70 protein-coding genes, 2 tRNA genes and 2 pseudogenes (1 of these 74 running past the window's edge) are annotated in these 51605 nt (G+C 60.9%); 22 read left to right on the plus strand and 52 right to left on the minus strand.

Going from position 1 to position 51605, the window contains the following annotated elements:
• The 4 genes and pseudogenes from LY631_RS16665 to LY631_RS16680 all read left to right on the plus strand — a co-directional run.
• Positions 1–274 (plus strand): annotated as a pseudogene (locus tag LY631_RS16665) (SOS response-associated peptidase); the annotation flags it as partial.
• A 41-nt stretch (positions 275–315) separates the two neighbouring features.
• Positions 316–579, plus strand: coding sequence for a hypothetical protein (locus LY631_RS16670; RefSeq protein WP_274426725.1), 264 nt, complete (start codon positions 316–318; stop codon positions 577–579).
• A 103-nt stretch (positions 580–682) separates the two neighbouring features.
• Complete coding sequence (locus LY631_RS16675; protein WP_274426726.1) at positions 683–979, plus strand: hypothetical protein; 297 nt, start codon at positions 683–685, stop codon at positions 977–979.
• A gap of 919 nt (positions 980–1898) precedes the next feature.
• Positions 1899–2999 carry an HNH endonuclease signature motif containing protein gene (locus LY631_RS16680; protein ID WP_274426727.1) on the plus strand — a complete coding sequence of 367 codons (1101 nt, stop codon included), beginning with the start codon at positions 1899–1901 and terminating at the stop codon, positions 2997–2999.
• 44 nt (positions 3000–3043) lie between these two features.
• On the opposite strand, the gene LY631_RS16685 is transcribed toward LY631_RS16680, so the two are convergent.
• From LY631_RS16685 to LY631_RS16700, 4 genes are all read right to left on the minus strand, one after another.
• Positions 3044–6166, minus strand: a complete 3123-nt coding sequence (locus LY631_RS16685) for a P-loop NTPase (RefSeq protein WP_274426728.1) — start codon at positions 6164–6166, stop codon at positions 3044–3046.
• 303 nt (positions 6167–6469) lie between these two features.
• Entirely contained in the window at positions 6470–6832 is a 363-nt protein-coding gene (locus tag LY631_RS16690) for a hypothetical protein (RefSeq protein ID WP_274426729.1), read from the minus strand.
• A gap of 37 nt (positions 6833–6869) precedes the next feature.
• Entirely contained in the window at positions 6870–7097 is a 228-nt protein-coding gene (locus LY631_RS16695) for a hypothetical protein (RefSeq protein ID WP_274426730.1), read from the minus strand.
• A 14-nt stretch (positions 7098–7111) separates the two neighbouring features.
• Positions 7112–7807 (minus strand): hypothetical protein, encoded by a 696-nt coding sequence (locus LY631_RS16700; RefSeq protein ID WP_274426731.1) that lies wholly within the window; start codon positions 7805–7807, stop codon positions 7112–7114.
• Between the two features lie 162 nt (positions 7808–7969).
• Between LY631_RS16700 and LY631_RS16705 the strand changes: the two genes are divergently transcribed.
• Positions 7970–8152 carry a hypothetical protein gene (locus LY631_RS16705; protein WP_274426732.1) on the plus strand — a complete coding sequence of 61 codons (183 nt, stop codon included), beginning with the start codon at positions 7970–7972 and terminating at the stop codon, positions 8150–8152.
• Between the two features lie 176 nt (positions 8153–8328).
• On the opposite strand, the gene LY631_RS16710 is transcribed toward LY631_RS16705, so the two are convergent.
• The 14 genes and pseudogenes from LY631_RS16710 to LY631_RS16775 all read right to left on the minus strand — a co-directional run bounded on the left by LY631_RS16710 (position 8329) and on the right by LY631_RS16775 (position 18814).
• Positions 8329–8613 (minus strand): phage tail assembly chaperone, encoded by a 285-nt coding sequence (locus tag LY631_RS16710; protein ID WP_274426733.1) that lies wholly within the window; start codon positions 8611–8613, stop codon positions 8329–8331.
• A gap of 136 nt (positions 8614–8749) precedes the next feature.
• Positions 8750–9040 (minus strand): annotated as a pseudogene (locus tag LY631_RS16715) (hypothetical protein); the annotation flags it as partial.
• Positions 9040–10221 (minus strand): hypothetical protein, encoded by a 1182-nt coding sequence (locus LY631_RS16720; protein ID WP_274426734.1) that lies wholly within the window; start codon positions 10219–10221, stop codon positions 9040–9042. The pseudogene LY631_RS16715 and the gene LY631_RS16720, both read right to left, overlap by 1 nt.
• Positions 10211–10477: a hypothetical protein gene (locus LY631_RS16725; RefSeq protein WP_274426735.1), complete on the minus strand. Its 267-nt coding sequence runs from the start codon at positions 10475–10477 to the stop codon at positions 10211–10213. The genes LY631_RS16720 and LY631_RS16725 overlap by 11 nt, the downstream gene beginning before the upstream one ends.
• Before the next feature lie 22 nt (positions 10478–10499).
• Positions 10500–10814, minus strand: coding sequence for a hypothetical protein (locus LY631_RS16730; RefSeq protein ID WP_274426736.1), 315 nt, complete (start codon positions 10812–10814; stop codon positions 10500–10502).
• Positions 10798–11328 (minus strand): hypothetical protein, encoded by a 531-nt coding sequence (locus tag LY631_RS16735; protein WP_274426737.1) that lies wholly within the window; start codon positions 11326–11328, stop codon positions 10798–10800. Before LY631_RS16735 ends, LY631_RS16730 begins: the two co-directional genes overlap by 17 nt.
• Positions 11325–11756 (minus strand): hypothetical protein, encoded by a 432-nt coding sequence (locus tag LY631_RS16740; protein ID WP_274426738.1) that lies wholly within the window; start codon positions 11754–11756, stop codon positions 11325–11327. Before LY631_RS16740 ends, LY631_RS16735 begins: the two co-directional genes overlap by 4 nt.
• Complete coding sequence (locus LY631_RS16745; protein ID WP_274426739.1) at positions 11749–12144, minus strand: hypothetical protein; 396 nt, start codon at positions 12142–12144, stop codon at positions 11749–11751. Before LY631_RS16745 ends, LY631_RS16740 begins: the two co-directional genes overlap by 8 nt.
• Positions 12137–12538: a hypothetical protein gene (locus tag LY631_RS16750; RefSeq protein WP_274426740.1), complete on the minus strand. Its 402-nt coding sequence runs from the start codon at positions 12536–12538 to the stop codon at positions 12137–12139. Before LY631_RS16750 ends, LY631_RS16745 begins: the two co-directional genes overlap by 8 nt.
• On the minus strand, positions 12538–15240 hold the full coding sequence (locus tag LY631_RS16755) for a phage tail protein (protein ID WP_274426741.1): 2703 nt from the start codon (positions 15238–15240) through the stop codon (positions 12538–12540). The genes LY631_RS16750 and LY631_RS16755 overlap by 1 nt, the downstream gene beginning before the upstream one ends.
• Before the next feature lie 4 nt (positions 15241–15244).
• The gene (locus LY631_RS16760) at positions 15245–15670 is read right to left on the minus strand and encodes a DUF6950 family protein (protein ID WP_274426742.1); all 426 of its coding nucleotides are present in this window, start codon (positions 15668–15670) and stop codon (positions 15245–15247) included.
• Positions 15667–16362: a hypothetical protein gene (locus LY631_RS16765; RefSeq protein ID WP_274426743.1), complete on the minus strand. Its 696-nt coding sequence runs from the start codon at positions 16360–16362 to the stop codon at positions 15667–15669. The genes LY631_RS16760 and LY631_RS16765 overlap by 4 nt, the downstream gene beginning before the upstream one ends.
• Positions 16362–17021, minus strand: a complete 660-nt coding sequence (locus LY631_RS16770) for a hypothetical protein (RefSeq protein WP_274426744.1) — start codon at positions 17019–17021, stop codon at positions 16362–16364. The genes LY631_RS16765 and LY631_RS16770 overlap by 1 nt, the downstream gene beginning before the upstream one ends.
• Entirely contained in the window at positions 17021–18814 is a 1794-nt protein-coding gene (locus LY631_RS16775) for a hypothetical protein (protein ID WP_274426745.1), read from the minus strand. The genes LY631_RS16770 and LY631_RS16775 overlap by 1 nt, the downstream gene beginning before the upstream one ends.
• A 188-nt stretch (positions 18815–19002) precedes the next feature.
• Here LY631_RS16775 and LY631_RS16780 point away from each other — a divergent pair, with 188 nt between their 5' ends.
• Complete coding sequence (locus LY631_RS16780; RefSeq protein ID WP_274426746.1) at positions 19003–19305, plus strand: hypothetical protein; 303 nt, start codon at positions 19003–19005, stop codon at positions 19303–19305.
• 285 nt (positions 19306–19590) lie between these two features.
• Here the strand turns inward: LY631_RS16780 and LY631_RS16785 are convergent, their stop codons facing one another.
• From LY631_RS16785 to LY631_RS16870, 18 genes are all read right to left on the minus strand, one after another.
• Complete coding sequence (locus LY631_RS16785; protein ID WP_274426747.1) at positions 19591–20010, minus strand: hypothetical protein; 420 nt, start codon at positions 20008–20010, stop codon at positions 19591–19593.
• Between the two features lie 4 nt (positions 20011–20014).
• Positions 20015–20443, minus strand: a complete 429-nt coding sequence (locus tag LY631_RS16790; RefSeq protein ID WP_274426748.1) for a phage tail tube protein — start codon at positions 20441–20443, stop codon at positions 20015–20017.
• A gap of 24 nt (positions 20444–20467) precedes the next feature.
• Positions 20468–20866, minus strand: coding sequence for a hypothetical protein (locus tag LY631_RS16795; RefSeq protein WP_274426749.1), 399 nt, complete (start codon positions 20864–20866; stop codon positions 20468–20470).
• Positions 20866–21198: a head-tail joining protein gene (locus tag LY631_RS16800; protein ID WP_274426750.1), complete on the minus strand. Its 333-nt coding sequence runs from the start codon at positions 21196–21198 to the stop codon at positions 20866–20868. The genes LY631_RS16795 and LY631_RS16800 overlap by 1 nt, the downstream gene beginning before the upstream one ends.
• On the minus strand, positions 21198–21395 hold the full coding sequence (locus LY631_RS16805) for a hypothetical protein (protein ID WP_274426751.1): 198 nt from the start codon (positions 21393–21395) through the stop codon (positions 21198–21200). Before LY631_RS16805 ends, LY631_RS16800 begins: the two co-directional genes overlap by 1 nt.
• A complete protein-coding gene (locus LY631_RS16810; protein WP_274426752.1) occupies positions 21395–21805 on the minus strand; it encodes a hypothetical protein in 411 nt (136 codons plus the stop codon). Before LY631_RS16810 ends, LY631_RS16805 begins: the two co-directional genes overlap by 1 nt.
• 91 nt (positions 21806–21896) lie before the next feature.
• On the minus strand, positions 21897–22928 hold the full coding sequence (locus tag LY631_RS16815; protein ID WP_274426753.1) for a major capsid protein: 1032 nt from the start codon (positions 22926–22928) through the stop codon (positions 21897–21899).
• Between the two features lie 93 nt (positions 22929–23021).
• Complete coding sequence (locus LY631_RS16820; protein ID WP_274426754.1) at positions 23022–23381, minus strand: head decoration protein; 360 nt, start codon at positions 23379–23381, stop codon at positions 23022–23024.
• Positions 23382–23447: 66 nt separating this feature from the next.
• Positions 23448–23999, minus strand: coding sequence for a hypothetical protein (locus tag LY631_RS16825; protein WP_274426755.1), 552 nt, complete (start codon positions 23997–23999; stop codon positions 23448–23450).
• A gap of 43 nt (positions 24000–24042) precedes the next feature.
• Positions 24043–24933, minus strand: a complete 891-nt coding sequence (locus tag LY631_RS16830) for a S49 family peptidase (protein ID WP_274426756.1) — start codon at positions 24931–24933, stop codon at positions 24043–24045.
• Complete coding sequence (locus tag LY631_RS16835) at positions 24930–26672, minus strand: phage portal protein (protein WP_274426757.1); 1743 nt, start codon at positions 26670–26672, stop codon at positions 24930–24932. Before LY631_RS16835 ends, LY631_RS16830 begins: the two co-directional genes overlap by 4 nt.
• Positions 26669–26905: a gpW family head-tail joining protein gene (gpW, locus tag LY631_RS16840; protein ID WP_274426758.1), complete on the minus strand. Its 237-nt coding sequence runs from the start codon at positions 26903–26905 to the stop codon at positions 26669–26671. Before gpW ends, LY631_RS16835 begins: the two co-directional genes overlap by 4 nt.
• Before the next feature lie 7 nt (positions 26906–26912).
• On the minus strand, positions 26913–28946 hold the full coding sequence (locus LY631_RS16845; protein WP_274426759.1) for a phage terminase large subunit family protein: 2034 nt from the start codon (positions 28944–28946) through the stop codon (positions 26913–26915).
• Positions 28943–29581 (minus strand): hypothetical protein, encoded by a 639-nt coding sequence (locus tag LY631_RS16850; RefSeq protein ID WP_274426760.1) that lies wholly within the window; start codon positions 29579–29581, stop codon positions 28943–28945. Before LY631_RS16850 ends, LY631_RS16845 begins: the two co-directional genes overlap by 4 nt.
• 148 nt (positions 29582–29729) lie before the next feature.
• Entirely contained in the window at positions 29730–30494 is a 765-nt protein-coding gene (locus LY631_RS16855) for a hypothetical protein (RefSeq protein WP_274426761.1), read from the minus strand.
• Positions 30478–30792, minus strand: a complete 315-nt coding sequence (locus LY631_RS16860) for a hypothetical protein (RefSeq protein ID WP_274426762.1) — start codon at positions 30790–30792, stop codon at positions 30478–30480. Before LY631_RS16860 ends, LY631_RS16855 begins: the two co-directional genes overlap by 17 nt.
• 183 nt (positions 30793–30975) lie before the next feature.
• A complete protein-coding gene (gene nusG / locus LY631_RS16865) occupies positions 30976–31623 on the minus strand; it encodes a transcription termination/antitermination protein NusG (RefSeq protein ID WP_274426763.1) in 648 nt (215 codons plus the stop codon).
• Between the two features lie 5 nt (positions 31624–31628).
• Positions 31629–32843, minus strand: a complete 1215-nt coding sequence (locus tag LY631_RS16870) for a helix-turn-helix domain-containing protein (RefSeq protein WP_274426764.1) — start codon at positions 32841–32843, stop codon at positions 31629–31631.
• 164 nt (positions 32844–33007) lie between these two features.
• Here LY631_RS16870 and LY631_RS20525 point away from each other — a divergent pair, with 164 nt between their 5' ends.
• Complete coding sequence (locus tag LY631_RS20525) at positions 33008–33466, plus strand: DUF982 domain-containing protein (protein WP_445082903.1); 459 nt, start codon at positions 33008–33010, stop codon at positions 33464–33466.
• The gene (locus LY631_RS16875) at positions 33364–33618 is read left to right on the plus strand and encodes a DUF982 domain-containing protein (RefSeq protein WP_274426765.1); all 255 of its coding nucleotides are present in this window, start codon (positions 33364–33366) and stop codon (positions 33616–33618) included. The genes LY631_RS20525 and LY631_RS16875 overlap by 103 nt, the downstream gene beginning before the upstream one ends.
• A gap of 2 nt (positions 33619–33620) precedes the next feature.
• On the opposite strand, the gene LY631_RS16880 is transcribed toward LY631_RS16875, so the two are convergent.
• The 5 genes from LY631_RS16880 to LY631_RS16900 are packed head-to-tail and all read right to left on the minus strand — an operon-like array spanning position 33621 to position 35355.
• On the minus strand, positions 33621–34169 hold the full coding sequence (locus LY631_RS16880) for a hypothetical protein (protein WP_274426766.1): 549 nt from the start codon (positions 34167–34169) through the stop codon (positions 33621–33623).
• Positions 34166–34444: a hypothetical protein gene (locus LY631_RS16885; RefSeq protein ID WP_274426767.1), complete on the minus strand. Its 279-nt coding sequence runs from the start codon at positions 34442–34444 to the stop codon at positions 34166–34168. Before LY631_RS16885 ends, LY631_RS16880 begins: the two co-directional genes overlap by 4 nt.
• The gene (locus tag LY631_RS16890; protein ID WP_274426768.1) at positions 34441–34746 is read right to left on the minus strand and encodes a hypothetical protein; all 306 of its coding nucleotides are present in this window, start codon (positions 34744–34746) and stop codon (positions 34441–34443) included. The genes LY631_RS16885 and LY631_RS16890 overlap by 4 nt, the downstream gene beginning before the upstream one ends.
• Entirely contained in the window at positions 34743–35075 is a 333-nt protein-coding gene (locus LY631_RS16895; protein WP_274426769.1) for a hypothetical protein, read from the minus strand. Before LY631_RS16895 ends, LY631_RS16890 begins: the two co-directional genes overlap by 4 nt.
• Positions 35068–35355 (minus strand): hypothetical protein, encoded by a 288-nt coding sequence (locus LY631_RS16900; RefSeq protein ID WP_274426770.1) that lies wholly within the window; start codon positions 35353–35355, stop codon positions 35068–35070. Before LY631_RS16900 ends, LY631_RS16895 begins: the two co-directional genes overlap by 8 nt.
• A 71-nt stretch (positions 35356–35426) precedes the next feature.
• On the opposite strand from LY631_RS16900, the gene LY631_RS16905 reads away from it, so the two are divergent.
• Positions 35427–36458, plus strand: a complete 1032-nt coding sequence (locus LY631_RS16905; RefSeq protein ID WP_274426771.1) for a hypothetical protein — start codon at positions 35427–35429, stop codon at positions 36456–36458.
• A 102-nt stretch (positions 36459–36560) separates the two neighbouring features.
• Positions 36561–37226, plus strand: a complete 666-nt coding sequence (locus tag LY631_RS16910; RefSeq protein WP_274426772.1) for a hypothetical protein — start codon at positions 36561–36563, stop codon at positions 37224–37226.
• A gap of 14 nt (positions 37227–37240) precedes the next feature.
• Here the strand turns inward: LY631_RS16910 and LY631_RS16915 are convergent, their stop codons facing one another.
• From LY631_RS16915 to LY631_RS16940, 6 genes are all read right to left on the minus strand, one after another.
• Positions 37241–38368: an MT-A70 family methyltransferase gene (locus LY631_RS16915; protein ID WP_274426773.1), complete on the minus strand. Its 1128-nt coding sequence runs from the start codon at positions 38366–38368 to the stop codon at positions 37241–37243.
• A gap of 2 nt (positions 38369–38370) precedes the next feature.
• Positions 38371–38637: a DUF2312 domain-containing protein gene (locus LY631_RS16920; RefSeq protein WP_274426907.1), complete on the minus strand. Its 267-nt coding sequence runs from the start codon at positions 38635–38637 to the stop codon at positions 38371–38373.
• 246 nt (positions 38638–38883) lie between these two features.
• Entirely contained in the window at positions 38884–39222 is a 339-nt protein-coding gene (locus LY631_RS16925) for a hypothetical protein (protein WP_274426774.1), read from the minus strand.
• A gap of 67 nt (positions 39223–39289) precedes the next feature.
• The gene (locus LY631_RS16930; protein ID WP_274426775.1) at positions 39290–39784 is read right to left on the minus strand and encodes a phage regulatory CII family protein; all 495 of its coding nucleotides are present in this window, start codon (positions 39782–39784) and stop codon (positions 39290–39292) included.
• Positions 39785–39925: 141 nt separating this feature from the next.
• A complete protein-coding gene (locus LY631_RS16935; RefSeq protein ID WP_274426776.1) occupies positions 39926–40300 on the minus strand; it encodes a hypothetical protein in 375 nt (124 codons plus the stop codon).
• The gene (locus LY631_RS16940; protein WP_274426777.1) at positions 40297–40464 is read right to left on the minus strand and encodes a helix-turn-helix transcriptional regulator; all 168 of its coding nucleotides are present in this window, start codon (positions 40462–40464) and stop codon (positions 40297–40299) included. The genes LY631_RS16935 and LY631_RS16940 overlap by 4 nt, the downstream gene beginning before the upstream one ends.
• Positions 40465–40558: 94 nt before the next feature.
• On the opposite strand from LY631_RS16940, the gene LY631_RS16945 reads away from it, so the two are divergent.
• Together LY631_RS16945 and LY631_RS16950 are read left to right on the plus strand one after the other, a co-directional pair.
• Positions 40559–40942, plus strand: coding sequence for a helix-turn-helix domain-containing protein (locus tag LY631_RS16945; protein ID WP_274426778.1), 384 nt, complete (start codon positions 40559–40561; stop codon positions 40940–40942).
• Positions 40943–41612: 670 nt separating this feature from the next.
• Positions 41613–41780, plus strand: a complete 168-nt coding sequence (locus LY631_RS16950; protein WP_274426779.1) for a hypothetical protein — start codon at positions 41613–41615, stop codon at positions 41778–41780.
• Positions 41781–41878: 98 nt separating this feature from the next.
• Here the strand turns inward: LY631_RS16950 and LY631_RS16955 are convergent, their stop codons facing one another.
• Positions 41879–42019: a hypothetical protein gene (locus LY631_RS16955; RefSeq protein WP_274426780.1), complete on the minus strand. Its 141-nt coding sequence runs from the start codon at positions 42017–42019 to the stop codon at positions 41879–41881.
• On the minus strand, positions 41998–42225 hold the full coding sequence (locus tag LY631_RS16960; protein ID WP_274426781.1) for a hypothetical protein: 228 nt from the start codon (positions 42223–42225) through the stop codon (positions 41998–42000). The genes LY631_RS16955 and LY631_RS16960 overlap by 22 nt, the downstream gene beginning before the upstream one ends.
• 146 nt (positions 42226–42371) lie before the next feature.
• Between LY631_RS16960 and LY631_RS16965 the strand changes: the two genes are divergently transcribed.
• Together LY631_RS16965 and LY631_RS16970 are read left to right on the plus strand one after the other, a co-directional pair.
• A complete protein-coding gene (locus LY631_RS16965; protein WP_274426782.1) occupies positions 42372–42506 on the plus strand; it encodes a hypothetical protein in 135 nt (44 codons plus the stop codon).
• Positions 42506–42646 carry a hypothetical protein gene (locus LY631_RS16970; protein ID WP_274426783.1) on the plus strand — a complete coding sequence of 47 codons (141 nt, stop codon included), beginning with the start codon at positions 42506–42508 and terminating at the stop codon, positions 42644–42646. Before LY631_RS16965 ends, LY631_RS16970 begins: the two co-directional genes overlap by 1 nt.
• Positions 42647–42678: 32 nt before the next feature.
• On the opposite strand, the gene LY631_RS16975 is transcribed toward LY631_RS16970, so the two are convergent.
• Entirely contained in the window at positions 42679–43332 is a 654-nt protein-coding gene (locus LY631_RS16975; RefSeq protein ID WP_274426784.1) for a hypothetical protein, read from the minus strand.
• On the opposite strand from LY631_RS16975, the gene LY631_RS16980 reads away from it, so the two are divergent.
• From LY631_RS16980 to LY631_RS16990, 3 genes are read left to right on the plus strand one after another with little or no spacing between them, the layout of a single operon-like run.
• Complete coding sequence (locus LY631_RS16980; RefSeq protein WP_274426785.1) at positions 43325–43690, plus strand: hypothetical protein; 366 nt, start codon at positions 43325–43327, stop codon at positions 43688–43690. The two genes, LY631_RS16975 and LY631_RS16980, sit on opposite strands and share 8 nt — an antisense overlap.
• Positions 43691–43736: 46 nt before the next feature.
• Positions 43737–43997, plus strand: a complete 261-nt coding sequence (locus LY631_RS16985; protein ID WP_274426786.1) for a helix-turn-helix transcriptional regulator — start codon at positions 43737–43739, stop codon at positions 43995–43997.
• On the plus strand, positions 43994–45202 hold the full coding sequence (locus LY631_RS16990) for a site-specific integrase (protein ID WP_274426787.1): 1209 nt from the start codon (positions 43994–43996) through the stop codon (positions 45200–45202). Before LY631_RS16985 ends, LY631_RS16990 begins: the two co-directional genes overlap by 4 nt.
• A 32-nt stretch (positions 45203–45234) precedes the next feature.
• On the opposite strand, the gene LY631_RS16995 is transcribed toward LY631_RS16990, so the two are convergent.
• Positions 45235–45308: transfer RNA gene (locus LY631_RS16995), tRNA-Cys, on the minus strand.
• A 278-nt stretch (positions 45309–45586) separates the two neighbouring features.
• On the opposite strand from LY631_RS16995, the gene gpt reads away from it, so the two are divergent.
• From gpt to LY631_RS17010, 3 genes are all read left to right on the plus strand, one after another.
• Positions 45587–46084 (plus strand): xanthine phosphoribosyltransferase, encoded by a 498-nt coding sequence (gene gpt / locus LY631_RS17000; protein ID WP_274426788.1) that lies wholly within the window; start codon positions 45587–45589, stop codon positions 46082–46084.
• Between the two features lie 93 nt (positions 46085–46177).
• Positions 46178–46663, plus strand: coding sequence for an NUDIX hydrolase (locus tag LY631_RS17005; protein ID WP_274426789.1), 486 nt, complete (start codon positions 46178–46180; stop codon positions 46661–46663).
• 111 nt (positions 46664–46774) lie between these two features.
• Positions 46775–48334, plus strand: coding sequence for an inorganic phosphate transporter (locus LY631_RS17010; protein WP_274426790.1), 1560 nt, complete (start codon positions 46775–46777; stop codon positions 48332–48334).
• A 17-nt stretch (positions 48335–48351) separates the two neighbouring features.
• Here LY631_RS17010 and LY631_RS17015 read toward each other — a convergent pair.
• Positions 48352–48437, minus strand: a tRNA-Leu gene (locus LY631_RS17015).
• A 240-nt stretch (positions 48438–48677) separates the two neighbouring features.
• Here LY631_RS17015 and LY631_RS17020 point away from each other — a divergent pair.
• Together LY631_RS17020 and LY631_RS17025 are read left to right on the plus strand one after the other, a co-directional pair.
• Positions 48678–51197 (plus strand): GcvT family protein, encoded by a 2520-nt coding sequence (locus LY631_RS17020; protein WP_274426791.1) that lies wholly within the window; start codon positions 48678–48680, stop codon positions 51195–51197.
• A 108-nt stretch (positions 51198–51305) separates the two neighbouring features.
• Positions 51306–51605 carry the 5' end (the start) of a DUF1194 domain-containing protein gene (locus tag LY631_RS17025; RefSeq protein ID WP_274426792.1) on the plus strand. The gene runs 558 nt beyond the window's last position, so 300 of the gene's 858 nt are visible here — the first part of the coding sequence; its start codon is at positions 51306–51308; its stop codon lies beyond the right edge, outside the window.

A 51605-nucleotide genomic window follows, 5' to 3' on the forward strand; every position in this document is an offset into this window, starting at 1 on the left:
GGACTGGACTTGCGTCCGCAAGGTAAAGGAGGGCGAAATCTCCACCGATCTGTTCGGCTTCCTGACCACAGAGCCGAACAGCGTTGTTGCACCCATTCACCCGAAGGCGATGCCTGTGGTCCTTTCCGAGCCGGATGAGATCGAGGGCTGGCTGACGGCACCATGGGAGGAGGCGAAGGCACTTCAACGCCCGCTTCCTGACGACAAGCTCATGATCGTTGATGCACCGGCCATGCCGGATGAGGAGAAGCCGGCGCAGGCCAGCTTGCTTTAGCGGGCGCCGACGCTTTTCGATGGCCGGCCGTAGGGGCGATTATGCGGAAAGCAGATGCCAAGCAGGAGTTGCTTCGCCTTCTCTCGGTGGATGGTCCCGTCGACCAAGCCCAATGCCGGCGGCTCATTCTACGCGCTACCAACAGATTGATGGATCTCGACAAGGCGTCTGCACTTGCCGATGAACTGGGGCTGCTCGTCGCTGAGGTTGACATGGCCGAAATACTCGGTGGGGAGCGCCAGTTCCCGATCGACCGGATCATGGAGCGTCTTGACGATCTCGAGGCGCTTGATCAATCGCATTAACAAACCCGCGTAAGCAGTGCTAAAGTTTACTATATTCTACAGACCACCCATAACAATGCCGCTCCGTGGACGGGGACTTTAGGCAATGTAGTGGGGTATAATCATGTTTTCAGTAGAAATCCACTTTCGGCCAGGCTCAGAGATTCCTCCCGTGGAAGAAGGAGATCTGGATACATTTATCGTCGCCGTGCAGAAGGGCGATAGCGAAGTCTTCTGCTTTGCCGCCGACTATCTGAACAACTTTCCGCTTTGGGAAACCGCCAGCACCACTGGCTGGTTTGATCATCTTCCTGGTGATGATGTCGCCATCGTGCGGCCGATGTATTTGGGCAATGACCAAAGATTGGTCGGTTGGTGCTCGATCGAGGATGTAGCTCGCGAAGTCCAGACCTTACGCTAGTTCACCAGACCACTTGACCTCGGTCGCGACCAGCCGCAGGGGCGATTCTAGATCGTCCCCGCTCGCGCAGCGCCCTTGCCGGCAATCGTCGTAATCGAGGTCATTCAGGATGCTCGCGGGGGCAACATTTACCCCTTGTGCTTTCTCGACATCCTGGGTGCGCCGGTTGGGGGCGACAGACGCAGCCCTACATTCTTCCTGCCGCACTTTGAGCATCTGAGGAGCGAAGCCAAGTCCCAATGCATGCTGCCATACTCGCGGCCCAGCCGCTCGGCCAGTGCCGAAAGGTCGAGCCTGGAACTATGTTGGCACTCCAGGCTGTAGCAGTAAGCAGTAAGGCTGTAGCCACCGTCGATCACCGCGCCGAGCGTGTTGATCACAAGAGGATCGACCGGGGGCATCGGTCAGGCCGATTCATCACGCCAGATCGGGCGCCGGTATGTTTTCACTTCGACCAGCCGCCTTACGCGGATGTTGGCGCGCTCCGCGGCCGTAGGATAATCCAAGCTGACTTGAAGGAACTTGCGGGATCCGCAATCTTCGCATTTCCGTATGCGCTTGTGCAGCAAGAGGACCGGGCAATCGCCAAACACCTTAATGAGATCGTCCGGAACATAATAACGGGTACGACAGCATCTGACGCGCACCAGGAAGTCACGCCGATCGCTCAACATCACTCGCAACGCTTCTCGGCTCGGTCTGTATCCTTGCGGCATGAGAACGAATTAGGAACAAATGCCTGCGATGGCAAGGGGAACGCTCGACTGAATGAACTGGAGGATGACTATATTGAAGAATCCCTTCAACGGAATGCGAAACGAACTCGTTGCAGTTCGATGATTTTGCTATCAACAAACGAGTTGAACAAATGCTCGATTAGCGCGATCGCAACGTCGTAGCGAACTCGTCGGAGACTGACATGGTGGATGTCGCACGATTGCTGCGGTACGGGGTAAGCTCGTCTCTCGCTGACGAGGCCCAGTCGCGAGGCATTGGCGTGACCCAGATTCGGGCGCTTTCGAGAAAGGTGCTTGTCGACCGCTATGGGTTTGATGCGGCGACCGCCGCTGAGCTCAAAAAATGTGTCCAGCGCCAACCGATCCACGGCGAGGTTCTCAACCTCCTCCTTGACCGTAGCAATCACGTTTGCTGCGTTTGCAAGGGGACGAAAGGGGCCGGCGTCATCGCGCACCACATCAAGGAATATGAGCGGTCAAAGGACAACAGCTACGACAATTTAGCGGTATTATGCCCGAGCGACCACGACCGCGCGCATAGCAAGGGACTAACTTTGGGACTGTCACCGCAGCAAATCTTTAAGGCGAAGGGCGACTGGGAGCGCACTGTCGAACAGGAGAATGCTCGTCGCGCCGCTCAGGCCGTGGACGTAGACGATGACGGTATCGACTACATCAATATCAAACGTATCGAAGACATGTGCCTGAACCGGTACGGCGCTATCCCGACGACGACCATGGGAACTCAGTTGGTGCGAAGCGGCATCTTGAGCTCGAATTTTACCTTCGATGAGAGGTATGTGCGCGAGAACCTCTCTGACGGCTACTTGTTTGGCTATATCAACAGCTCTGAAACCGAGCACTACCGCCAGCTGCTAACTCGTCTTTCTGAAAGCGTGAGCTTCGAGGACTTGGATTCGGCCGCGCGCTCCGGCATTAGACGACTGCAGTCGCTTGAGGGGAAATACACCTTCTTCATCGGAGCCGTAACGAGCAGGCACCCTGGCGAACCAACCACGCACTCGGCTCCGCTAACTTGGCGGCACAAGACTTCGAAGGCTGAAATCTGCTGGGACGGCGACGCGAAGTATCTCATGTCGCTATCAGCGCTCGGGCGGCAGGGTCGGACCAATCGCTATCTTATCTATGGTCTCGTCAGAACGGTGCTCAAAACCGGTCCTGGCAAGGTTGAGGTGACATGCAGTCCGCTCCTGGTCGCGCAGCCAAAATCCTACATCGATCGAACTCCGGCTATAGCTTGGCAACGCCACTTGGATGGTTAGGGCGCCGCGTACGCGTCAGTGAGCCAGGGGAGTAGCGCCTTTGGTCAGACAATTGTCACCGACACGGCCACAGGTCCTTTGCGGTTGAATCGGACCTGAAAGCGGACGTTTGTCCCGATTGAAAGATCCTCGAACTCTCCAAGAGAGATTGACGATTTGTGGGAGAAAATCTCCTTCGGATACGCGCCGATCCGGATGAAGAACATGTGCCCGGAAATGGATTGGACATACCCGGTCTGCTCTGCAATGCGCCTCGTAAAGTGATTTTCGCGATTGGCAACTTGCCGAAACGTTGGTGGGGCCTTGGCGTCGATCTCTTCGAATAAGGCCGCAGCTTTGGGCATTTCGCCGCGGACAAAGAGAAACTGGGCGAGGTCGAAGCGCGCCTCATAATTTGCGTCGCCGGTTGAATAGGCGCGCCGCAGATGGTCTTCAATGAGGTTATCGTCGCCAGTATGTTCCGCCAGGTGATGACGGGCGATCTCAGAATGGACAGCTTTGTCATCTGGGCTACGGGCTAGGGCCTCGCTCAGCACTTTGAGCGCATCGCCGGATCGATCTCGCGAGCGGTAGATGCGCGCAACCCGTATAGCCGCGCCTGAGCCTTTCGGGTTGAGACGGAGCGCCTTCTCAAGCGCGCGCAACGCTCGTTCCTCTTGGTCGATCTCTTTGCGAAAACGGGCCTCGATCTGGATGATGTCGGGATCATCGGGAAATTGCTGGAGCGCCAGCCTGATGCGGTTCTCTGTCTCCCGAGTTTTCTCCGCAAAGAACATTACCTCGTGCTCTGGAGCGTCGTCGCTCAGTTCGCGGTTAAGTTCGACGATCTCATCAACGAGCATCTTGCATCGACTAGAGACCGCGAAACGACTGCTGTTCGACAGCAAATTAAGGCGTTCACGTGCTCTTCGTCGCAATTGGTCTTTTAGAAGCGGCGCGTCGACCTTGGTCGCACGGATTCGGTCGATTTCGGCCTGCGTATGGATGACGGCAGTATTTTTCTCGTCGATGGCATGAGCTTCGTTAGCCCGCCGTTCTGCCTCATCAAGCGAACCACGAGGATGGTGGAGCTCAAAGAGTGCCCACTGCTGGTAGAGGAACGCTTGGTTTGGAGCGACGGCGATCGCTGCTTCATAAATGCGCCGTCCCGGCGGGGGCTCAGCAAAGGTGTCGGCAAGCGCGCGTCCCTTGGTGATCTGTTCGAGCGCCCTTGAATCCGAGGAGTAACCGAAGTCCAGTCCCGCAATCAGACGGGCGAACTGGTCGGCTTTCTCATCGTCACTGGGGCACGCCTGTCTAAAGACCAGTTGTGCCACACGTGCATGACGAGTGCGATAACTGTAGTCGCGCGAGTACTTGTCTACCTCTGCGCGAACGATGTTCTGCAGCGGGGCAAAGAACTTCTCCTGATAATCCGAGAAGGTAATCCCGGAGATGCGTGAGATGGTGCCCGCGCGCGCGCTGACCGAGTACTGGTGCATAGTCGCGATATCGAGGTAAAGCTGCCTTGCTTGCTCGGGGCTAATGCGTTGGTGCTCAAGACGGAGGACGTCTTCAAAGGGCCTGCCTTGAGTTAGCTGATGCATGGCGACTAGCAACTGGCGTTCCGCGACGCTCTCAAATTGCCGGATGCGTTCGTCCCGTGTTTCATTGGCAAGGAGGCCTAGGCAGTTGTGCTTCTCGAGAAGGTCGAGTAGGCCGCTGATCTCCTTTCGGGACAGGTAGCGCACCTTGAGCTCAGGACCTGGAAATTCGCTCTCAAGTGGACCGCAATAGGTGTTCCAGTCCGAGTCTCTCTCGGCCCCTACCACCACAAGCGGCAGTTTCGCGGCGCGTGCGTGTCGAAGCAGGGCGAGCAAGCCGTCCAGGTGAAGGGCGACGTCGTCGACGAACAAGTAGATCGTCTTGCCAGTTAGCTCATGCAATTCGGAGAGCACATCTGGCCGAAACGCGCCATCCGGGTTGAACCAGACGACCAACATATTCGATGCTGTGGCCGCCTCCCAGGCAGATCGTTTGAGGGCAATGGTCTTGCCGGCGCCGGCAGGGCCTTTGACCGCTATCAGCACGGGGCCGTCAGGAGCGTCGTTTTCGAGGACGGCCTTGAAAAGGATATCCTCTTCCACCTGTCGGCGCACGTCGAGCCGATTGGTGATGGCGCCCCACCCGGTGTCGTATCCTGAATAGAACTGCTCCGGCGTTTGGGGCTCGAACGGCATCTCTGCATGGATAAATGTCAGATCGTCGCGCAGCGACCGGTTCGTAGTATCGGATTCGAGGCCGTGCGTTCTGAATAGTCGCCGGATCGGGAATTCTGCCACATCCGTGGAGTGCGAGAGGCGCCGGAAAAGCGGAGGTATGGCCTCATCGAGAGCCGCCATGAAGTCCCCGAAATAGGCTTTGATCAGCTCGACGTTCTTCGTCGCCCAGAATGCTATATCCTCCACCTCCGCGTTCGGCGTCACCATGTACCATCGGGGTCTTCGACCGGCACCCAGATTGTAAATGAGATCCCGGATGTGGGCGTCATCCAGTCGATAACCAACAAAGATAAAGGTGTGTTCGAACGCCATATCCTGGAGGCGCAGAAACAGCCGTGAGCGATTTTTTGAGTAGGTCGAGTAGACCTCTCTGGAGAGTACGGGCGGTATATCGGCGTCGTGGATGTGATTCAGGCAGCCGTGCAGCTTGAGGTAAGGGACCGGGTTTGAAAACTCTCGAAGTCTTTCGTCGATGGGCTCGTCATCTTTTACCAGAGGCACGATCTGCTGAATTCTTGTCGTGACCTCTTTGTAGGTGTCTTCGACGATCGTGTCGTAGTTCGTGGTCGCGATAGCTCTCCAGCTGAAGGTTGGAATGAGGCGATGGGTCGCTTGGGGGGCGAAACCCGTGAAGGCCTTGCGCACTTCCTCGTAGACCTGAGGAGCAGAGCCGCTGGTGGCGATGGCCATTTCGGCCACCGCCATCACGTCGCGATTTGGTATGGGCTTCTTAAAGAAGCGGTCCGCAAGAATATCGCGGAGCTGATCGGCATCAGGGGGTTTGCTGCCGTCGGCGTTTCGAGCTTCCTTTGAGGCACCGGCCCCGAGAAAAAGAACGCATCTCTGCGCCTTCACAGCTTCGATCAACGGACTCGTTAAGGTAATCTTCAGTTCCTTGGCTGCCACATAGCCCCCCTTCGCCAGCCAAGATGCGACCGGCATTGTGGTTCGCGGCGGTGCCGTGCGAACGACAAGTTGCCGTTATCGTATAGACTTCGACTGTGTTGCTCAACTCGGAACTATGGTCTTGGCACGCCGCCGATTTGATTGGTTGACCAGCTGCTGGATGCTGCCATCCGCTGGGCGCATGCTGGCGAGCCGGCGGACCTGTCACTCAATACAGAAGCGTCATTTGATCTGGAAAGGGGCACCGTCTTGGGGAGGAGAAATCGGCAAACCATAGCCGAGTGTATTTGTTCCCGGCCTTATTCAGGGTGGCCTGCTTGATCGATCGATGAAGTTGTCGAGGCGGTCACGGATACCGCGCATGTCCTGGCCGATGTCGCCTATGGCCTTCATGATCTGGTCCGTTGATTCCCGGTGGCCGGCTTTGGAAACATAGTTTTCTGCCACGTGGCGCTGATATTGCGCCAGTTCCTCGCGCGCCGTGCTGGCAAGTGCTGCGGCTGCATCAGCCTTCATTTTGGCGTCATCGGTCTTTCGATAGGCTGATACTTTCGCCTCGTTCACCTTGCTCTCGATACGCCACCAGATAGCGAATGCGGCGATAACAACAGCCATGATCGCACCGACAATGAAAGAGATTTCCTGCCAAGTCACATTGCCTTCCAATATTCCCGCTCCTGCTCCAGTGCGTGGGACGATAGCCCTAGTAAAGCCCGGCTTCCTTGTTGGCCTTGAAGTAGACAGCAGCCCAGTTGATGAGGCCCTGTAGAGCTCCGACAACGACATACCCGAGGATGGTCATCTGAAGATCGGCGCCGGCAACGCTCTCCGCGCCGGCAACAGCGCCAGGAGCACCCAGCGCACCGACAATGGCGGCAATGCCCGCCTTGGCGGCGCGGCCCGTGAAATAGCTTGCGATTGTTGAAAGCATGGTCGGTTCCTTTCCTATAGTCCGAGGTATGAGGCTGCACCCACGATGGCCGCGATGGTGAGGAAGATGACGAGAGGCGCGATGCTTCGGCCCTGCTTGGCCGTGTGCTCGCGTTCTGGCTCTGCGGGAGGCTGCGGGATGGAAGGTGCTGGTGGCTCCGGATGGTCCGATATGGCCGAAACACGATCAAGCAGGCTCTCTATGGCGCGAGGCTCAACCAGTGCTTTGTTCAATCCGTCGCCGGCGTAATAGCTCTGACCGCGCGCGACATAGCGCTTCTGCCCTTGCGTGCCCTGGAGGACGGGAAAGCTCGCCCATTCGCACGCCAGCTGCTTGGCAAACTCCGTCTTGGTCATCCGGCCGGACATGAACTTGTCGTATCCACGACGCTTGAGCAGGTGCCAGGCAAGCCGGTCCTGCAGGTCGGGATCGAACCTCTGCGATCCGCGCAAACCGAGCTCGGCAACCAGGCCGCGAAGCGTCTTGCGGATGAACTGATACCCGCCGGCTGCACTGGAGCCGTGATGATGCGACCAGGTGCTTTGCGCCGCGACCACCTCGTCGAGCGTCATCGACGTGATCGGCTTGGCGAGCTTCCCCTGCTTGTGGCCATAGATTACGTCATAGGATGCGCGGTCGCTCCGGCCCGTCTCCGTTTTGCGCACGAAGTCGAGCAGGATCGCCGCGCCTTTCGGCACGGTCCTGTCCATTGCGATGTCCTTTGATTTCAGATTAGGTTAGGGGACTGCTTCGCTGGTAGCTAAGCAGTAGAACCGGTAGGCACCCCATTGCAAAGCCATTGCAGCCTGCCGGTTCTCATGCGCCGAAATCGACGCACATAGCGCTTCCTTTCTCTCGAAGGAGGATGTGGCGTGAAGGACGAGAAGATCGAACGCGTAGCAAGGGCGCTGTATGAAGCCAAACCGGGGCACGTCTGGACGGAAGCAGATGAAGCGACCAGGCAATACTGGCGCACAGTCGTTCGGATGGCCGGGCTAGACGAAGCACCTGAGGCGCTGTTAGCTCCGAAACATCCGGGTGCGACGTTCCACTGAGGCAAAGTAATCGCCATCTCGGTGCTGCTGCTGGTGCCATCATAGCTGTCGCAATGCGTTCTACGGCGCTGGCGAGCAGAATCTTCATCTGGGGCATGGATTTGCGGATCCAGTGTGACAGCCCGGCTACCACTGCGGCAGCGTTGCAATCCACCGTCTTCCCGCAATGATGGAGTTTATTCGAAGCTTGGCTCCTCCGGCCACGCCGGGCTTGCCGGATCTTCTGTCGCCTCCGGCAGGTCGCGCAGCGCCTGTCGGTAGACCATTAGCTCCTGGTATTGCGCATCCGTGATCGTGGTCGCGACGCCCATCTCTTTCTGGTCGCGGTGCCGAATGATGGGCTCGTCGGTTTCGCGAAGCCGGCGATCACGCTCGACCCGGAGGCTCGAGAGTGCCTGCTCCTGAGCCTCGGCATCCTTCTGCTCGGCCGTGATTATGTCGGCGGGTTCAGGCTTCCACATTGTTGTCTCCAGAGTCCTGCTTCGGAGGATCAGGTTCGAAGGTCTCCTGGACCTCCGGCTCCTGGTGCCAGCGGTGTGTGGTAGTGGTGATGCGTGTGCCGCCCTCGACCTTCTCCGTCTCAACGGTCTGGTAGGTGTTTGTCGGGAGATCAATGTCACCATCGGGAGGATCAATGATCGGTTCAGGATCAGTCTGCCATGGTTCCGGGCGCGGTCCACGAGGCAAGATCAGCGTCAGGTGCAGATTGCCGTCGACCCGATGCACCGGTCCGAGGATACACTCACAAGGGATCGCATCTTCCGGGACTGTTGCACCATCCGGAACGGACGAAAAGTCGAATTCCTCACCGTTGATAGTGAGGACATCCCCTTGTCGCGACACGACCAAGGGGTTGTCGTTCCGCTGCGGAACTAGCGTGATGTTCATCAGTACCATCTCCCGATCGCAGTGTAAGCATATCGAACGCTGTCACCGACGCTGATAGAGTAGGTGCCTCCGTTCCCATCCGTGGAGGTGTCCGCCCTGACCTGGTGCGAACTTGGACCTGCGGACGCTATTTTCGGGTTCACTCTCAGCGCAACATCCGTACCCGACGCAACAATCGTGGCGGTCATGTACGGGCCAGTTGCAAAGTTCGCGGGCCACGCCTGTGAGGGAAGGGTGGAGCTTGAGCCACTTGTAGGAGCGTTTGTGCTGATCTGACCACCACATATCTGCGTGCCATCAGCGTATCGGACATACCACCCGCTATTGCCGCTACCACTCTCAAAGAGTGCCCCTGTCGGAATCCCATTCGATCGCGACACTGACCCGACAGCATTCCCGGTGTGATAGAGATCGAACCAGTTGGTCAGGTTCCCGCTGGTGTCACTGTTGGCCCGCAGGGCAAGGCGCGGAGGATCCTGATTAACTGTCGAGAAGACGAGTTGAGCGTTACGACCTGCCACGCGAGCCAGATTGAGTAGGATCGCCCAACTGAAAGGGGTATTGACGGTAGAACCATCGCCGCCCCTTATCTGTGTCATATTGAGGGCATCGTTGAAATCGGGGTCACGTGTGTCATTGTCATCGCTACCCCAACCAAATGCTCCTGTGATGAGACCACGTCCAGCAGTCGCATCGTATGGATCGTCCTGCTGCTGCGCGACGTCTAGATCACCGCGCATATCGGCCGCGGCACTGCGCCCTAGTATGGTCCGCGAGAGGGGAGAGAGTCCGGTGCGCCCCATCGTCCCCGGACCCGTGAAGTACGGGAACGTGTTCTCTTCACCCGCCAGACCTGCCAGCGCCGAGACATTCCCGCTTTGCAGGATCCCGAGGATTGTCCGCACCGCCTGCCGGTATGTGATGATGTACGGGCTAAAGGCGATCTCATAAGGCGCCGCGGTCTGCGATGGTCCGGACCACGGATAGGCCAGGGTGGCTTGCGAGTTTGCCATATCGAGCGACGCAATGCGCGTCGGCTGGCCAACATGCGCTCCGAAATTGTCGCCGGCTTTCACTACATCGAACAGGTTGCCCGCATCCTGGAAGGTCACGAGGGTGTCGCCTTGGGCGATGGTAGCCGTTCCAGTGTGATAGCCGGTGGGCCCCGGTTCATTCGCCATCGTTGCTATCCTTCGTTCTCTCGCTGGCGCGCACGATCCGCTTGCCTTTTGGCTGGGGCGGCTCTTCGCCTTTCAGCCTGGCGATCTCCTTGCGTGCCTCGCTGAGCTCCGTCTGGAGTTTCAGATTATCCTCGATCTGGAGGACGAGCTGGTTGGTCAGTTCGCGATAGCTCTGCTCCATCATGGAGCGGACGATCGACAGCCCCGAGGCAATAGACGCCGGGCTGACCGACACCTTCTTCGGTGTGTCAGACATGAGATTTCCTGTGTGGTTGGGCTTAGTTCAGGCTTGCCAGAACGGCTTTGATTTCGGCCACGCTGCCGGCGGCACGAACCTTCTGTTTTGCGGCCCGGCGCTCCCGATCGAGCCGGGCCAGCTCCTTGTCCTGCTCGGCGGCTCGGCTGAGGATCGCCTGGCGATCGTCATCGCTCTCGACCAAGCCGCCGTTGCCGCTCAGAGCGGAGGATCTCTTCAAGGCATGGAGTGCTCCCAAGGGACCGATGACATGATCGATCTTCCCGCCGAAGTGTCGATCGATCTCCTGCTCAGCTTTGCCGCGCAGCGTCTGCACCCGATCAAGCTTCAATCTCACGGCGCACCTCCTGCAGCGGCCAAGGCGGACGAATGACGATCCGAAGTTTACCAGGCTCATCGATCTCGATCGTGATGAGCTCCCCGTCTGCCTCGAATGTCTGGGTATCTTGCAGCTCGCTATCTGCCTCGAGCACGATGGCGACAGCAGAACCGGCCGGGACGCCGCTGATCCTGATTTCGCTCTCATCTTGTTCGAAGTCGACAGACGGTGAAGGGCGCTCCGCCAGTTCCCCATCCACAACGTAGTGCGTGCTCAGCTCGCACTCGGTATACGTCATTCCTGGCGACTCCATGAGCGGCTCGTAATGCTTTTCGCCGGTCTCCTCGTCGACGATCTCCTCGAACAGCTCCTCCCCTGTGTCGGGGTCGATGGCGTGCTCCTCCGGTAGAGGGATCGGAGGCAGGTTGAGGAAGGTGGCGCCGTTCTCTTCCATGGCTTGGACAACGCCAGGGGGGACCGGATCTCTCATGATGTGGAAGATGCGGCCCTTCTTGTCGTACTCGATAATCATAGGTCAAAGTTCCATATGAAGTAGCGAACTCTCAGTTCCCAGGATTCGGGACCGACGATGTTGTTTGTGAACACAAGGCGGTCGTTTAAGACGCGCCCGTAGTAGGACCAGAGCGTACCATTGATGTTGAAGGAGCGCCGATGTGAGCCGATGTGCTGGTTGCCTCTGACTTCGGTGTTCTTTTCCAGATCGACATAGAAGCAGCACAACGGTACTTTTGAGAATGTCCTCCCGAAGTTAACTGTGATGGGCTCCGGAGGCTGTCCCGTGCCGGGCCGCGGTTCTGAGAGGAAGTTCCCCTTCAGGACTGGAACGATCATCGAGTAGGCGGAGTCGAACGTGACCTGAGCGTCGGTCGCCGTCCTCACGTTTACGCCGGGCATCGAGACCCGCAGTCCCTGTGCGTCGAGTAGAACTCGGTCAACCATCTGCGCGCTTCCTGACTACAACATAGACGACCTCGGCACTTGGATCATCAAAGGTACTGGGATTGTTGACGTCTATGGTGACACTGGTGTTGGAGTTGTAGGTGATCTTCGGACTCCAGTCGGTCGCGTTGCCGCCTGGGAAGTTTCCATACGTTGTGTTGGGAGCGAGGAAGATCATCGGTCGATAGCCGAGGTTGGGTATGGATATCGTGACCGGGTTCCCGTTCGTGATGTTGACAGACCCGGTCACAACAAACTGCAAGGAATCCTGGTCGGGGTGGAACAGCAGATTGTTGATCCCCGCCGTCAGCACATTGAAGCCAGGTTTGGAGATGTAGACCCCGTACTGGCTGCCCCCGCGGGCACCGAACACCACGCGATTAGCCATAGGGGTTCCTGCACACTGCGTAGACGAACGTCCTCGTGAGAGTGTCCTCGTGATAGAGTAGAAAGTGGTCGGGTCTCAGGTACACAGGCGACGTCACACCGGGTCGGACAAAGCCCGCCTGGACAGGCTGCCACCTGTTTGGCGTATCCGTAGACCTGAACACGAACACGACAGGAGCCTGCGACAGCGTCTCACCGAAGTTGACCCGCGTCGGACTGGCCCCTGATGCGCGCGTGATGGACCCTGTGAGCATGATGTTTCCGACCTCATCCCATCGACTGTCGAAGGAGAGGCGCTCGACGGGGAGGCCCGTGCTCAGGACATTGTAACCCGGGCGGGAGCAGCGCAGGACATAGGTGCCGTCGAATGCCCCCAAAACAACGCGATTGGCCATCAGTCGGAGACCAGTATTCTGTCATTGTCGAGTTCGATGCGCATCTTGTTGCTCGAGCCGCGCACCAGGCCGGCGGTGACCGTACCGACATTAACGACGTTCAAGGTGGCGACGCCGTTTTGAAACACGAATGCTTGCCTGATATTGGTCCCATCGGTGATTACGAACTGATCGGAGATGAAGACGGTGCGACTCTGGTTGCCGTTCACATCGATGTAGAAAGCGCCTTGAGACCAGTCATTGCCGCTCCCTACGCGAACATCGACGCCATACCGCGCCCACCCTCCACCAGGTGATGACTCGACCTGTCCGCGCACAGTGATGCTCGACTCGACGTTATCTACTTGCGTCCTGAGCTGCTGGATGGATTGTGCATTCGCGGTCACCACATCGCCAACTTGGCTGATCTCGGTCTGGAGCAGCTCGACAGCGCTGGCGACATCCTTTTCCAGCGTCACTTTGACTTGCGTAAGCTGCTGCGCGAGCGCCTTTTGCTCGCCGGTCAGCACTGTTATGTCTTCAGTTACTTCAGCCCTCAGCCGGCCAGTGGTCGAAGCCACCTCACGGCGAAGTTCCTGCTTGTCCTCAAAACCGGTTTCTTCATCCTCGATGTCGAGCGCGGCGTTGGCAAGCGCCTCTTCCAGCTCCTCACGCGTGTTCCAGTTTGCCCATCGTGTGAGATCTTCGACCGCCTCTTCAATATCACCGTAATCGACGTCGTCGGGACCGAGCTTGACGTTGTCCGTGAGGACGGAGAGCCATGCGGACCACTTCTCGCGGCGCCCGCTGTAAGGCACATAGATCCCGCGCGCCTCATATTGAGTATCAGGAAGGAACGTGCCGTTGAGAAGGACGGACCTGATCGGATTGTCGGGATCCGGGTCGCCATAAGGCTGCTCGCCGTCAAAAACGTCTACCTGGGAAGCCTTCAGACGCACCTGCACGCGCACGGCGCGCACGTCGTCCAGATCCCCGTCGAAGAAGACCTCGATCGTAGGGCGGCGCGCTTTGCCTTCCGCATCATAGATTGTCGCCGGTCCGACCTGCCACCCGCTCATCAACTGAGCCGGCGGCCGCACCGGTCCGATCACACCGCTTACCCCGGTCGGCTGCTCGTCTGTCGCAGGGTTCCAGTCGTAGTCCGAGGGGTCCCATTCCTTCAGGAGGACGAGCTGGTTCATGCCTGGCTCGCCTACGATCCGGTCGACGCGGAATTTCTTGTTGACGTATCCATTGCGCGGCGAGGTCCAGGAGACGACGTCGTTCGGCTCAAGCAGCCACGCTTCCGGGGGCAAATAGAACGAGTGGATACGGAAGCGCCGTTCCTCCTCGATCATCGGCTTCAAGAGCCGCTGTACCTGGACTGCATAGGGAGCCGCTGCGAAGTTCACGCCCGTGGCCAGGCGCCGGTCCCCGTCTTCCGCCTCCAGCTCGGACGAATAGCGCGCCGGCGCGTCCTTCGTGCCCCAGGCCTCGGCAGGCTCGGGATAGGTCGCCTCTACCGCGTTGTACGTCTCCTCGAGCGAGGGCCACGGCCTCAGGCTCTGACCCTGGGTGACGACGATATCGTCATCGGTGAAGGAATAGACCGCCGTGCCCGGGGCACCGACCTGCATCTTGAAAATGCCGCCCATCTCGACCACACGGCCGGAGCAGGCCTTTTCCATCTCCTCAATCACTGACAGCGGCTCTAGTGTGCCGCGAATCTCATAACCCACCCGGAACTGCGGCTCTTGGGTGCCGTCCTCGCGGTTGACCAGAACGTCGCATTCATTGGCTGCCGCCATCCAGTTTGCCGCCGGCAGGCGAAAGGCAGGCAGGTTCTGCCCTCCGAACATCCATTCGCCCGCGCCCGGGATGCCATAATAGATGCCGCGGATGATGTTGTAGATGATGATGGCGGGGTTGCGCGTCGGCTCCCATGTCGACGGATCGTGCCAGCGGTGCGGGCCATCCCCGCCAGCGGACGAATCTTTGCGCACGTCGTAGAACGCGACAGGCGGTGGCATGCCGATCCACTGCACCTGGCCAGGGAAGAGATCGCGATTGAACTGCGCGGTGATGATGAGGATCGGGCAGCCGCGCCCGATCATGTCACTCTTCCACGGCCGGTCGGGATCGTTGCCGAATTTCTCCAGAAGGAAAGCGTCCGCCGCGTCCTGAGTGCCGTCGAGGTACTGCACCCACAGATGGTTTTTGCCGGACTCCGTGCGATACTCGAGCACGGGATGTCCTTGCTGGTAGCTGTCGTCATCCCAGTCGATCGTGCAGAGTTCACCGTTTACCCACAACTCCGGGCGTCCCGGTGCCGGCATGTCGCCGATCTGGATGACGTCGGTCAGAAAGGCGTTAGGTGTCTTCCCCGCGCGACCCCACACGCCGATATATCTGCGCGTGCCCGCCGTGGCGTAATCGCCCACGATGAAGCCGATCGGGGCATCGTCTCCGACCTCGACATCCAGCTGCACGCCCGACGGAACGGGCTCGTCCTTCTTCAGTAAGGCTCTTTCGAGGAGGCTGACGCCAACGTTGAACGCCACCGTGAGAGCGGTCTTGAGAAGCAGCGCGCCGAGCCCGGCCGCGCCGATCGCGCCGGAGATCGCGGACGCAATGGCGCCGACGGCGGCAGCGACGAAGCCCGCATGGGCGTGCGCTGTCGTCGCCAGCAAAAGCGCCAGCGCTAGAAGGACAATGCGGAGCATATGACTATCCGACCTTGAAAGCCCGTTTCGCCTTGAGCAGGCCCATGGTTCCGAGGTGATCTTTCTGCATCACGAACACTCGATCACCGTTGACCGGACCGAGCGAAAAGCCAAGCTCGGTGTCATCGGCAAACGCGGCGATGTCGGCGATCTTCGCCTGGGAAGGATGAATCTCGGGGAGCATTGAGGCGACCAGATCGCCCAGATTGTGATAACCTTGTTCGCGCATTACACGCACTGCTCCGCGATATGTGCGATATCGGCCGCGGTAGGGCGCTGCGAGATCCTCGCCTGTGACGGCCTCGACCACGCGGCCAACCAGCCAGGGCCCGCAATCGCGCTCTCCCCATGCGAAGGAGCTGTATTTGATCTCATCGATAACGGCATCGAACCGTAATCGCCAACCGGGAACCCGCTGCATCGCGATCATTTTCCAATCCTGAACATGTCCCTGAAGCGCGCTGCCAGTTCGGAGGAGGACGTTGGAGGTTTGTCATTCTGTATCTCCATCCCCCACGGAATCTGCCAGGTGCGCACCACGTTTGAGTAGCGGCCTAGCTGATCATTCTGACGCCGCTTCTGCCCCTCGTAGCTGCGCTTGCGCGGGTTCTTGCGCGTCAGCATCAGGATGCCGTCGGATCGGACGGAAAACCGCACCCGGCTTTCCCCGCCGGTTGCAGCGGTCTCGATCGGGGCTTCATCGATCTGGCCGAGAAACTCGATCTCCGGCGGCGACACAGCCATGCGCGTGTCCGGATGGAGCAGACCGGTGTGAATCTCGACCGGCGCAAGCCGCGCATTGTAGCCGCGCACCATCTCCTGCACTTCCGGAAGAATCGCGCTGAGCGAGACATCGATCGTCTGGATCGTCAGGTTGGAAACACGCGGGATGGAACCCACCTGCAGGTCGGCGCCGCCGACATATGTGCGCATCTCGGGCATCCCCGTCTGCCCGCTGATCACCTCAAGCATCACCGTATCGTCGCCGGACCAGAATCCTCGCTCCACGACAGCGCCGGTGACGCGGTCCTTTACGCGCGCCCAGAGGAATTTCGGCGGCAGGATGCCTTCCTCGCGCGCTCTCTGAAGCGCCGCGACAAAGGCCGGATCGGAGTCGCGCATCAGTTCGCCCTGATCGATTGCAATGCAGTGAAGCTAATCGCCGTCGTGCCGAAATCGTCGGTCACGCCGATCTGAAGGGTGCCCGGCACGATCAGCATCTTCGCGGCCGGCTTGATGAGCATCACATCGAGGCCTGCCTCGACGCCCGGGCGGAAATGCGGCCGCACATCGAAAAGCGGCGTCACACCCGAGCTGCTCGCCGTTACGGTCTCGTTCAGCTGATGCAGCGCCCGGCGCGCCGGATCCGCGTAGTTGAATGCCAACATGTCACCGCGCGTGAGTGTGTAGCCAACCGGCAGGCCCGAAAGGCGCATGGCATGATTGCTGGGATGAACGCTGGAAATGATGGGTGTCGCCGCCCCGAGTATGGACCCGTCCGGGTCCGCCTTCGGATGCGACGTCCGCGGATCGTAGAAGTAGAAGGTCTTTAGCACCCCGTTGAGGCTCTCGATCAGCGCCTGGATCTCTACCGCGTCGTCCGCAAAGGCGGAAAAGAGCCGGACATCCGTCGTCCATAATGGCGCGGATAGTTCCGCACCGTACACCTGGCCGGAGCCGAGGCCGGAATACTCCTGGTTCTCGCGCAGCCTGAACGGCGCTGCGGCAACATTGATGACGTCCTGGAAGACGTCCGTCGCGAGCGGAAACGTCAGTGCCATCAGCGCATCCTCGGCCGCCGGTTGATCTGCTGCACGCGATCGGGCAGCGCCCCGTCGTATTCACTTAGCGCCTGTCCGCTCACGCGCACGGCAACGTCCTCGCTTTCGGCCCGGATCGTCGGGCGGAACATGGGACCTTCCTGGCCGATGACGCGAAGTGTGATTTCGCCGCCACCTCCGGCGCTCCCGGCCTCCATCATCGGCCTCATGTTGAACATGCCGATGTTCCGGCCGGCGTTCATGGCGTCGAGGATGGGCCGGTATTTCGCCGTCGCGTCGGCGTCGACGACATATTCCTTGCGGTGCACCAGGCCGGCGACATCGCTCCTGCTGCCGTCGCCGGTATAGCCGCCGCGGTCGAACAATCCGATAGCGCCGGAGGGGAGTGAAGAAAGGCCCGACGACGAGAACCCTCCGCCGCTGAAGAGACCGCCGCCTCCGAGAAGGCCGGCGAGGGGTCCGGAACCTAGCAGTGCAGCCTGTGCCGCAGCCACGGCAAGTTGCACGCCCAAACGCTTGAGCGCCTCTTCACCGTCCTCCGACTTGTCGATGAGGTCCTGGATCGCATCGCCGCCAAGCTCGAACAGATTGGAATAGGCCTCCTGCCGCCCCTCGAGCAATTCCTTCTCGCGCTCGATGGCCGCGTTCTGTGTTTCGATTTGCTCTACGAGTTCCGCAATCCTGCGACCTTCTTCCGTTGTCGCGTCCGCGCCGGCCTTGCGCAGCTCGTTCATGATACGCTTTTGCGTCTCGGACTTGCCGATCAGCGAGAACTCGTGCTCCAGGGCCTTGATGACATTGTCGATCGCCCTTTGCTGCTTCTCCAGTTCCGAGATCGCGCGGCTCCGGCTGCCGCCCCCGCGGCCCGTTTCCTTGTCAGGGATGATTGTGCCGATATCGGTTGCCTCACGAGTGGAGTCACCATATCGCTTTCGAAGCGCCTCGGCGAGCCGCTCATCCGCTTGTTGCTCTTCGCCAGAAAAGGCATCGCGAATGCGGGCATCTGCATCCTTGCCAAACAACATGTTCGTGGCTTGCTCACCGAACCAGTATCGAGACAGGTTGCGAAACGAAGGATCGTTCCAGAGATCGGCCGCCGCATCTGCTAGCCCGTCCATCTCGCTCTTGAACTCTCGCGCCCCTTCCGAGAGCGCTACGAGGGCAGCAACGCCCCGCACCCTGAACTGCTGCCACGTCTCCGACCATTTCCGGTCCAGCTCGTCGGCACGATCGATAATGTCTTTCTCGATGACGATACCCAAGTCTCGCGCTTCCTGGCGGCTGCGCTCCAGACCATCGGCGCCTTCCTTCAGTGCATTGACCATCGCCGCACCTTCGGAATCGAAGGCGATGAATGCGAGGCGCAGGCGATCCTGTTCGTTCCGCGCGTTTTTGATCAGGTCGGCGTAGTCGGCAAGCAGATCTTCCTGCCGCCGCAAGTTCCCCTCCTGGTCGCGAAGTTGAACGTTGTTCGCCTTGAGCACCTGGGCAAGATCGTTATTGGCGCCGGCGGCTACTTCCGCAATCCGCCTGGCAAAGCGCTGCATCGCGGTGTCCATCGTGCCCGCGGACACGCCGACCTCCTCGGACGCGAAACGGAGTTCCTGCAAGGCGTGGGTGGTCAGACTCACCTTGTCTGCCACGTTCCCGATCTGCCCGACTTCCGTGACCATCTGCCGGATCCGGGACAGCCCAATGCCGACCCCGATCGTGCCCAACGCCCCCTGGACAGTCCTAAGCGGCGCGATCAGAGAATTGACATCGGTGCGTACGCTACCCAGCGCTGCACTCATTGACGCGCCCGCAGAGCGCGCGCCACGCTTTATCTGGCCCCATGCGGCTTCGATGCCGCTTACATCGGCACCAAACCTGTATCGAAGATCGTCTCTGGGCATCATAGCTCCAGTCGCCCAGCCGGTCAGCTAGACTCTATAGTTCAAACCTGATTTCCTCTCGGCAACCATGGCGAGGGGAGTGCGAAATGATGGAACTGATCTTGGCGACCATGATCGCCACAAGTGACGTGAAGGTCGAGATTGATAGCATCTCTGTCGAGCATCAGACCCCAGAGGTCATGCTAAAGGTCACAAATGCGGGCACGAGATTCGCGCGAAGCGTATTTATCGACTGCGTTTTCTTTGATGAGGAAAGAAAGGCAGTGGACATCGGCAAGGCACTGATCCGCGACCTCGGACCCAATCAGACGAAGTACGGATCGGCGGCAACGACTAAATCTACCGCTCACAGCGTCAAATGTAATGCCGCGAGTGTTTGGCCGAACTGACATGAATTTTACTCGGTACCGCAGAGGGTCTGCCCCGGGCGCTCGGCGCGCCGGCCGGTAGGGGTCTACAGTTTTAAGCATAGCGCTTCTCACGGCCTGCTCTCTTTCGGTCGCGCTCGGCGAGCGCAGCCTTGGCGGCCTCATATTGGTCTCGTGTCGGGGCTTTGCCGTGGAGCTTCCGCGTGCCATTTGCGATGGCGTGCCCTTCAATCGCTGCACGGAAATAGGGGAAACTTGCCGACCAGAATTGCTCTTCGCTCCAACGGAGGATCCCCCCGGCAAAGCTCATCCACTCTCCGAAGGGGAGGCGCTCGAACGGCCGCTCGCGTTCACCAGCAGGTTGAGCGCCAGCGCCTGCATGCTTCTTTCGCGGGCGGCCTCGGCTTTTTTTGCTTCTTCTTCCTCCGCCGGCGTAAGACCGGATACGACGCCCGAAACGGCGATATAGACGGCCGTGAGGCCGGACGCGCCGTTCACCCGTGGCCAGACCGCGCCCGTCTTTTCTTCGCCGATCAGGATATCCAGCGCGCCCTTTAGTGTCTCCGGATTGCGAGCAAAGAGCACGTCCTGGAGCCCCTCCAGCGTTTCGGTCTTCGTCGCCGCCATGAGCCGAGCGATGTCGTCGAGCGAGGCGGAAAGCTTGATGTCCTTTCCACGCGGCAGTTTCAGAAGGCGCTCCCCGCGCCAGGGGTTCGGTGCGGCCATGGCTCTACAGGGCCGTGTAGGTGATTTCGCCGGCGGCCTGGACCTCGCTCGAGAAGTTCATGTCGTTATCGAGATCGCCGGAAAAATCGAAGTTGGCGAGAACCCAATCCCCCACGAAGTCGCCGTAGCCAGGAACATGAACGCACCATCCGCTGAGAACGGTCTGGCTCTTGGCGGCGTCGGCGAGGAGCTTTCCTGCAGGTTCGTCTTCGAAGACACCCGACCCGGAGAACGAGAAGTCCTGGCCACCATACTTTCGAACGCGAATAGGAGGCTGCGCCCGATCGGTGCAGTTGGCCTTCTTGGTCTCGACGATGTCATTGAGAATGCGGAAATTGGTTGTGTTGATCCCGCAGACATTCTCCCAATCGTCCGGTGCAGGCTGCTCAGTCGGACGCCGGAGGATGAGAAGGCGGCCAAGTACGGTGCTCATGGCTATACTCCTGGATTATGCGGGTCAGGAGACCCGCAGGTTATAGGTGAGGGTCATCTCCCAGACGGGCGTTTCACCGCCGGCATAGGGGGCGATTTCAGTGTTGGCGTGGGTTGCGTCCTGGCAGACCCCGCCAAGCGTCGGGTCTGCATCCAGTGCCGCCTCGATCCATACGGCGGCATCGTCTGATGCCGTATCGCCGTCCTCGCCTTCGGCGATGTAGGTGGTCACCGTGAGCACCGGCTCGCGGCGTTTGCGTTGCGCGCCGCGCTGGGTGGGCTCGTTCGGTATGGCGAGTTCCAGAACCGGACATTCCTCGATCGAAACGGCACGGCCGCGCCCCTTCCGCAGGGTCCATCCAGGCGGGGCGGCATCGTCAAGGATACTGAGTGCCGAATTGCGAATGGCCGTGCGCTCATGCATCAGGCCTTCTCCAACTCACAACGCACCATGCCCCGGCCGTCCGGCAGCGGTTCGCGGATCTTCCAGGTCTCGCCCTTGAACGTCATGGTGTCGCCGTCCTTGAGGCCCGGCACGTCACCCTCGAAGAAGGATGCTTTGGGCGTCATGCCGTTGACGCCGCCCTCGCCATAGCCGGCGTTCGGGACGACCTCGCCGAACGGCCCGCGCGCAATCACCCGGACCGAATCCGGCAGCTCCACGCCGCCGATCGTGACGCGCGCGCCGTCCTCGCCGAGCGCATCGAGAAACGCGCCCGGCATGTGGCCAAAGACGGGATGCGGCGGAACGGTCATCAGCTCTGCCCTTGGGCTTTCGCTGCCTGGGTCTGCTTTTCTTCCTCTGGCAACCGGCCGAAACGCCGGTCGAACTCGGCGGCCTTGGAGATGGTGACCGTGGCTGCGTTGCCGGGCTCGACACGCTTGCCATCCTTATCATAGACGGAAACGGGCCACCGACCCGTCACGGTCTCTTCAGACTTCCTGGCGGCCATCAGTTCGACCCTTCGCCTTCATTCCCGGCCGCCTTGCCGGCGCCCTTGCTTGCCTTGTCGAGTTCCTCGACGCGGGCGGCGAGGACGGCGTTGTCCTCCTCTGCCTGCCCCAGCTTCTGCTGGAGCGCCCCTTTGTCCTTCTCTGCCTGCTCCAGCTTCTGCTGGAGCGACTCCATACCTTCCCCGGCCCGCTCGAGCTGTTCCTCCAGGTCCTGCTTGGCCTTAGTCAGAGTAGCGATCTTCTCGGCGTCCGAAAGCGTGCGTCCCTTCCATTCGCCAAACTGAGCCTCGATCCGCTCGACCTCGCCTTTCGCCAATCCGCTCTTCCCGCCGATCGGCACATCTTCGCCAGGCGCATAGCTTTTGCCGCCAACCTTGACGGACACATTGAATCGCTGGGTATTCGCCATGATCTTCTCCTTGGGTTGCGTCTCCCGCAACCCTCCGCCGTCCTGATCCTGTCGAAGGGACGGCGGAGGGTTGAAGGCGGCGCAACGAGGGTCAGCGAACGGAAATAAACGCCGTTGCGTTCGGATCGACAGGCACCGGCAGCGGTGCCGATTGCGTCAACAGAAGCTCACGGGAAGGATTTCTCTCCTCCCACTGTGTGGCGAAGCGCTGTTCAGAACGAAGTGCCTTGACATCGAGGATCGCGCCATAAGCCATCGTACCCAGCATCTGAGGCGCGACGGCGCCGACACCATACTGCGGCCAGAAATGCTGCGTATTGCCGGCGTCGTCATCGAAGGTCTGGGCGTATTCCCAAAAGCGCAGGCTGCCGTCGATCGTGCCGACATAGCGGGCAACATCATCCACGCCGCCAGACGTAACGCCGCCAAGCTCCATTTCGCCGCCGCGTTGGCGCCGGTTGTCGAGGATCTCGCGTACGTCGATATCCTTGGTGAAGATGTCGGCCGCACCGTAGCCCATCACAAAATCGCGCACGACCCCGCCGGACTTGGCCGCCACGAGCCGCGCCCATTCGCGGATGTTGTCCAAAGGCGCGACACCGACCTCGCCCCAACGGTCTGCACCGGCGAGCGCTATCGTGAGGTCGGGATCACGGTGATAGTCGACAACGTCATCAATTCCGTCGCCCTGTACGGTTATCGTGCCGGTCTGGAGACCCGACGAGCACATCAGTTCTTCGCGGCCGGTGATCTCTTCATCGTGATCGGCAAGCGCCTGCATGACCATCATGTCGTAGCGGTCGAGCATGGAGAGCTCACCACCAAAAGCCTCGCCCACCTGTCGCGCTTGTGCGTCTGATGGGTTCAGCGTCGACAACGGTTTTACGTATGGCGGCTTGTAGACGCGCACCTCGCGCCCGCGCTGTTTGCGCTCCCGCGCCGGAACGTTAGGGGAGACGAAGGGCGCGATTTTGCGCCGGCGACCAAGCTTGTCGAATAAAATCTCTTCTGTCTCGAATTGGATAACGCGTGGGAAGAAAGTGTTGCGGAGCCAGGGCGTGAAGCGGTCGAGCGCCTCGGCCGCGGCCACCACCTGGGCGGTTGTATAATAGGTCGGTGCCATGGGGATGCCTTTCCTGTCAGGCGGGTTTCAGAGTTCCGGCCGAATGGCCGAGGCTGAGCGCAACGCGCCGGTATGCCCGGCGCATTGCGGATGTCAGACGAGTTCCTTGAGGAAGATCGAGCGGCCGGCTTTGGCGAAGGCGGTCTCGGCGATCGCAACCGTGATACCAGCGCCGAAGGTCAGCTTCGACGCATCATAGCCGCCGGTATAATAGGCCAGGGTGTCGACGTCCGCGGCGGTCGCGTCGATGTCGGCCGCCAGGATGCACTCGGGTGTTTCCGAGCCGTCGCCGGCCCCATCGATTGCGGTGAGGAACTTGTCGTTGGCGGTGACACGTCCGAGCACGGTGCCGCGTTTCAGTTCGCCGGCACCGGAAGCAACGGTGATCTTTCGCGTCATGACGGGGAAGGTGCCGAGGTTCATGTCCCCCGGCTGGAAGGTTTCCAGTGGCATGGGAGTTCTCCGGTTTTCAGGAATCAGGTTTGAAGCGGCGCGCGGACGCGCCGGTATGGAAGAGCGTCAGCGCTTCTTTTTTGCCGCGATCATCTGCTGGGCGGCGGCCTGGATACGGGAGGGCCGATCCTTCGGGCTTGCCGCCGGCGCAGGTCCGGATCCGATCTTCGGACTCTTGTCCTTCATGCGATTGGCAAGCCGACCACCGCCACCGCCTGCGTGAACAAGCAACGCGCCGGCCTCTTTCGCCGAATAGAAGCGTTTGCCGAAGGCCAGTTCGGCGGCGAGACCGGGATTGGCGTCAGCCTTGGGATGCATCAGGATAGACCGGATGCGGGTCTGCTCGGCACGGCGCACCTGGGCGCTGCCCGCCTGCTTTTGATTCTCCTCATCGTCAGCGTCGGGATCCACGCCGTCATCCTCCGCCGTAGGCTCATCGTCATCGGCTTCGGCATCCGGATCGCGATCCTCCTCTTCGGCGGTGGTTTCGTCTTTCTCGCCCTCGGCGTCCTTTTCCTCCTCCTCGATTTCCTCCGGCAAGTCCCGGTCATCCTCGAGGCGCGAGGCCTTTTTGCGCCCGCGCACGGCGGCGAGCACACTTGCAGTGAGCGTCGACATCAGTCTCTCCTTTTGCTGGGTTGTCCTGAGCCTGTCAGAAGGATCAGTCTTTTCGGCCAAGCTCTTCCTGGAAGGCGGCAAGCACCTGGCTCGGCCGCGCAACAACGTCGGCAACGCCGGCGTCAACGGCGGCCTGTCCTCGGAAGACATCTGCTTCCGTCGCCAGCGCCGCATCTTTGGTCAACCGCGCGCCGCGATATCGAGCGACGGTCTCGGCGAACTCGACCCGGATCGCCTCCAGGTCGGCGAGTTCGCGCTCCAACACATCCTCGGGAAGCGGCTCGTAAGGGTTCAGATCAGCCTTGTGCGCACCGGCCTTAAGGATGGTGACGGCAAGCCCTTCTTTCGCCAGCCATTTGCTCATGTCGACGTGAAGCGAGATCACGCCGATCGAGCCGGCATAGCCATTGACCGGAATAACGATCTGGCGTGCCGCGGAAGCAAGAAGGTAACCCGCGGAGCATGCGTGGTCCGTGAGGACGGCAATGGTGGGCTTGGCCTGGGAAAGCTCGAAGAGCCGCTCAGCGCAATCGAATGCCCCTGTTACTTCGCCGCCGAAGGAATCGATTTCGAGAATGACGCCGCTTACGGAACTGTCGTCAATGACAGCGTTCACTTGGGTGATAATGCCCTCATAGGTGGTTTGGCCCGAGGACTTCCCGATCCACTTGCCCTTGTTGATGAGGGAGCCTTCGATTTCGATGATGGCAATATTGCCATACCGGGTGGGCTGGTAGTAGCGGTCGCCTGCCTCGCGCCACTGCCCCATGTCATCGCCAACAAGCCCCATCCGTTCGCCGCCGCGGACGTCAATCTGCGCCTCCGGAAACCCGAGTACGCGCGGACCGAAGGCGCGGGCGATGATGTCGCCCTTCGCCTCGTGCAGCATGAGTGGCGTGTTGAACATGCGCGCGGCGATTTCGGGGTAACTCATGCCGCTCTCCTGCGAATGGACGGGATGCCGAGCGGGTGACGGCGGGCGGATTTGTCCTCGCCGCCGTTAACCTCTTCCTCGATCTCATCGTCTGGATCTTTGGTTTGCGTGACCGTGGTGCTTTGTGTGCGCGCTTCCGGCCGTCCAGCATCCGGATCAAGTCCCAGCTTTTGGTAGAAATCGCGCTCGCGCTTGCGCTGCATGGCGTCGAGCTTCCAATCGCGACCCTGCTCCGACGCTTCCTGCTGAAGTGTCGTAAGGTTCGACGCCAACCGCTCACCCGCCGCTTGTGCTTCGCGCATCGGATCGATCCATCCACGCCCCGGACCGATCCATTCCGCATGACACCAGGCGGCGGGATTTTCCTCGAACGGAACCGCGCCGGCGGGAAGATCGATCAGACCCCTGTCGAAAACCTCTTCAAGCCACGCACGGTAGATCGGTCCCATGAACTGGCTGGCGATGTTCGTTTTCTTGCTTGTGAGGCCGCGCCATATCTCTAGAAGCGCTGCCCGGGCGGAGGAATAGTTTACCTTCGACCAGTCCATGGAAAGCTGCTCGTAGGTGAGCCCGACAGCGCTGGCGATCTTGCGCAGGGCGGCATTCACGAAGACATCGAAGTTCGCGTTCGGATGCTCCGGCCGCGTGAACTTGGCCTGCTCGCCGGGCTGAAGCGTGTTGACGCGCGCACCCGGCAGATCGATCGGGGCGGCGCCGTAATAGGCTTTCTGCGCTTCGGCGATCGCGCCATACATACCGGCCACACCCGACTGCCCATCTACGCCAAGCGAGTCCATCAGCTCGTCTGGATCGAACGGCGTCTCGATGAAGGCGGCCATGGAGGCATTGAGGAGGGCCGCCTGGACCTCGAAATCCTCATAATCCGTGTACTGCTTGATGGAGCGGATGACGGGAGCCCAATCGGAGACGCCGCGCGTCATGCCCGCGCGCTTCTGCTCGAAGGCATGGACCACGATAGGGCGCCCCCATTCGGTCTCGCGCTCCACGAAATCCCATTGCCACGTTTTCCCCTGTCCGAGAAACACATCGCCGGGGTGGTACTTCCGGAAATAATACCCCGTTGCCGCGCCGTATTCGTTGATCTCGACGCCGTCGCGCAGGGTCACATCATCGGCGCGGCCGAGCGGATTAGAACATCGCGCGGGATCGACGATCTGCACGGCGGTCTGAAAGCTTGGGGCATCTTCCTGCCAGACGAGCAGCCCGAACGCCTCGCCGTCAGGACCGAAGCGGTGGCGGGCCGCCAGGCCGAGAACGCCGGCCATAGTCTTGGAGCGCTCGGCATCGCACCACTTGTCGACGTCCTGGGTGTAATCTCGCCAGAGCGCCTCGATCTGGTCGGCAACCTCTTCCGCCTCATCATAGGTCATGTTGAGGGAGCGGAAGTTCGGCCGGGCCGAGAGCGTCCAGCCCGAGCCGACGATGTTGTCGACCAGGCGCGACACGCCGGCGGACGACCAGCCGTCATTCCGAGCCGCATCGTTCAGCCGATCGACAAGCTCACTACGGTCCCCGCGGAGCGCGGACTGCCCGGAGTAGGATCCCGGCCGCCACTTCGCCAGTGAAGGATTGTCGAAGCCTGCCCCCTGATAGGCGGTCGAAGCCATCATACGGTTGCGCGCGGCCTGGAGCCTGGCGGCATTGCGAACATTGGCCGGCAGTGGCCGACTGTCAGGTCCGTAGAGCGTCGGCCCGTTGCTGGTGACAGTGGGGTTCATCCGAAGATCACTCCACGGCTGCGGGCACGGGCGCTCTTGCGCTGGCCAAGTTTGGCCTCGAGGTCGCGGATGAACTGGCGCAGTGAGCCGATGCTCGACGCACGAAACGAAACGCTCTCGCCCTCATAGGTGACGCTCGCGGTCATGGCGCCGGTTTCCAGTTTGAAGAGGGCGTCCCGCGCCTTCTCCAGCTGCGCCTCCAATTTGGCGCGCTGCTCGGGTGTAAGAGCCATAATCATCCTATCGGTTGCGTTGGCGTGCGCGTTCGGCCCGCGCGAGAGCAGCGGCCACAAGCGCGTTCTCCGCGCTCTTCTCCGCAGGTTTTGCGGCCGGTGCGTCCGGTACCGGCGTGATCAAGTCCTCGAGATCGGCCTGGGCGGGCTTCTCCATCTTCGCCAGGCGCTCGGCGATCATGTCCCATTCCTCGTCCGTCCAGTACGTGACACCGAGGCGGATGGCGCCGGCATGCGCCTGGTTCATCATGTCGAGCGCTTCATTGCGCTGGCCGCCGGGGAGCTTCCACACATAGCGTGAATGGCCGGTGCGCGTGCGCTCGGCCACGCGGATCTCGGACGTCACCTGCTGGTAGAAGTCATCGCCGAGGCCGATCGCGAAACGGATGTAGCCGGTCTGCTCGGGATCGGTTTTCTTCATGTCGCGGTAGAGCCCGATCTTCATGATCGAAGCGTTGAAGTTGAAGAAGCGCGAGGCCCACTTCTGTTTCTTCGGCTTGCCCTTGCGGTCGAACTCGCGCACCTGGCTGAGCATGCGCGCGGTATCTTTGTTGTCGCCGCGCACCATGATGACGCGCGATTTCGGGTGCTTGCGGACCCAGCCCCAAACGTCTTCGGTGTATGCATTACCGTCGACCGCCACGATGTCGGCCGAGCGGCGGTTGCCCCATTCGTCGGGCCATGTGCGCATCACAAGGCGGTCGAGTCCGGCGCGGACTTCCGGCTCGGAGATGTGGCCGGAATGGACCTTGTAGCCGGGCATGTGGCTGCCGGCGCGGTTATCGATCACGCCGCAGTCTATGACTGCGCGGTAGCGCCTGCGACCATAGCCGACCAGCTGCCACTCGACGCGGTCGCCCTGCACGTCGATGCCCATCGACAAGGCCAGCGCTTCGGCCGGAATGATGCCCCGCTGAAACCCGGTCTCCTCGGCGCGGTCGCGCAGGTCCTCCCAGCCGATTGCCTTGTTGTCGGCCTCATAGGGCAGGCCCAGCCAGTCGTTGTAGAAGACCTGCTCGGCGCCGGCGCCCTTTTCCTTATCGTCGGGTCCGCCGGTCTGGACCTTCAGCCACGCGCGCGCCAGCGCCTCCCACGACTCAAGCGGAGAATAGGCGACCCAGATGTGGAACGAACGGTTGTAGCGGGCCCGCTCAGGATATTTCGCGACCCACTTCGCGCCATTCTCCGGGGCCACCATCCAGGCGCGGTGATGCTCGTCGATCTCGCAGCCGCAATGGATGCAGACGAAGTGTGCCTTCTCCGGGTGCTCGGGATCGATGTGATCCCGCATGTTCTCCCAGCGCAGTTCCTGAAGCTCATGGCAGTGCGGGCAGGGGACATGATAGGTCTCCTGCGTACCGGCATGATAATTCGTCGTGATGCGGCAGCCCGGCGAAATCAGAGCCGTCGAGATCTTGAACGCCTTGCGGTTGAAGAAGGCTTTCGAGCGGCTGTCGGACTGTGTCTCGGGGTCACCCGCCTCGTTCATAGACCACTTGGCCAAGTCGTCCTGGACCTGCTTGCGCGGCGAGATCATGGACAGCCCTGCCGGCGAGTTCGCCCCGGCCGCCTGGATCGCGCCGCGCCCGTCGACCCGTTCCTTGTAGAGAATTGAGTTTCCGCCGTCGCGGCTCGATTCGGAGAAGAGCGCGCGGATCGCGTCCGTTTCGCGCACGAGCGGCATCAGCTTGGTTTTCGACCAGCGGGCCGCGTTCTCCTCGGTCGGGTGGACGTAGAGGAAATCGCACGGGTCCATATCCAGGGTCCCGAGCGTGAAGATGTTCGCCAGAATCGTGCCGCCAACCTGCGCCGATTTGCGCAAGGTGACGATGCTGCACGGATCATCGGGCGAAAGGGCTTTCAGGATCTCCGAGAAGAACGGAAACAACGCCTCATTGTAGGGGCCTGGAAACGCGGAGATGCGCTCCGAGAACACGATGTTGCGCCTGGCCCAGTCGAGATAATCGACGGGCGGCGGTGGCTCCGCGGCATCGGCCAGGGCCTCGAAGGCGAGCCGCCGCGGATTGAAGAGCATCGTCATGACGCGTCCCTCATCTCCGTGCCGCCATCGTCGGCCACCATGGGCTGTACGGCCTCGGCCTGGACGCGGAAGCTCTGCGCCGCCTTGGTCCGGATATCGCGGAAGGCTTTCTGCAGCACCTGGTGCGCGTCCCTTTCCGAGATGCCGAATTCGGCAGCGAGCGCGTTCGCCAGATCGCGCAGGCCCTGATCCATGACCTTGAAGGCTTCCCCGACCGCGCGGCCCATCTCGCGCCGCGCATCTTCGGCCAGCATGTAGCGACCGGCCTCCAGCGCTTCCGCGCGCTCGGCCTGCGCCGTCTTGAGGCGCATCTGCTTCAACCGCTCGGCCGCGAGGTCATCGTGGACAGGCTCGGCCGCCGCCGGCGCAAGCGGCAGCGCCTCGCTTTCCCTGCGCGTCTTCACGCTGCGCAGGACCGCACCGTTGGCGCCAAGGCGCTGCGAAGGCTCCAGCGTCTTGTTGAGCTGGGCGCGCGCGACATCCGGCACGATCTTCGCCGAGCGCCCGTTACCCACGAGCGCCTCACCGTAGATCTTTCCCTCGCCGATATACTGCGACACACGTCCAGGCGACACGCCGATCAGCTCCGCGAAGTCGCCCTTCGTCATCGTCTCGACTTTAGCCGTTCCGCTCATCTTTAGGCTTTGACTTTAGGCTTCAATAAATCGCTCAGACTGCCGACAACCCGCGGTCCGAATTACTCGCTGGGCGAGGTGGTGCAGGAAGGACCCGCGAAGCGGAGGGGGCGCACCCCCGCTCTTGGGCCAGCACGGGCTAGCCGAGTCAGCGGTTCGGCTTGCGCAAGATCATCGCGGCCGATCGTCTGAAGTTGATTGGCAGCCGCGCTCGTGTGGTCTGCTGCGCCCATCGCTTCCAGTCGAACACGTCGGCATAGTTCGGAACACGAGGCACGAACACGAAGACGGGTGATATCTTCCCTTTCCGGTCGCGCTGCCAGATACCCCGGGGCAGGCTTGTTGGACGAACATTTCCAAGGCGGGGGGCGTTCTTCCCATAAGAAACGAAGTAGCGAGCCGCCCCGCGCCGCCTTTTCGTCGAACGCGATCGCTTGCTCTCGTTTCCCGTCCCGTTGGTCCCCAGCTGCAGTTGGGCGATGATCTTGGCATATGTGCCGCGCGGTACGTTGCCATAGCGGTCGAGCTTCAGGGCCTTCCCGGGCATGGCATATTCGTTCGCGCCCATGATGCTTTGATGGATCAACCGCTTCTCCCAACGAGTGTGCGGCCTCGGTCCGCCTCGGATGTTGGTTAGAAGATACTTGCCCGCCGGCGTGCCCTTCGGTGCGAAATCCTTGAAGTAGACCTCGGCAACCAGCTCTCGCTTCTTCGCCGGCTTCACGAAGGCGGCATTGACCGTCCAGCGTTTCGGGCGATCGAAGACGCGCTTGATCCACTTCTCTGAATTCTTCTCGACGTCCTTCGCCGTCCACGTCAGAGCACGCGCCGCGGCGAAAGGCAGGTCGCGCCCGAGGTCTCGTGCCAGCCGCGACTCGAACTCCCGCCGGTTATAATCAACCGATATCTTCAACGCTCTCAATCCACGCGACAAGCAGGTGAGAATGGCCCAACATCAGCGTGGCGACATACTCGTGCCGGCCATCCCTGATAACGAACCGATCGCCTTCCCAGTATCCGTTGGGGCAGGGCCAGGGCTGTTTGCTTCCGAGCTGCAGGCGCTTTTGATAGGCCCGATCCACATCGCCGATGGCCATACGTGCACGGCAGGCGAGAATAACGTTCTCCACCTTCACATATCCGGTGCGGACGATCGAGCCGGCGGGGACCGCGATGCCGCGGTCCATCGCCAGCGTAAGCGGCTGGTTCACGAAGAAGCTCTCAGTGTCTCGACAATAATCGCCAATCGCGGCGAAGCGGATCGGCTCTTGCCTGAATGCTTCGCCTGGGTCTGGCCTACGCTCGCCGTGGGGCTTCTGCCCTCTCGTGCATCATCCTGTGATGCGCCTCAAACGGTGCGATAAGGATCACCAGGTCGTCCTAGGTGAAAATGGCTAGTCGAATTTCTCGATTTGCGCAAGCGTGAGTTCCACCGGAACCTCGCGCCCGAACAGCGATGCAAGCACGCGCACTCCGCGAGAAGCGGCATAGCCCTCCAACACGCCGGTGAAATCGGCGAAAGGTCCGTCCTTGACCCGGACGGTCTCACCGATTCTGTAAGGCCGCGCGTTCTTCTTCTGATCGAACACACCGGCCTTCACCAACCCCATGAGTTTGTTCATCGTTTCATCGCTGATTGGGAAGGGGCCGCTCCCGCCGCCGAGGACGGCGCGAACCCCTTTGATCCCGAGTAACCCATGCCACGCTTCCGCGCTCGGCACCGCTCTCACGAACACATAGCTGCGAAACACAGGTCGATGGGCGGCCCGCTTCTTCTTGCTGTGGAAAACAGTGCGCCATACGGTCTTAACAGGCGCCCAGGCCTCTAATCCCGAATCGTCCAGCTCCGCGACCACCTCGCGTTCAGGGCGATGAGCAACGCGGAGAACGAACCACCGGCGATCGTACTCCGCGCCCGCCGCAGCCTTCAGAAACCGTTCGTGCATCTTGCGCTTCTCGTCCGCCTTCCGTCCAGCTTCCAGCGCCCGATCGATGCTGATCGGTTCGGCCTCATTCAGCTGCTTTGCGCGCGTCGCCATCATTCGCCTCATCCTCGCTTGTCGGCCTTTCCGGCCTGTTTCACCGCTTCCTCGAATTCCGCCAGTCCCGCCGGTCCGCCGCGCGGGAAATAGACCACGCGCATGGCGCCGGGATCCGGCACCCATGGCCAGCCCCGCCGCTCGTGCTCCATCCGCCATGCCTCGTAGGTGTCCGAGCCGACAGGCACGGCCTCCATCGTCTGGCAAAGCCGCTCCAGCTCCGGCGCCACATGCACGCCCTTCCTGTCGAGCGCCCACTGATGCATGGTGTTGATCTCCGGCCAGCCGGATTTCGCCTGCTGTTCGCGCCGGATATCGGCCTCGCTTGCCTGCCCGGTCTCGACCATGCGGCTTTGGAAGGCCGTCATCGGCCCCGGTGTCCGTGACGGTCCGTGCAAGAGCCGCTTCATCCGCGCGACTTGCCAGAGCGGCCCGAAGGGCTTGGCCTCCAGCGCTGCCGGTTTTTCCTCTTCCGGCTCCGGAACGTCAGCCCAGAGCCGCTCCCGGAAGTAGGTCGAAGGCGCCGGCGTGTGGCTCTTGCGCTGGGCCTTCAGCAGCTTCAGCCACTCGGGCAGCTTGCGCTCGGCCTCCGCCCGATCTTCCGCCGAAAGCGCAAACCACGCAGCCTTGGCCGGTTCTTTCGGCATCCCGGCAAAGCCCGGCCAATCCTTCACCAGCCGCCAAAAGGATTTCTCCACGGCTTTCGGGTCTTCCGGTTGGCTGTCTTCCCGCTCGCTCTCGCGCGCATCTCTCTCAATGGAGGGATCAAGGGAGGGGTCTGGAGGGGTTGTATGACATGCATTGTCACCCTTAGGTGTCTCAGCTGTCACCCTATCGGTGTCGCCCCTGTCACCCTTAGGCGCCTCATCTAAGGGTGACACCGTGTCACCCTTAGCGCCAGCGGCCACGCGCTCCGCATAGGCATCCCACCCGTCTTTCGAAATCGCGGCCAGGACGTCCAGAACGAGGGCATATTCGTTCGTCGAGCGGCGTCCCTTGCCGCCCTCGCGAACGATCTTCAAGAGCCCGATATCGACGAACGCGCGTATCTCCCGCTGCACCTGGCGGCTGCTGCACTGCGCCGCGCGCGCCACGGTGGCGACGGCAGGGAAAATACGGCTGCCGTCATCTTCACAAGCGTCGATCAGCTTCAGAAGCACGAGCTTACGAATGCAGGTTCCCATGTCGGCGCGGAAGCCGGTCCCGAGCAGAAATGCGCTCATACCACCACCTCCCGCTGGAGGAGGGTTCGCCGGGCGAATGGCACATGGGCAGCCGACGAATGCTTCGCTCTCGTGGGAACTGTTTGCGCCCGAGCGCATTGAAGGCCCGCCGGTGCACTCGCGCCGTAAAAACGAATAACAATATCCAAGCGGGTAGAACCCCTATGAATGACAAGCCATTTCCGCGGAGCGTCCGCGTCACGCTCCCAGGATCCACATGGACTGTTTCTTCGGCGTACCAGGCCCTTGAGTGCTTGCTCGGGCCGTGGCCCATCACCACGATTCCGGAGTACCGCTCCGCCGTCCGCGCCTGCCGCGATTGTTTGGACGGGCTGCGCACGCCAAAGACGGCTTTCAACGCTTTCAAGAAGGCCTGTCGCGCCACCGAAGGGCTGAATGCCGACACGCGCGTGTCGCCTCAGCCCACGGTAAGCGAACGAGAACAGGAAGCCGAAGAGCTCAATATTTCCGCTCACGCTCATACCGCCGCAACCTCCGTGTCACAGGCGCGTTTACGCGCATGGCAAAAAGGGGATGGAAAAAGCCGCTCGCGGTCCACGCCGGCAGATACGGCCATATCCGCTTCACGGTCGGCTCCGCTGTCCGCGCCGCCGAAATCCTGATCGATCATTGGCCCGAGCGCGCGAAGCAAGGGCCGGAATACACCGAAGCGTGCCGCGTCTGCCTCGCCTGCCTGAGCGGCGAGTGCGATGCCGAGGCAGCGCGCAAGGCGTTCGTCGCCGCGGCGATGGAGGCCGATATCTTGGCTGACTGACATCATCCCGCCCTCCGCCATGCTTCAAAATCGGCCCGCAGCTGTTTCCAGCGCTGCGCCGCAGCGCTGCTTTCATTGAGTTCCTTGCGCGAGGTCACACCGAGCACGCTGCGCAGCCTCGAGGCCGCGCGTTCGTCGGTGAGCGGGCGCTCCAGCCCGTGCCGCGCTTCCAGATAGGCCTTGAAGGCCGGGGCATGGCATTTCATGGCCGCCTCGGCGGCATAGTCCTTTGCCTTGCCGCGGTCCTGGGCAGGGGCGCCCCCGTCGCGCAGTGCTGCGATCGCCCGGTCCACAAGGCCGAGCAGGAAATCCACGTGCCGGGGCGCATCGGCCACGAACTCCATTTCTTCGCTGGTCGCGCCCTCAGAGAAGCGCACGATGCAGTTCAGCTCGCCGGCGTCGCCACGCGCCTCGAGCAACATCCCGTCGCTGTCGGCGGCGAGAGACCAGTCGCCAGGCGCTATGGCCGCATACTGGACGCGGATCTTCTGGAGGCGTTGGGCTTCGGTGGCGCGCGCGGTCGCCTGAGGGGAGACCTGTCCAGACGTCACGGCATCCTCCCGTGCTTGGCCATAACCGTGCCAAGCGCCTTCGCTGCGCGTTCCACTTCACGCCGCGCGCGGATTTCCTCCGGCGTGTACTTTGCCTGCTCCAGACGGTCTGCCGCTTCCCCCACACGGCGGCAGGCGCGCATGATCTCGGCCTCGCCCTTGGGTACGCTCAGCTCGGCCATTTCGTGGAGAACCATCTGCTGGATCTGCGGAAGCATGCGCACCGCGATCTCCCGCGCGCGCTCTTCCAACCGAGGGGAAGGCCGCACCGTCACGCCTTGCCCCCTTCAGTTCCTGCGAAGGCCGCGAAGCGCGTGCGGGTTTCCTCAAAAAGGGGGTTCTTGTGCAGCCCATCCGGGCCGCGCGTGGCTTGCCAGGCGGCGCGCCGCACAGCGATGTATTCCAACCCGCGCTCAAATCCGGTGCGCTCGCAGGCCTGCTCAAACACCGGGCGATATTTCATCAGCACCGCGTCCGAGACCGCGAGCAGGAGGCGCGCGCGCTCTTCATCGCTACGCGCCTCGTGTATCTGCCGAATGATGGGGAGCGTCGTGTCGAGAGATTGTTGTACCGTCATGCGCGCCTCACTTTCCGAGCCTGCCGAGTGGATCGGGTTTCACGTTTGTCGCCTTGTGTAACAGCCTGTTCCGAAAGGCTTTTCGCGATATCGCGCAGGTGTACGCGACGGCCTTTGTCGCGCTTCAGAAAGCGATAGGGATCGAGTTCAAAGACGGCGCAGACGAGCAGCAGATTCGCCGCCGAAAGCCGTTTCTCCGTGCACGCACGGGAAAGCATGGCCTTGTCCAGCTCCGGCCAACCCGCGACGGCATCACCGAAGGAAAGCCCCCGGGCGGAAAGCTGCTCACGCACGGCACTGGCGAACGCGGTACGGTCGATCTCAGCCATCCTGCCCCCCATGCGTAAGCGTCACGCCATAATCGGTGGGACAGTGCCCGAGCACGGCCCAAAGCCGCCCCCGCGTCACGGGGCAGTTGAGCCAGCCCATCCAGGCCATATGAAATTCCATATGGGTGACGTCGGCACGTCTGCGCGTTTCGGCCTTGAAAGCCTTCACCGTTTCTGTCCGCCGCCACGGCTCGCCGGAATCGATCACGCGGAACTCAGCGCGGGCGCGCAGGAGGACGCTAAGCATGGCGGGGGAGAAGTCGGGCTTGTTTGCGGTCACAACGCGCCCCCTTGCCACCGGTAATGGACTAGGTAGCTGCAGGCGTGTATTTTCGGGGTAAGGGGATCGGGATGGAAAATGATCGCGAAGAGAAGCCTGTTCGACACTTTTACGAACAGGAGGGATTTTGGTTTGCCGTTGTGGTAGTGGCGGCCGTGGTCGCGCTGCTTGTTGCGTTTGGCGGTCTCGTCCACGTTTTTGGCGGGAAGCCCGGAACCACAATCATCGAACGCGTCGATACGTATTACAAGCTTATGCTGGTCTTGGCCGGCTTTGTTACATTCTCCACGATTGTATGGCGTGGCCTCATCGCTGCACGACAGGCGGAAACTCAGCTTGAATCCACTCGGCTGCAGCGGGAGCAGATTGATCGACTGTCGGAGCAAATCACGGCAACGAAGGAAAACAATCTCGCCCAGCTTCTGCAAAAGGGATCTGAACTGATCGCAGAGAAGTACAACCCAGCGCATGTCACAGCTGGGATTGCAACACTGCGGTTTGTGGCAACAGCGGAAAATGGAAATTTTGCAGTCGAAGCGATGAACTTGCTTGCCGAATACCTGGAGCGCGAATTCGGCTCTGGGCATGGAGGAAAGCTGTTTGCGAGTGCCAATGCAGCCCTCAAAGCTGGTGAGGAAAAGGGGCGTATTGCCGAACGCGATATTGTCTTTAGCTGTGAAGACGAGGAGATAACTGGGTATCCGGATGACCAATCGAATTGGCATCATGTGTACGGTGTGAGGTCGCTTCGGTATTTCTACGGGGATGCCAGCTCCGCGCACCTTTTGCCGGATGGTCGCGGTGCAGCAAACGCTGAATATTGTTACGTAACGATAGGTGGAGGTGAGGTTTCGATAGACGATCGATTTCGGCGGTGCGACTTCTCCCGCGTAAAGGTGGTTCGAGTGGCAGGAGATTCGATCTCCGAAAATAGTTTCAGGCGCTGCGACTTCTCGAACGCTCTGATATATGCAACGAAAATCCCCGACCTCCGGCCGGGAGAAAACTTTTTCAGTCCCTCTGAGCCCCCTCGATGCGGCCAACAGTTGAATTGGCCCGAGTTCCTCTTGGACGCAACACCAACAGAACTCTTCCCATTTTGAAACGGAAGTAATTTGCCCCCCATCGGTGACCCACGCTGCCCTGTGCGGGCACGCGCAAACGGCGCTCGCCAAAGTTGAATAACCCGTGCTATGTAGCCGCTCATGGGTAGGGGCAATGTCATCGTGGCCGTGGCGGCAGGACTGTTTGGTAGTCTGTTCTTCACCGTGCTCGCCAACTTCTATGGTTTTGGAGGTCCATGGTGTAGTGGCGATGAAGTGCTCGCCACATGTCGGAGAGAATGGGTTGGCGCGTTGAGCGGGTGGGTAGCTGCAGTTGCCGCCGGAGGCACAATAGCCGTTCTCATGATGCAACTGCATCAGCAACGAATTCAGACGAAGATCGCCGCCGGGGATGCCGATCCCACGGCCCGCTTTTCGATAATTCCCGGCGACAAAACCGTGACAGAAATGTTTTCGAACCGATTGCGCATTGAGAATTGGAATAAATGCCCGGTTCGCATTAGTAAGATTGCGCTCAAGGACGCTCCGGATTTGGAGCTGCGGAACATAAAGCGCACTGAACATCCGTTTGATGATCGGCAGACTCTGGCTGCGGAAATGGCTTGGGGGGAGGTGGTGATTGACGGTTGGACAGATCGTGGCGGTCCTCCTCCCCATCTGGATTTCGACCTGTTCATCATCAATATTGGTGATGGGAAGTGGACCGGACATCGCGAGCTTTCGCTTGATGTCCGAGCGCAGATTATGGGCGCACGGTACCGCGAGGTGCCACTGACGGTGACCTGTCCTAATGCGCGGTACCTTTGAGCGAATTGAATAATTCATTCCGCCACCTCAAAGCCCCAGGCGTCCCACCCCGGCCGAGGCGTGCGGCAGAAGAGCTCCAGCCGCGGTATGTCGGGATAGAGCCGCTCGATCGTCTCGGCAAAAAAGTCCGGCTTGGCCGAGTGCTTGCCCTTGCGCTCGCGATGGACCGTTTCCGGCTGTGAGCCGGGTAGGGGCGCTGCGATGTCGCCGCGCCGGCCGATCAGCAGCAGCTCGTGCCGGTCACGGCCCCAATAGCCGGAGCCGGCGACTTCCTTGTCCCAGATCCAGTGATGCACATAGGTGAAGCCGCAGGCCTCCATCACGCGAAGCGCATCCGGCAGCATCGGGTTCGTCGCCCAGCAGAAGAAGACAGCAGGAATGTCGCCGCCGATCAGATCGGTCAGCAGCGCGACGATGTCATCGGTCGTCATAGTCGGATAGTGGTTCTCCGCGCTTTTCTCGCGGCCCGTCACTTCCGAGCGAACGCCAAACTTCCAAGGCGGGTCCGCATAATAGACAGGATAGGCGCGATCGAGCTTGCCGGGCGCTGTCGCGGCGCCTTTCTCCGCGATCATGGCCATATGCGCCAGGCGCACCGAGTGTTTGGCCTGCTGATCCTGGGCGCGAAGGTCCTTCGCGACCTTCATAAGTTCGCGCCGATTGCCGGCATCCGGCAGGAAGGCCGTCTTGATCGGCTTGCGGGCAGGGCGACTCTTTCCGTCTCGCCCTTCTACCTCTTCCAACTGCGGAATTTCCGCAGTTGATTCGAGGCGGCGGCGCACAGTTGCCACCGTCTTGTCATCTACCCCAAGCATAGCCGCGATTGCGCGCGAGGAAATTGAAGGCGTGTCTCGCAATTGGCCTTCAATGAGGTCGCGCTTCTGCGCACTCGTGAGGTGCCGGCGGGACACGTTGAGCTCGCGCGCAATCGTCCGCTTCTCCGGATCGCTCAGACCCTTGCGGACGAGGCGTGGCCAGTCGACGAGGCCGAGGCTCTCGCAGATCTGTACGCGGTGATGTCCGTCCAAGATATTGCCAGCGTCATCGTACTCGATCGGTACGAGCACGCCGTGTTCGACAATAGACGCTTCAAGAGCTGCATAGTCTTCCGTGGAGAGCGGCGGCAGGAGCTGATACTTCATCGCTAACTCATCCCCAACGCGGCTTTGTAAAGGTCGAGGATTGCTTCGGCTTCCTGCCGCTCTGCCACGTCCATCTTCCGCAGTTTGACGAGGGTGCGAACGGCCTTGGTATCGAAACCCATGGCCTTGCATTCGGCATAGATTTCCTTGCGGTCGTCCGAGAGGGCGTCGATGTCTTCCTGCACCCGTTCGATACGCTCGATGAAGGCCCGCAGCTGCCCTGCTGCTACCGCCTGCGGACCACTCGCCTCTTCGCTCTCGGAGGCCAGCTTGGCACCGGCACGTTCCCGTGCAGGGCCGCGCGGCGCGTAGGGATCGTACTCGATGTTCGGCTCTCTCTCTTTCCCCTTGGACATCACGTCCCTCCAAGCCATTCGAGCGCATGACGATGGGATACCGTCAGCGCCGCCATCAGCTTCCGCCCGCGCCAGCGATGATCGCCATGATCAGGGCACAGGCGGCGATCAGTGTGCCTACGGCTATCGCCCCTGCCATTGAGTGCGTCGGCTCCCGCTTCATTTCCGCGCCCTCCGTGAGGCTGTCGAAAGGCGGCGGTGTTCGCGCAGGCCGTCGAGGATCTTTGCCACGCGCGCTTCGGCCACGCCGGTCGCCTTGGCGATCGCGGCCGTGTCGGCCTGGCCGGCGCAGGCGAAGACGAGCCGCACCTGTTCGTCCAGTTCGGCGTCACTGGCGGGAGTGCCGCGCTCCTGGCCGACGCGCGCGGCAAAGGCAGCGTCAAAGAGAAGCTGCGCATAGGCGGTGGGCTTGTAGCCTCGCGCCTTCGCACTCTCGTGCAGGCGCTGATAAGTCTTCGGCGGCACCTGGAGCATGACGGGGACGGGGTTTGCCGCCATCAGACCAGCCCTCCCACTACTGCCGCCACACGGTCGCCATCCGGGCAGGCATAGGCCCGTCCGGCATTCATTCCGCGCCCCCGTTCACCACCGCGAATCCGCCTTCGCCGCGCACGCTGGCGGCCTGCTTGCGGCAGGCGGCGATCAGGTCGGAAAGTTCGGCAAGACGTCGATCGTAGGCGGTGGCCTCGGCGGGCGTTACACGGCCGTCCGCCAGCGCATTCGCCATGGTGGCCATCAGCTCGCCAGCCTTGGTGCACAGATCCGCATAGCCGCGCATGATGTCGGCCGCGGTCTCGTTCTCCCGCTGCAGATCGGTGAGCCGCCGTCCGGAAAGCTCCGCCAGGGCGGACGTGACCAGCGGCGAGGAGGTCTCCGCCTCCAGCATCCACACCGCATCGAGCGGCATCAGGTCGGGGCTGTCCCCATGGTTCCAGCGGCCCACCGTTGATTTGCCGTAGCCGACGATTTCGGCAACGCGCTCTATGCCGCCGGCGGCCGCGATCAGGTCGCGTTGCGCGGCCTTGATGCGGTATAGGCGGGCATTGGCATTGGGGATCATGGCTTTCCTCGCATCCGCCCTTCCGGGCAAAAATCATTCCCGCGCCGGGAAAACCCGGCGTCGTTTCCCGTAGCGGGAAGGGATTGGCTGGTTCAGTGTGTGGGCATGAACACACGAGACACGGCCCACGAAATCATCACGTCATGGCGGCGCCCGCACCGCATCCCCGCCGGCCGGACCGCCGCCTGCGGGAGCGGCCGGATTGCCGCCCCCGCCGTGGTCTTCGCTCTCGGGAGTTATGTCGGGAGCAGGGGCATCGCCCTGCCGCGTAAGGAACGCGATACCGATCTCCTCCGCGCGCCGGCAGACGGCGCGGGCAATGAACTCGGCAGGCGAAATGCGATCATGCGCGGCCACGACGGCGAGAAGCGTCGCCACCTGGTCGGAGAGCCGCAGCGATTGAGAGGAAAAAGCCGCACCCACCGCCCGGGAGGCATGGGCGGAAGGCGCGGCAGGTGCCACAGCGAAAGCGCGTTCGGATCTGCGGTCTTGGGGGGAGTGTTTGGCGGCGCTCATTCGGCAGGCTCCTTCAAGGTATCGGCGAGCCGCCGAAGGAGAATGTAGGCCGGTCCTCTGGTGGGGGGCTTCGCCTCCCAGTTGGAGATCGTCGAGCGATCGACGTCGCAATGGTCCGCCAGTTGCTGCTGGGTCCATCCAAGGTCGGCTCGTAATGCTGTCACGTCGATAGGCGTATCAAGCATGTTCAGAAGTGTGAGAAAGTCACATCATTCTGTCAAGTAGAAACTCACACCAAAAATGTGAATAAGTCACGCCATGACGGATGTAACCCGAGTTGACAAGCAGGCGGCTCGCCTGAGAGAGGCGCGCAAGATGCGAAACTTCGCCACTGCGAAAGACGCGGCGCTCCGTTTTGGCTGGAACTACAACACCTATTCCCAGCATGAGAGAGGGCATTCCGGCATCACGCGTGCCGCCAAGGACTACGCGCGCGCCTTCAAAGTAAGTGAGGCTTGGCTCCTCACTGGAGAAGGTTCTCCCGAGGATGCCTTTGCGGGTCAAAGCGAAGAACTGCGGGAGGTCTTTACCCGTTTGGCCGATGCACCTCCGGCCGTCCAGGCGCGAGTGTTAAGTGTCGCTAAGGCGCTTCTCGAAGACTACGAGCAGTCGCGAAATACCGCCACGACTCCCACCTCGTGATCCACATGCACCACCCATGTTCCGCCATGGGCGACTTGCATTGATGAGGCTAGTGCCTCAGCAGCAACATTCACATCGCGATAGGGATTAGACGACGCCGTCCCCGAACCGAATGCGGCAGCTGCGATCAGGCCACCAAACACCGCTCGTCTATCCACTTTTCCGTCTTCAGTTGTTTCCCCTTGCAGCTCCGTCGTTTCGGCCCTCATTTGCCTCGCCCGCATTTAACCTTTTCCTCAACCCCATTTCACTCCGCCAGAACAGAATAGGAACAATTTCCTGAATTCTATGTCAATCTCGAATTCCACCGGAGATTGTTCCGTTCTCAGGCATTCAAGCCGCCAAGTCATCGTTTACAAGCGTTTCAATTCGTTCCGATTTGCAACAACCTGTGAAGATCCTCGTCAAGAGTACCCATAAGGCACGCACAAAGCCCAGAGATTCGAAATCCCGGTAAGGCTCACGCGCAGGCAGACGTGAGTTATTCACATTTCATTTGACATTGTGATGTGAGTAAATCACATTAACGTTGCATCCTTAAAGGGGCCGCGCCGTCACAGGTTTCGCATCCGGCGCGGCCTACTCGGGAGGATCAAGCAAACGGAGCGCTGCTATGCCCGACCACCACGGAACAAGTCTGACACTCCGCCTCTGCGGAAACACGGGGATTATGACAGATGACTTGCTCGCAGGGCTCAAGGAACTCCTTGCCCGGCATGGCCTGCGTCTTTGTTACGTGACGCCGGTGCAAGAGACGCGTGACGGTACAAGGTCCCTGCTGTCTCGCCGTGGACGATACGAGCTCCAGTCGGTCAACGACGAAGGAGAGGACTCGTGAGCGCGAGCGAACATTCAAGACGGCTCGGCCGCCGGGCTGCTTGGCGCGGTGTTTCGATCTCGGCGGATGACCCCGACATGCGTTCTCTATCCTTCTTGTTAGAGGACGACACTGTCCTGCGCCTGCGCCTTCCGGACGCCGATGCCCGCCAACTCGCCGGGGCGATCCTGGACATGTCTCAGAAGCGCCGCCTGTCCGATGCCAGTCGGAAGCTGCCTCAGCCGCAGAGCCGTTTCCATTCCGAAAGATCCTCTGGCAGATCGAGCTTGGACGTATCGACGCCGGATGATGGGGAAGCGGTATGACCGCCCAGGAGATCGAGCAGCGCGGCCTCCGGCGCATGGTAGAAGCCGACGGCATCCCCGTCGACCGACGCAACGAAGCGGGGGCCTTGGCGCATGATCGCTACCACCGCACCGCGCCTTTCGATCATCCAACCGTTCATACGGCATCAGCTCCTCGTGTTCGTTTGCGTTCGAGGGGTTGCGCGAGCCGCGATGTTTGCGGCAGCCGGCCCGCATCTTCTTTAGCTTTATCGTTCAGCGGCAGCGCGTGTCACGCGCCAAATCCGGAACAAGCGAGGCTGCGCCCATGAAACCCCTCATGCAGACACCCGGGGCCGACGAGCCCTTTTCCATCACCGGCCTGCTCACCGATCTCGCTGCCCTTGCTGCGGTCGGCGCGTTCGTCGCGGTCGCATGCGCTTTCATCATGGGGGCGTTCTGATGCTGGAGCTTCTCACTGCCGCCGCTTCCGGCCTCGCTCTCGGCCTCATCTGCATGGTCATCGCCGTTGCGATCATCAAGCGCCGCGAGGGCCAGGCGCGAGACGACTTCATGGCCAACAAAGATCACTGGGGAATGTAATCGTGGAGAAACGTCAGACGGGACGACGGATGCTAGGAAAGAGAGTTCTTGTCTCGCACATGCTCGTCCAGCAGGCTAGCAAACTTGCCCCACTCTTTGTGAAACGATTCGAGAAATTTTGCGGTAGTTTCGGCTTTGGCTGGGAGATCAGCTGCACTTTTTGCCACCTCTGGATGCGTCCGCAGCAATTTCGCCATGTACCGAACACCGTCTTGGGCCTTCAGTGTACTAATAGGAATTATCTCTCTCACATCCTGCAGGTGCTCACTTTCAAGTACGAACTTGGCGCAGCTCAAACTAAGAGACAAATTAATGGCGAGCTCGTCATCCACGGGTGCGCCGAATTTAAGCTGTCGCAGGTCGTAGACGGTATCCGGAACAGCTTTTTGCAAATTGCCGGTAGTGATCTCGGCATCACGCAGTGCACGCTCCAATTTGCGAAACTCACTTCTTTGGCTGAAACCGATCAACTGAGAATGTCGCCGCTCCTGCAACTCATCAGAGCGTCTCATGGCCAACACGCTCAGTGTTCCTGCGAGGAGAGCGAGGGCGCCGGCAATCAAAGTCTGCCATTTCTCAAGCCAGCCAGAGACGTCACTGAAGGTCGAGAGCGCCAGCCCAAGAGCCACGCCAAGTATGATGCAAACTGCGTTGCTCGCAGCGCTAAGCGCTCGATCAATGTCCATACTGCTTGCCCGCGTCTCCCCTCAATTTCCAATCATGCGGCTGAAACGCACCGATGACAAGGAGCGGAGTTTCATGATCCAGCACCACGAAGGCAAGAGCCAGGTCAGCTGCGACCACTGCCCAGCGAGCTATCCCAATACATACGCCCACGAGGATTTCCGGGTGATGATCGCCGACGCGAAGACGGCCGGCTGGATCATCCGCAAAGCCAAGCCGCCGAAGGACGGAAGCGATACGTCCGACCTGTTCGGGTCCGCACCCCGACTTGCGCGGCGCGAGAGCGGCGAGGAGCAGCCCTACACGCACACCTGCCCGGAATGCGCAGCCCGGGAGAGCATCGAGGGGAGGCTTTTTTGAGCGATCTTCCTCTGGCGAACGGGCCGACATGCAAGCGGGTAAAGGAATGACGGCTCGCGGCTTCATTGATCGGCCGGTGCCGCGAATCGGCATGCGGATTAATGACGTCGCGCTTTCGCTTGGTGTCAGCCCGAACACGATCCTGAAGCTCGTCGAGGAAGGACGGCTGCCCCGGCCTCGCGTCTGGAATCGGACGAAGATATGGCGCGTGGCGGAGATTGACGCCGCGCTTGCCGAATGGCCTACTGACCGCCCGGTTGACGAGCCGGAACCCGAGGACCTCGAAGAATGGAGGGCCGAGGCGTGACTGCTCCCGAGCTTCTGGACGAGGATTTGGCCGCGATCGACCTGCCATACATAGAGAAGAACGTTTCCCGCCACGGTGGCGTTCGCCGCTATTTCCGCTACGAGGGAAAGCGCTACGGTCGTCTCCCGGACGATCCGGACAGCGAGGAGTTTTCCAGGGAATACTGGAGACTGCGCCGTATTGCTGAAGGCGAGGGGCAAGCTGACGACGGCGCGAAGGACGATCTTTCCGGCCGTCCGCAGCCTGGCACCTTTCGCTGGCTTTGCTCTCTCTATCTCGCCTCGGATGCTTATCGCCGGCTGGACAAAACAACCCAGGCCAAGCGGCGGGCGATTATCGATGCCATGCTGCTGGAGCCGCTGAAGCCAGGAGGCAAGCGGCTCTACGCGAACATGCCCCTGGCGGCGCTCGACGTGAAGAACATCGAGGTCCTTCGCGATCGCAAGGCGTCAACGCCGTTCGCGGCGGATGAGCGGCTGAAGGTATTGCGGCAGGTATTTGAGACCACACGGCCGGGCAGGGACGGCAAACGCGAGAAGATCGTCAAGGAGAATCGCGCCAGGTTGGTGCAGCCCTTCCGCAAGAAGTCCGAGGGCCATCATACGATTACGGCGGAAGAGATTGGAAGATATATCCAGCACCACGGCACCGCCTCAAAGGCGACACTCGCGATCGTCATTTTGATGTACACCGGCCTGCGTGTTTCGGACCTTGCAACGATCGGGCCGCAGCATCGTCGCGGCGACATCTTCCAGCTACGGCTTTTCAAGAACCGAAACCGGGGACCGGTAACGCTTCAGATCGCCATTCATCCGATCCTGGATACGGTCCTTGCGATGCATCCGGCAAAGGGCATGAACTATCTGCTCACCGAATACGGCAAGCCTTTCTCGATCAAGGGCCTGGGCAACAGGGTGTCCGACTGGTTCGACCAGGCGGGCCTTCCTCACTGCACCGCCCACACCGTGCGCAAGGGACTGGCGACCAGCCTGGCCGAGAGCGAGGCAACCGACTCGATGCTCGACGGGCTGTTCGGTTGGAAGGACGGCAAAACGTCCAAGATCTACACCGCCAAAAAGCAACAGGCGAAGCTCGCCAGGCAAGCCGTTTTGCGAATCGATTGGGGTGAAATGGGGAACATACTGCCACACCCAAATGGAGGGGTGGCGTCCCAGCCCGAAAACGCCGAGAAAAAAGCTAACTAGATCAGTTGGTTATTGCCACAAGGTGTGGCAAGTGGAGGCCTCGCCCGGAATCGAACCGGGGTGCAAGGATTTGCAGTCCTCTGCGTAACCACTCCGCCACGAGGCCGTGACAGCGTTCATTAGGTTGTGTCGAATTTTCCGTCAAGGCAACAGATGCCATTCGAGGCGGTTTCTTCAGCTCATTTTTTGAAGCGTCCCCGAACTCTTCCAGCACCAGGTGCGTGTAGGGCCTACGGACGAGGTAGGAAATCCGGCTTTCATATCAAGGACCGGAAGGGGTGAAGTGAAATCGGCTGGCCGCCGCTCTTGCTTTTCGCTCTCGTTTCCGGCTAATTCCCGCCGCATTCTCAGCAACAACAATCCGCCGGAGCGGAGAGTGCGATCATGTCTCTTCCCGAAAAAGCCTTTCCCGTATCCTGGGACCAGTTTCACCGTGATGCGCGGGCGCTCGCCTGGCGCCTGGCCAGCAGCAACGGTCGATGGAAAGCGATCGTCTGCATCACGCGGGGAGGGCTTGTTCCGGCAGCGGTCGTCGCGCGTGAGCTCGGGATCAGGCTGATTGAAACCGTCTGCGTCGCTTCCTATCACGAATACAGCGAGCAAGGGGATCTGGAGGTTCTCAAGGAGATCTCGGCGGACCTCCTGGTGGACGAAGGCCGCGAGGTTCTGATTGTCGACGATCTGACCGATACCGGCAGAACGGCGGCGATCGTGCGTGCCATGATCCCGAAGGCGCATTTCGCCGCAGTCTACGCAAAGCCGCAGGGACGGCCTCAAGTCGATACGTTTATCACCGAGGTCTCGCAGGATACCTGGATCTACTTTCCCTGGGACATGGGCTTTTCCTATCAAAAGCCCATCGCCGACAACGCAGACGGCTGAGCAGCGGCTCGCCTCTTCCTTCCCAATTATTTGCCTATGCGCGTAAGCGCCATATGTTCCATCCAACGATTCGTTTTTGTTCGAAGGGAGATCATGGGCCACATTGCGCGCATCAATGTTCTGGAACGGCTCCGCCAGCTTTTTGGCGGCAACCCACCGCACGTGCAGGTTGCGGCGTTGCCGTGGCGGCGCGGACAGGACGGTGTTGAAATCATGCTGGTCACCAGCCGTGGCACCGGCCGGTGGGTGTTGCCCAAGGGATGGCCGGAGGGCCGCGAGGAACTCTCCGAGGCGGCTTCGCGTGAAGCTCTGGAGGAAGCGGGCGTGGAAGGAAGGACCGACCTATCCCCCATCGGGCACTACTTTTATGGAAAAGAGACTCGAACCGGGCTGCGCCGGCGCTGTGAAGTGGCGGTATTTCCGCTGTACGTCGAGCGTGAAGCAAAGCGGTGGCGGGAAAAGAAGAAGCGCACCCGCCGGTGGCATCCTCCGGAAGAGGCCAGTCAACTCGTTGAGGAGCCGGATCTGGCCGAACTCATCAGCGAGTTTGCCAAAAACTCGACGGTACAAAGCGCTTAGTGGCGTCTTTTCACGACTTTCGGGCCACCGGTCCTTGTACCGCGTGAAGGAACGCCTTAGGCGATCATTGCATGACGACGCTCCATCCGGGGAGTGAACGACAGGCTTTCCATGAGCAAGACTTCCACGAACCTAAAGAAACAGACGCTCGACAAGGATCTGGACAAGCTGGTCTATGTCGAGGAAGCGGCAAACACGCTCGCGCGCGGTCTTGTGGCCCCGGGCCTGGGACTTCTTTTTCTGGCGCTGGTCGCCTTTCTCGCCTCGATCTACGTTTCCGGAGAGCCGCGCGCGCTGGTGATCGTGGCCGCGGCGGCGCTGGGTGGCTACATGGCGCTGAATATCGGCGCAAACGATGTGGCCAACAATGTCAGTCCGGCTGTCGGCTCGAGGGCACTCAGCTTGGGCGGAGCCTTGGTTCTCGCCGCAATTTTCGAGAGTGCGGGCGCGCTGATCGCCGGTGGTGACGTGGTCGACACGGTCTCGAAGGGCATAATCGCACCGGAGGCGGTAGGAAGTCCGGGGATTTTCATACGGGTGATGATGGCGGCGCTCGTCTCTTCGGCCTTATGGATCAACCTTGCCACTTGGGTCGGTGCACCGGTTTCGACAACGCATTCGGTGGTAGGCGGCGTGATGGGGGCTGGCATTGCGGCCGCCGGATTTGCCGCCGTAGACTGGTTCACCATGGCGCAAATCGCGGCGAGCTGGGTTGTCTCGCCGGTGATGGGCGGAGTCGTCGCCGCTCTTTTCCTGGGCTTCGTGAAAACGTTTGTCATTTACCAGGACGATAAAATCGCTGCCGCGCGGCGCTGGGTGCCGCTTCTGATCGCGATTATGGCCGGTGCTTTCACGGCCTATCTGGCCACGAAAGGCCTGAAACAGATTGTCCCTATCGATACCTCGACGGCCATGATCCTCGGGGTGGTCGCCTTCTTCGTATTCTGGGGCGTTTCTCATCCATTCGTACGCCACCAGTCAAAAGGGATGGATAACCGCAATCAGTCGCTGCGCCGGCTGTTCAACCTGCCGCTCGTTATTTCGGCGGCACTTTTGTCGTTTGCTCACGGGGCCAACGATGTGGCGAATGCGGTGGGACCGCTGGCGGCGATCGTGTTCACCGCACAGGCCGATGCAATCACGACCGAAGTTTCCATTCCACTTTGGGTCATGGTGATCGGTGCTTTCGGCATTTCCCTCGGGCTGGTGCTCTTCGGGCCGAAGCTCATCCGCATGGTGGGCGAGCAGATTACAAAGCTCAATCCCATGCGGGCGTTCTGCGTAGCGCTGGCTGCCGCCATTACAGTTATTATCGCTTCGGCACTGGGCCTGCCGGTCAGTTCCACACACACCGCGGTCGGTGCCATCTTCGGCGTCGGGTTCTTCCGCGAATGGTACACCGCGCGCTCAAAGCGCCGCCGCGCATATCTGGAGCGAAAGGGACTACGGGTTAAGCAGGAGCGTGCCGAAAGCGGAGAGACCAGTGCCTTTGGCGTTCTGTTCTCAGATGAGGAGGAGCCGTCGGGCAAAGTCTCACGCGAGGAAATCCACCGCCGTCGGCTGGTGCGTCGCGCCCATGTGCGGACCATCGTCACCGCTTGGGTTACGACAGTCCCTGCCGCGGCCGCGCTTTCCGCGGCGATTTTCCTGTTATTCAACCTGATTGGATAGGAATACCATCTGAAGAGTGGTGCGGACGGCGGGGATCGAACCCGCACGGGCGAAGCCCGAGGGATTTTAAGTCCCTTGCGTCTACCAATTCCGCCACGTCCGCGCAGGTCCGTTTGTCACGGCTTCGGCCTCAAAGGTCAATGCTCTTTGCAGCCAATTCAACTGACCTGATCGTGTTTTTCAGAGCGAAAATGGCGATGCCGGGCCTGAATTCCAGCGAGTGGTGGACAGGAGTCGCGTCACAATTCGGCTATGTCGCAAACAGGCCGGGGGTGCGTTCGGGCCATGCATAATCTCAACCTGGGAAACGGCCGGCGGCCGCAGGAATGTGAGGAGCATTGGCATGAAGAGCGAGGCGCGGGCAGTGGTCATTGGAGGAGGGGTGGTCGGCGTCTCGACCCTCTACCACCTCGCCAGAAAGGGCTGGTCGGATGTGGTGCTCGTGGAGCGCAGGGAGCTGACATCCGGCTCCACCTGGCATGCCGCGGGTCTGCTGCCGTTGTTCAACGTGAGCTATTCAGTCGGCCAGATCCATAAATACTCGGTGAGGTTTTACCAGGAGCTTGAACGCGAGACCGGTATGAATGTCGGTTTCACCCAGTGCTCCAACATTCGTCTGGCGCGGACCAAGGACCGTTGGGACGAGTACTTGTACTATGCCGGTATCGCCGAGACCATCGGCGTTCCCTACAAGCTCCTGGCCCCAAAGCAGGTAAAGGAAGTCTGGCCATTGTGCGAGACGGACGGTCTGATCGGCGCCATTCAGCATCCGGACGACGGTTATATCCAGCCCGCCGACTTGACCCAGGCGATGGCAAAGGGCGCGCGCGACAAGGGCGCCACCATCTATCGCAACACGAGGGTCACCGCGATCGAGCAGCAGGGCGACGGAAAGTGGCTGGTGAGAACCGACAAAGGCGATATCCTGACAGAGCATGTGGTCTCCGCGACGGGCAATTTCGCGCGTCAAACCGGCCGGATGGTCGGACTGGACGTTCCCGTGATTCCCGTCGAGCACCAATACATCGTTACCGAACCGCATCCGGCTATCGTCGAGCGCAAGAAGCAGGGCTTGCCGGAAATGGGCGTGCTGCGCGAAAGCGATTCCTCCTGGTACATGCGTGAGGAGAATGGCGGTCTGCTGCTCGGGCTATATGAGGCGGGCGCGCCGTGCTGCTATGTCGACGGGCCGTCGGAGAACAGCGAATACGAGCTGTTCCAGGAGGATCTGGACCGGCTGATGCCACATGTGGAGACCGCCATCGAGCGCGTTCCCGCTTTCGGTGAAGCCGGAATCAAGGAAATCTACAACGGCGCGATTGCCTATACGCCGGACGGCTCGCCCATCGTCGGCCCGGCGCCGGGGCTAAAGAACTTCTGGCTAAACGAGGGGCACTCGTTCGGTGTCACGGCGGCTGGGGGCGCGGGCTGGCAGATCGCCGAGTGGATCGTGGAGGGTGAGCCATCCATCGACATGATGGGTGTCGACCCGCGCCGCTTCGGCCCGTACGCGACGGAAGGGTACCTGCGCGAGAAGAATGAAGAGGCCTACGCCAACGTCTTCACCCTGCACTATCCGGACGAGGAAAGGATTGCAGGGCGGCCGCTGAAGACCACGCCCAGCTATGAGCGCCAGAAGAAGCTCGGCGCTGTTTTCGGCTCCGTCTATGGCTGGGAGCGAGCCAACTGGTTTGCGCCGGAAGGTTACGCGGTGCCGGAAGAGGAACTGGGCGTCGGCGCGGACGTGATCACCAAGCACAATCACGCAGCTCCCCTGGAAGACGGGCGGGTCGTAGAGAAATGGTCCTTCCGCCGTTCGAACTACTTCGAGCATGTCGGCGATGAGGTGAAGAACGTTCACGAGAACGTCGGCCTGCTCGACATGTCTCCCTTCGCTAAGATCGAAATTTCGGGGCAGGGCGCGCGCGACTGGCTAAACAGCATCTTTGCCAACCGCGTCCCGAAGAAGCGGGGCAGGGTGGCGCTTTGCCACCTTCTGACGAAGAGCGGTGGCGTGCGCTCGGAGTTTACAGTCTACGAATGGGCGCCGGACCGCTTTTATCTCGTCTCGGCCGGCGGGTTCGAGGCGCACGATCACGATGTCCTGTTCAAGCTCCTGCCGGACGACGGCTCGGTCGTGCTGCGCCCGATTACGGAGCAGTACGGCGTTCTTATCGTTGCCGGGCCGCGGTCGCGCGATGTTCTGAAAAAGCTGACGCGAACCTCGCTGTCGAATGCCGACTTCCCATGGCTCTCCGGCAAGAAGATCTCGCTGGGGCATGCAACGGCGCATGCGCTTCGCGTCAATTTCGTCGGCGAGTTGGGCTGGGAGCTGCATCATCCGATCTCGATGCAGAACACGATCTACGACATGCTGATGGAGGCGGGCGCGCAGTTCGGCATCAAGCCCTTCGGCATCCGCGCGATGACGGCGATGGCGATCGAGAAGAGCTACCGGCTGATCCCACGCGAGCTTTCCATCGAGTACACGGCCTGGGAGAGCGGGCTGGACCGTTTCATCCGCCTCGACAAGGAGGACTTCCTTGGCCGTGATGCGCTCGTGCGTCAGCGCGAGGAGGGACTTCGCTGGAATTACGTGACGCTGGAAGTCCACGACGTGACCGATGCCGATGCCCGCGGCTCGGAGGCGATTTACAAGGACGGGAGGCTGGTCGGCCGTGCGACGCACGGCGGATACGGATGGCGCGTCGGAAAAAGCCTGGCGCTCGCCATGCTGCGCCCGGAGCACGCGCAGGAAGGCAGCGAGGTCGAAATCAAAATACTCGGCACGTTGCACCGAGCCACGGTCATCGCGGAAAGCCCGTACGACCCGGCCAACGAGGCGCTGCGGACCGACGGCTGAGTGGATTCCGAGCGATTTTCGGCCTCTCGCGTAAAAGTGATGAGCTAGCGGTCCGATTTTTGCCTGTGGCGGATTGCCGCTGCGCGGGTTTGGCATAAACTTCTAAGTATGTTCGCTTACCCTCGAGATTTGCGCTCGCTGGCTTTAGGTGCACTGACCGCGATACCGCTCCTGTTCCTGGCGGGTGCAGGTCAGGCGCAACAGAACGTCGATGTGGAGTTGGTTCTTGCTGTCGACGTCTCGCTCTCCATGTCGCCCGGCGAGATGGAGATCCAGCGCCGGGGCTATGCCTCAGCACTCACGGATGATTCGGTGATCGGAGCGATCGAGGCCGGGCGGCACGGCCGCATCGCCATCGCGTATTTCGAATGGGCAGGCGATTTCTCCCAACGCCTCGTGGTGCCCTGG

Origin of the sequence: Chelativorans sp. YIM 93263 (assembly GCF_028767125.1) — a bacterium.
Taxonomy (GTDB): Bacteria; Pseudomonadota; Alphaproteobacteria; order Rhizobiales; family Rhizobiaceae; genus Chelativorans.

Excerpts from the sequence above, each read along its gene's own strand:
- LY631_RS16670 (WP_274426725.1), top strand. The coding sequence starts at position 316 with ATGCGGAAAGCAGATGCCAAGCAGGAGTTGCTTCGCCTTCTCTCGGTG.
- LY631_RS16675 (WP_274426726.1), top strand. The coding sequence starts at position 683 with ATGTTTTCAGTAGAAATCCACTTTCGGCCAGGCTCAGAGATTCCTCCC.
- LY631_RS16680 (WP_274426727.1), top strand. The coding sequence starts at position 1,899 with ATGGTGGATGTCGCACGATTGCTGCGGTACGGGGTAAGCTCGTCTCTC.
- LY631_RS16695 (WP_274426730.1), bottom strand. The coding sequence starts at position 7,097 with ATGCTTTCAACAATCGCAAGCTATTTCACGGGCCGCGCCGCCAAGGCG.
- LY631_RS16700 (WP_274426731.1), bottom strand. The coding sequence starts at position 7,807 with ATGGACAGGACCGTGCCGAAAGGCGCGGCGATCCTGCTCGACTTCGTG.
- LY631_RS16710 (WP_274426733.1), bottom strand. The coding sequence starts at position 8,613 with ATGTGGAAGCCTGAACCCGCCGACATAATCACGGCCGAGCAGAAGGAT.
- LY631_RS16720 (WP_274426734.1), bottom strand. The coding sequence starts at position 10,221 with ATGGCGAATGAACCGGGGCCCACCGGCTATCACACTGGAACGGCTACC.
- LY631_RS16725 (WP_274426735.1), bottom strand. The coding sequence starts at position 10,477 with ATGTCTGACACACCGAAGAAGGTGTCGGTCAGCCCGGCGTCTATTGCC.
- LY631_RS16735 (WP_274426737.1), bottom strand. The coding sequence starts at position 11,328 with ATGATTATCGAGTACGACAAGAAGGGCCGCATCTTCCACATCATGAGA.
- LY631_RS16740 (WP_274426738.1), bottom strand. The coding sequence starts at position 11,756 with ATGGTTGACCGAGTTCTACTCGACGCACAGGGACTGCGGGTCTCGATG.
- LY631_RS16745 (WP_274426739.1), bottom strand. The coding sequence starts at position 12,144 with ATGGCTAATCGCGTGGTGTTCGGTGCCCGCGGGGGCAGCCAGTACGGG.
- LY631_RS16750 (WP_274426740.1), bottom strand. The coding sequence starts at position 12,538 with ATGGCCAATCGCGTTGTTTTGGGGGCATTCGACGGCACCTATGTCCTG.
- LY631_RS16755 (WP_274426741.1), bottom strand. The coding sequence starts at position 15,240 with ATGCTCCGCATTGTCCTTCTAGCGCTGGCGCTTTTGCTGGCGACGACA.
- LY631_RS16760 (WP_274426742.1), bottom strand. The coding sequence starts at position 15,670 with ATGATCGCGATGCAGCGGGTTCCCGGTTGGCGATTACGGTTCGATGCC.
- LY631_RS16765 (WP_274426743.1), bottom strand. The coding sequence starts at position 16,362 with ATGCGCGACTCCGATCCGGCCTTTGTCGCGGCGCTTCAGAGAGCGCGC.
- LY631_RS16770 (WP_274426744.1), bottom strand. The coding sequence starts at position 17,021 with ATGGCACTGACGTTTCCGCTCGCGACGGACGTCTTCCAGGACGTCATC.
- LY631_RS16775 (WP_274426745.1), bottom strand. The coding sequence starts at position 18,814 with ATGAGTGCAGCGCTGGGTAGCGTACGCACCGATGTCAATTCTCTGATC.
- LY631_RS16780 (WP_274426746.1), top strand. The coding sequence starts at position 19,003 with ATGATGGAACTGATCTTGGCGACCATGATCGCCACAAGTGACGTGAAG.
- LY631_RS16785 (WP_274426747.1), bottom strand. The coding sequence starts at position 20,010 with ATGGCCGCACCGAACCCCTGGCGCGGGGAGCGCCTTCTGAAACTGCCG.
- LY631_RS16790 (WP_274426748.1), bottom strand. The coding sequence starts at position 20,443 with ATGAGCACCGTACTTGGCCGCCTTCTCATCCTCCGGCGTCCGACTGAG.
- LY631_RS16795 (WP_274426749.1), bottom strand. The coding sequence starts at position 20,866 with ATGCATGAGCGCACGGCCATTCGCAATTCGGCACTCAGTATCCTTGAC.
- LY631_RS16800 (WP_274426750.1), bottom strand. The coding sequence starts at position 21,198 with ATGACCGTTCCGCCGCATCCCGTCTTTGGCCACATGCCGGGCGCGTTT.
- LY631_RS16805 (WP_274426751.1), bottom strand. The coding sequence starts at position 21,395 with ATGGCCGCCAGGAAGTCTGAAGAGACCGTGACGGGTCGGTGGCCCGTT.
- LY631_RS16810 (WP_274426752.1), bottom strand. The coding sequence starts at position 21,805 with ATGGCGAATACCCAGCGATTCAATGTGTCCGTCAAGGTTGGCGGCAAA.
- LY631_RS16815 (WP_274426753.1), bottom strand. The coding sequence starts at position 22,928 with ATGGCACCGACCTATTATACAACCGCCCAGGTGGTGGCCGCGGCCGAG.
- LY631_RS16820 (WP_274426754.1), bottom strand. The coding sequence starts at position 23,381 with ATGCCACTGGAAACCTTCCAGCCGGGGGACATGAACCTCGGCACCTTC.
- LY631_RS16825 (WP_274426755.1), bottom strand. The coding sequence starts at position 23,999 with ATGTCGACGCTCACTGCAAGTGTGCTCGCCGCCGTGCGCGGGCGCAAA.
- LY631_RS16830 (WP_274426756.1), bottom strand. The coding sequence starts at position 24,933 with ATGAGTTACCCCGAAATCGCCGCGCGCATGTTCAACACGCCACTCATG.
- LY631_RS16835 (WP_274426757.1), bottom strand. The coding sequence starts at position 26,672 with ATGAACCCCACTGTCACCAGCAACGGGCCGACGCTCTACGGACCTGAC.
- gpW (WP_274426758.1), bottom strand. The coding sequence starts at position 26,905 with ATGGCTCTTACACCCGAGCAGCGCGCCAAATTGGAGGCGCAGCTGGAG.
- LY631_RS16845 (WP_274426759.1), bottom strand. The coding sequence starts at position 28,946 with ATGACGATGCTCTTCAATCCGCGGCGGCTCGCCTTCGAGGCCCTGGCC.
- LY631_RS16850 (WP_274426760.1), bottom strand. The coding sequence starts at position 29,581 with ATGAGCGGAACGGCTAAAGTCGAGACGATGACGAAGGGCGACTTCGCG.
- nusG (WP_274426763.1), bottom strand. The coding sequence starts at position 31,623 with ATGATGGCGACGCGCGCAAAGCAGCTGAATGAGGCCGAACCGATCAGC.
- LY631_RS16870 (WP_274426764.1), bottom strand. The coding sequence starts at position 32,843 with ATGAGCGCATTTCTGCTCGGGACCGGCTTCCGCGCCGACATGGGAACC.
- LY631_RS20525 (WP_445082903.1), top strand. The coding sequence starts at position 33,008 with ATGAATGACAAGCCATTTCCGCGGAGCGTCCGCGTCACGCTCCCAGGA.
- LY631_RS16875 (WP_274426765.1), top strand. The coding sequence starts at position 33,364 with ATGGCAAAAAGGGGATGGAAAAAGCCGCTCGCGGTCCACGCCGGCAGA.
- LY631_RS16890 (WP_274426768.1), bottom strand. The coding sequence starts at position 34,746 with ATGACGGTACAACAATCTCTCGACACGACGCTCCCCATCATTCGGCAG.
- LY631_RS16895 (WP_274426769.1), bottom strand. The coding sequence starts at position 35,075 with ATGGCTGAGATCGACCGTACCGCGTTCGCCAGTGCCGTGCGTGAGCAG.
- LY631_RS16905 (WP_274426771.1), top strand. The coding sequence starts at position 35,427 with ATGGAAAATGATCGCGAAGAGAAGCCTGTTCGACACTTTTACGAACAG.
- LY631_RS16910 (WP_274426772.1), top strand. The coding sequence starts at position 36,561 with ATGGGTAGGGGCAATGTCATCGTGGCCGTGGCGGCAGGACTGTTTGGT.
- LY631_RS16915 (WP_274426773.1), bottom strand. The coding sequence starts at position 38,368 with ATGAAGTATCAGCTCCTGCCGCCGCTCTCCACGGAAGACTATGCAGCT.
- LY631_RS16925 (WP_274426774.1), bottom strand. The coding sequence starts at position 39,222 with ATGGCGGCAAACCCCGTCCCCGTCATGCTCCAGGTGCCGCCGAAGACT.
- LY631_RS16930 (WP_274426775.1), bottom strand. The coding sequence starts at position 39,784 with ATGATCCCCAATGCCAATGCCCGCCTATACCGCATCAAGGCCGCGCAA.
- LY631_RS16935 (WP_274426776.1), bottom strand. The coding sequence starts at position 40,300 with ATGAGCGCCGCCAAACACTCCCCCCAAGACCGCAGATCCGAACGCGCT.
- LY631_RS16945 (WP_274426778.1), top strand. The coding sequence starts at position 40,559 with ATGACGGATGTAACCCGAGTTGACAAGCAGGCGGCTCGCCTGAGAGAG.
- LY631_RS16950 (WP_274426779.1), top strand. The coding sequence starts at position 41,613 with ATGACAGATGACTTGCTCGCAGGGCTCAAGGAACTCCTTGCCCGGCAT.
- LY631_RS16955 (WP_274426780.1), bottom strand. The coding sequence starts at position 42,019 with ATGGAAACGGCTCTGCGGCTGAGGCAGCTTCCGACTGGCATCGGACAG.
- LY631_RS16960 (WP_274426781.1), bottom strand. The coding sequence starts at position 42,225 with ATGAACGGTTGGATGATCGAAAGGCGCGGTGCGGTGGTAGCGATCATG.
- LY631_RS16965 (WP_274426782.1), top strand. The coding sequence starts at position 42,372 with ATGAAACCCCTCATGCAGACACCCGGGGCCGACGAGCCCTTTTCCATC.
- LY631_RS16970 (WP_274426783.1), top strand. The coding sequence starts at position 42,506 with ATGCTGGAGCTTCTCACTGCCGCCGCTTCCGGCCTCGCTCTCGGCCTC.
- LY631_RS16980 (WP_274426785.1), top strand. The coding sequence starts at position 43,325 with ATGTCCATACTGCTTGCCCGCGTCTCCCCTCAATTTCCAATCATGCGG.
- LY631_RS16975 (WP_274426784.1), bottom strand. The coding sequence starts at position 43,332 with ATGGACATTGATCGAGCGCTTAGCGCTGCGAGCAACGCAGTTTGCATC.
- LY631_RS16985 (WP_274426786.1), top strand. The coding sequence starts at position 43,737 with ATGACGGCTCGCGGCTTCATTGATCGGCCGGTGCCGCGAATCGGCATG.
- gpt (WP_274426788.1), top strand. The coding sequence starts at position 45,587 with ATGTCTCTTCCCGAAAAAGCCTTTCCCGTATCCTGGGACCAGTTTCAC.
- LY631_RS17005 (WP_274426789.1), top strand. The coding sequence starts at position 46,178 with ATGGGCCACATTGCGCGCATCAATGTTCTGGAACGGCTCCGCCAGCTT.
- LY631_RS17010 (WP_274426790.1), top strand. The coding sequence starts at position 46,775 with ATGAGCAAGACTTCCACGAACCTAAAGAAACAGACGCTCGACAAGGAT.
- LY631_RS17020 (WP_274426791.1), top strand. The coding sequence starts at position 48,678 with ATGAAGAGCGAGGCGCGGGCAGTGGTCATTGGAGGAGGGGTGGTCGGC.